At 53.1% G+C, this 54,745-nt stretch carries 59 protein-coding genes and 4 pseudogenes (1 of these 63 cut by a window edge); 25 read left to right on the plus strand and 38 right to left on the minus strand.

What is annotated here, in order from left to right:
- Positions 1-278: 278 nt before the first annotated feature.
- A complete protein-coding gene (locus HMPREF3140_RS00920; protein ID WP_002901096.1) occupies positions 279-521 on the plus strand; it encodes a DinI family protein in 243 nt (80 codons plus the stop codon).
- A 170-nt stretch (positions 522-691) separates the two neighbouring features.
- Here HMPREF3140_RS00920 and HMPREF3140_RS00925 read toward each other — a convergent pair whose 3' ends face one another.
- Entirely contained in the window at positions 692-1,828 is a 1,137-nt protein-coding gene (locus HMPREF3140_RS00925; protein ID WP_072198768.1) for a glycosyltransferase family 9 protein, read from the minus strand.
- On the opposite strand from HMPREF3140_RS00925, the pseudogene HMPREF3140_RS29160 reads away from it, so the two are divergent.
- The 3 genes and pseudogenes from HMPREF3140_RS29160 (at position 1,823) to HMPREF3140_RS00935 (ending at position 3,139) form a co-directional block, all read left to right on the plus strand.
- Positions 1,823-1,979, plus strand: a pseudogene (locus tag HMPREF3140_RS29160) (hypothetical protein). The gene HMPREF3140_RS00925 and the pseudogene HMPREF3140_RS29160 sit on opposite strands and share 6 nt — an antisense overlap.
- A gap of 95 nt (positions 1,980-2,074) precedes the next feature.
- Entirely contained in the window at positions 2,075-2,575 is a 501-nt protein-coding gene (locus tag HMPREF3140_RS00930; RefSeq protein WP_002901088.1) for a YbaK/prolyl-tRNA synthetase associated domain-containing protein, read from the plus strand.
- A 117-nt stretch (positions 2,576-2,692) separates the two neighbouring features.
- Complete coding sequence (locus HMPREF3140_RS00935; RefSeq protein WP_002901080.1) at positions 2,693-3,139, plus strand: DUF441 domain-containing protein; 447 nt, start codon at positions 2,693-2,695, stop codon at positions 3,137-3,139.
- On the opposite strand, the gene HMPREF3140_RS00940 is transcribed toward HMPREF3140_RS00935, so the two are convergent.
- Positions 3,123-3,917, minus strand: a complete 795-nt coding sequence (locus HMPREF3140_RS00940) for an AraC family transcriptional regulator (protein WP_004140469.1) — start codon at positions 3,915-3,917, stop codon at positions 3,123-3,125. The genes HMPREF3140_RS00935 and HMPREF3140_RS00940 overlap by 17 nt on opposite strands.
- 107 nt (positions 3,918-4,024) lie before the next feature.
- Here HMPREF3140_RS00940 and HMPREF3140_RS00945 point away from each other — a divergent pair, with 107 nt between their 5' ends.
- Entirely contained in the window at positions 4,025-5,200 is a 1,176-nt protein-coding gene (locus HMPREF3140_RS00945; RefSeq protein ID WP_020324105.1) for a CynX/NimT family MFS transporter, read from the plus strand.
- Positions 5,201-5,231: 31 nt separating this feature from the next.
- On the opposite strand, the gene HMPREF3140_RS00950 is transcribed toward HMPREF3140_RS00945, so the two are convergent.
- Positions 5,232-5,924 carry a CTP synthase C-terminal region-related (seleno)protein gene (locus HMPREF3140_RS00950; RefSeq protein WP_004224192.1) on the minus strand — a complete coding sequence of 231 codons (693 nt, stop codon included), beginning with the start codon at positions 5,922-5,924 and terminating at the stop codon, positions 5,232-5,234.
- Positions 5,925-6,069: 145 nt separating this feature from the next.
- On the opposite strand from HMPREF3140_RS00950, the gene HMPREF3140_RS00955 reads away from it, so the two are divergent.
- Together HMPREF3140_RS00955 and HMPREF3140_RS00960 are read left to right on the plus strand one after the other, a co-directional pair.
- Positions 6,070-6,579: a 2-thiouracil desulfurase family protein gene (locus HMPREF3140_RS00955; RefSeq protein WP_004176547.1), complete on the plus strand. Its 510-nt coding sequence runs from the start codon at positions 6,070-6,072 to the stop codon at positions 6,577-6,579.
- 4 nt (positions 6,580-6,583) lie between these two features.
- Positions 6,584-6,922: a DUF488 domain-containing protein gene (locus HMPREF3140_RS00960; RefSeq protein ID WP_074185967.1), complete on the plus strand. Its 339-nt coding sequence runs from the start codon at positions 6,584-6,586 to the stop codon at positions 6,920-6,922.
- Here the strand turns inward: HMPREF3140_RS00960 and HMPREF3140_RS00965 are convergent.
- The 3 genes from HMPREF3140_RS00965 to HMPREF3140_RS00970 form a co-directional block, all read right to left on the minus strand.
- Positions 6,912-7,151, minus strand: a complete 240-nt coding sequence (locus tag HMPREF3140_RS00965) for a putative hemolysin (RefSeq protein WP_004176548.1) — start codon at positions 7,149-7,151, stop codon at positions 6,912-6,914. The genes HMPREF3140_RS00960 and HMPREF3140_RS00965 overlap by 11 nt on opposite strands.
- 264 nt (positions 7,152-7,415) lie before the next feature.
- A complete protein-coding gene (locus HMPREF3140_RS26760; RefSeq protein ID WP_004213128.1) occupies positions 7,416-7,667 on the minus strand; it encodes an ogr/Delta-like zinc finger family protein in 252 nt (83 codons plus the stop codon).
- A gap of 44 nt (positions 7,668-7,711) precedes the next feature.
- Positions 7,712-8,851 carry a phage late control D family protein gene (locus HMPREF3140_RS00970; protein WP_070552798.1) on the minus strand — a complete coding sequence of 380 codons (1,140 nt, stop codon included), beginning with the start codon at positions 8,849-8,851 and terminating at the stop codon, positions 7,712-7,714.
- Positions 8,852-9,005: 154 nt separating this feature from the next.
- Here HMPREF3140_RS00970 and HMPREF3140_RS00975 point away from each other — a divergent pair, with 154 nt between their 5' ends.
- From HMPREF3140_RS00975 to HMPREF3140_RS01000, 7 genes are all read left to right on the plus strand, one after another.
- Positions 9,006-10,178 carry a phage tail sheath subtilisin-like domain-containing protein gene (locus HMPREF3140_RS00975; RefSeq protein ID WP_004216463.1) on the plus strand — a complete coding sequence of 391 codons (1,173 nt, stop codon included), beginning with the start codon at positions 9,006-9,008 and terminating at the stop codon, positions 10,176-10,178.
- Positions 10,178-10,693 (plus strand): phage major tail tube protein, encoded by a 516-nt coding sequence (locus tag HMPREF3140_RS00980; RefSeq protein ID WP_070552799.1) that lies wholly within the window; start codon positions 10,178-10,180, stop codon positions 10,691-10,693. Before HMPREF3140_RS00975 ends, HMPREF3140_RS00980 begins: the two co-directional genes overlap by 1 nt.
- Before the next feature lie 45 nt (positions 10,694-10,738).
- The gene (locus HMPREF3140_RS00985; protein ID WP_047724049.1) at positions 10,739-11,056 is read left to right on the plus strand and encodes a hypothetical protein; all 318 of its coding nucleotides are present in this window, start codon (positions 10,739-10,741) and stop codon (positions 11,054-11,056) included.
- 5 nt (positions 11,057-11,061) lie between these two features.
- A complete protein-coding gene (locus HMPREF3140_RS26765; RefSeq protein WP_077270439.1) occupies positions 11,062-11,214 on the plus strand; it encodes a GpE family phage tail protein in 153 nt (50 codons plus the stop codon).
- Complete coding sequence (locus HMPREF3140_RS00990) at positions 11,201-14,176, plus strand: phage tail tape measure protein (RefSeq protein WP_070552800.1); 2,976 nt, start codon at positions 11,201-11,203, stop codon at positions 14,174-14,176. The genes HMPREF3140_RS26765 and HMPREF3140_RS00990 overlap by 14 nt, the downstream gene beginning before the upstream one ends.
- A 15-nt stretch (positions 14,177-14,191) precedes the next feature.
- A complete protein-coding gene (locus tag HMPREF3140_RS00995) occupies positions 14,192-14,644 on the plus strand; it encodes a phage tail protein (protein WP_070552801.1) in 453 nt (150 codons plus the stop codon).
- A 343-nt stretch (positions 14,645-14,987) separates the two neighbouring features.
- Positions 14,988-17,429: an SIR2 family protein gene (locus HMPREF3140_RS01000; RefSeq protein ID WP_175437599.1), complete on the plus strand. Its 2,442-nt coding sequence runs from the start codon at positions 14,988-14,990 to the stop codon at positions 17,427-17,429.
- Positions 17,430-17,614: 185 nt separating this feature from the next.
- Here HMPREF3140_RS01000 and HMPREF3140_RS01005 read toward each other — a convergent pair whose 3' ends face one another.
- The 16 genes and pseudogenes from HMPREF3140_RS01005 to HMPREF3140_RS01080 form a co-directional block, all read right to left on the minus strand.
- Entirely contained in the window at positions 17,615-18,712 is a 1,098-nt protein-coding gene (locus HMPREF3140_RS01005) for a phage tail-collar fiber domain-containing protein (protein ID WP_070552803.1), read from the minus strand.
- Complete coding sequence (locus HMPREF3140_RS01010) at positions 18,697-18,912, minus strand: hypothetical protein (RefSeq protein WP_031593568.1); 216 nt, start codon at positions 18,910-18,912, stop codon at positions 18,697-18,699. Before HMPREF3140_RS01010 ends, HMPREF3140_RS01005 begins: the two co-directional genes overlap by 16 nt.
- Positions 18,909-21,938 carry a phage tail protein I gene (locus HMPREF3140_RS01015; RefSeq protein WP_070552804.1) on the minus strand — a complete coding sequence of 1,010 codons (3,030 nt, stop codon included), beginning with the start codon at positions 21,936-21,938 and terminating at the stop codon, positions 18,909-18,911. The genes HMPREF3140_RS01010 and HMPREF3140_RS01015 overlap by 4 nt, the downstream gene beginning before the upstream one ends.
- Positions 21,928-22,851 carry a baseplate assembly protein gene (locus HMPREF3140_RS01020; protein WP_070552805.1) on the minus strand — a complete coding sequence of 308 codons (924 nt, stop codon included), beginning with the start codon at positions 22,849-22,851 and terminating at the stop codon, positions 21,928-21,930. The genes HMPREF3140_RS01015 and HMPREF3140_RS01020 overlap by 11 nt, the downstream gene beginning before the upstream one ends.
- Position 22,852: 1 nt before the next feature.
- Positions 22,853-23,203, minus strand: a complete 351-nt coding sequence (locus HMPREF3140_RS01025; protein WP_017898624.1) for a GPW/gp25 family protein — start codon at positions 23,201-23,203, stop codon at positions 22,853-22,855.
- Positions 23,200-23,784 (minus strand): phage baseplate assembly protein V, encoded by a 585-nt coding sequence (locus HMPREF3140_RS01030; RefSeq protein WP_031593575.1) that lies wholly within the window; start codon positions 23,782-23,784, stop codon positions 23,200-23,202. Before HMPREF3140_RS01030 ends, HMPREF3140_RS01025 begins: the two co-directional genes overlap by 4 nt.
- Positions 23,781-24,416 (minus strand): annotated as a pseudogene (locus tag HMPREF3140_RS01035) (phage virion morphogenesis protein). Before HMPREF3140_RS01035 ends, HMPREF3140_RS01030 begins: the two are co-directional and overlap by 4 nt.
- Entirely contained in the window at positions 24,413-24,880 is a 468-nt protein-coding gene (locus tag HMPREF3140_RS01040) for a phage tail protein (protein ID WP_023328065.1), read from the minus strand. Before HMPREF3140_RS01040 ends, HMPREF3140_RS01035 begins: the two are co-directional and overlap by 4 nt.
- Positions 24,881-25,216, minus strand: a complete 336-nt coding sequence (locus tag HMPREF3140_RS28035) for an Rz1-like lysis system protein LysC (protein ID WP_157835119.1) — start codon at positions 25,214-25,216, stop codon at positions 24,881-24,883.
- Between the two features lie 186 nt (positions 25,217-25,402).
- Positions 25,403-25,948, minus strand: a complete 546-nt coding sequence (locus HMPREF3140_RS01050; protein ID WP_023339943.1) for a lysozyme — start codon at positions 25,946-25,948, stop codon at positions 25,403-25,405.
- Positions 25,945-26,229 (minus strand): hypothetical protein, encoded by a 285-nt coding sequence (locus HMPREF3140_RS01055; RefSeq protein WP_004213110.1) that lies wholly within the window; start codon positions 26,227-26,229, stop codon positions 25,945-25,947. Before HMPREF3140_RS01055 ends, HMPREF3140_RS01050 begins: the two co-directional genes overlap by 4 nt.
- On the minus strand, positions 26,220-26,420 hold the full coding sequence (locus HMPREF3140_RS01060; protein ID WP_004131559.1) for a tail protein X: 201 nt from the start codon (positions 26,418-26,420) through the stop codon (positions 26,220-26,222). Before HMPREF3140_RS01060 ends, HMPREF3140_RS01055 begins: the two co-directional genes overlap by 10 nt.
- Positions 26,420-26,935: a head completion/stabilization protein gene (locus HMPREF3140_RS01065; protein ID WP_004213109.1), complete on the minus strand. Its 516-nt coding sequence runs from the start codon at positions 26,933-26,935 to the stop codon at positions 26,420-26,422. Before HMPREF3140_RS01065 ends, HMPREF3140_RS01060 begins: the two co-directional genes overlap by 1 nt.
- Before the next feature lie 112 nt (positions 26,936-27,047).
- Positions 27,048-27,905, minus strand: a complete 858-nt coding sequence (gpM, locus tag HMPREF3140_RS01070; protein ID WP_023287465.1) for a phage terminase small subunit — start codon at positions 27,903-27,905, stop codon at positions 27,048-27,050.
- Positions 27,906-27,954: 49 nt separating this feature from the next.
- A pseudogene (locus HMPREF3140_RS01075) lies at positions 27,955-28,967 on the minus strand (phage major capsid protein, P2 family).
- A 10-nt stretch (positions 28,968-28,977) separates the two neighbouring features.
- Complete coding sequence (locus tag HMPREF3140_RS01080; protein ID WP_070552806.1) at positions 28,978-29,817, minus strand: GPO family capsid scaffolding protein; 840 nt, start codon at positions 29,815-29,817, stop codon at positions 28,978-28,980.
- Between the two features lie 156 nt (positions 29,818-29,973).
- Here HMPREF3140_RS01080 and HMPREF3140_RS01085 point away from each other — a divergent pair, with 156 nt between their 5' ends.
- Both HMPREF3140_RS01085 and HMPREF3140_RS01090 read left to right on the plus strand, forming a co-directional pair.
- Positions 29,974-31,701: a terminase large subunit domain-containing protein gene (locus HMPREF3140_RS01085; protein WP_070552807.1), complete on the plus strand. Its 1,728-nt coding sequence runs from the start codon at positions 29,974-29,976 to the stop codon at positions 31,699-31,701.
- Positions 31,695-32,756, plus strand: coding sequence for a phage portal protein (locus HMPREF3140_RS01090; RefSeq protein WP_070552808.1), 1,062 nt, complete (start codon positions 31,695-31,697; stop codon positions 32,754-32,756). The genes HMPREF3140_RS01085 and HMPREF3140_RS01090 overlap by 7 nt, the downstream gene beginning before the upstream one ends.
- Before the next feature lie 677 nt (positions 32,757-33,433).
- On the opposite strand, the gene HMPREF3140_RS01095 is transcribed toward HMPREF3140_RS01090, so the two are convergent.
- From HMPREF3140_RS01095 to HMPREF3140_RS01145, 11 genes are all read right to left on the minus strand, one after another.
- The gene (locus HMPREF3140_RS01095; RefSeq protein ID WP_070552809.1) at positions 33,434-34,606 is read right to left on the minus strand and encodes a DUF2971 domain-containing protein; all 1,173 of its coding nucleotides are present in this window, start codon (positions 34,604-34,606) and stop codon (positions 33,434-33,436) included.
- Between the two features lie 514 nt (positions 34,607-35,120).
- Entirely contained in the window at positions 35,121-36,137 is a 1,017-nt protein-coding gene (locus tag HMPREF3140_RS26770) for a glycosaminoglycan attachment site (RefSeq protein WP_077270438.1), read from the minus strand.
- A 317-nt stretch (positions 36,138-36,454) separates the two neighbouring features.
- Positions 36,455-36,685: a hypothetical protein gene (locus HMPREF3140_RS01100; protein WP_064147670.1), complete on the minus strand. Its 231-nt coding sequence runs from the start codon at positions 36,683-36,685 to the stop codon at positions 36,455-36,457.
- A complete protein-coding gene (locus HMPREF3140_RS01105) occupies positions 36,682-39,309 on the minus strand; it encodes a replication endonuclease (protein ID WP_070552810.1) in 2,628 nt (875 codons plus the stop codon). The genes HMPREF3140_RS01100 and HMPREF3140_RS01105 overlap by 4 nt, the downstream gene beginning before the upstream one ends.
- Before the next feature lie 17 nt (positions 39,310-39,326).
- Complete coding sequence (locus tag HMPREF3140_RS01110; protein WP_070552811.1) at positions 39,327-40,283, minus strand: DNA adenine methylase; 957 nt, start codon at positions 40,281-40,283, stop codon at positions 39,327-39,329.
- Between the two features lie 232 nt (positions 40,284-40,515).
- Entirely contained in the window at positions 40,516-41,070 is a 555-nt protein-coding gene (locus HMPREF3140_RS01120; protein ID WP_238636260.1) for a 3'-5' exonuclease, read from the minus strand.
- Between the two features lie 8 nt (positions 41,071-41,078).
- The gene (locus tag HMPREF3140_RS01125; RefSeq protein WP_004213098.1) at positions 41,079-41,303 is read right to left on the minus strand and encodes a hypothetical protein; all 225 of its coding nucleotides are present in this window, start codon (positions 41,301-41,303) and stop codon (positions 41,079-41,081) included.
- 77 nt (positions 41,304-41,380) lie between these two features.
- A complete protein-coding gene (locus HMPREF3140_RS01130; RefSeq protein WP_070552813.1) occupies positions 41,381-41,644 on the minus strand; it encodes a hypothetical protein in 264 nt (87 codons plus the stop codon).
- Positions 41,645-41,659: 15 nt separating this feature from the next.
- The gene (locus tag HMPREF3140_RS01135; protein ID WP_070552814.1) at positions 41,660-42,037 is read right to left on the minus strand and encodes a hypothetical protein; all 378 of its coding nucleotides are present in this window, start codon (positions 42,035-42,037) and stop codon (positions 41,660-41,662) included.
- Positions 42,038-42,052: 15 nt separating this feature from the next.
- Positions 42,053-42,271, minus strand: a complete 219-nt coding sequence (locus HMPREF3140_RS01140; RefSeq protein WP_004216643.1) for a hypothetical protein — start codon at positions 42,269-42,271, stop codon at positions 42,053-42,055.
- A gap of 20 nt (positions 42,272-42,291) precedes the next feature.
- A complete protein-coding gene (locus HMPREF3140_RS01145; RefSeq protein ID WP_020806130.1) occupies positions 42,292-42,570 on the minus strand; it encodes a regulatory phage cox family protein in 279 nt (92 codons plus the stop codon).
- A gap of 119 nt (positions 42,571-42,689) precedes the next feature.
- On the opposite strand from HMPREF3140_RS01145, the gene HMPREF3140_RS01150 reads away from it, so the two are divergent.
- From HMPREF3140_RS01150 to HMPREF3140_RS28050, 6 genes are all read left to right on the plus strand, one after another.
- Entirely contained in the window at positions 42,690-42,989 is a 300-nt protein-coding gene (locus HMPREF3140_RS01150) for a helix-turn-helix domain-containing protein (RefSeq protein ID WP_004213095.1), read from the plus strand.
- A 115-nt stretch (positions 42,990-43,104) separates the two neighbouring features.
- Complete coding sequence (locus HMPREF3140_RS01155) at positions 43,105-44,088, plus strand: phage integrase (RefSeq protein ID WP_017898644.1); 984 nt, start codon at positions 43,105-43,107, stop codon at positions 44,086-44,088.
- A gap of 264 nt (positions 44,089-44,352) precedes the next feature.
- Positions 44,353-45,366 (plus strand): sensor domain-containing diguanylate cyclase, encoded by a 1,014-nt coding sequence (locus HMPREF3140_RS01160; protein WP_004176549.1) that lies wholly within the window; start codon positions 44,353-44,355, stop codon positions 45,364-45,366.
- A gap of 57 nt (positions 45,367-45,423) precedes the next feature.
- Positions 45,424-45,525 (plus strand): YoaK family small membrane protein, encoded by a 102-nt coding sequence (locus HMPREF3140_RS28040; RefSeq protein ID WP_004150782.1) that lies wholly within the window; start codon positions 45,424-45,426, stop codon positions 45,523-45,525.
- A complete protein-coding gene (gene yoaJ, locus HMPREF3140_RS29585; RefSeq protein WP_004213093.1) occupies positions 45,525-45,599 on the plus strand; it encodes a protein YoaJ in 75 nt (24 codons plus the stop codon). Before HMPREF3140_RS28040 ends, yoaJ begins: the two co-directional genes overlap by 1 nt.
- A gap of 117 nt (positions 45,600-45,716) precedes the next feature.
- Complete coding sequence (locus tag HMPREF3140_RS28050) at positions 45,717-45,842, plus strand: hypothetical protein (protein ID WP_004140488.1); 126 nt, start codon at positions 45,717-45,719, stop codon at positions 45,840-45,842.
- A gap of 59 nt (positions 45,843-45,901) precedes the next feature.
- Here HMPREF3140_RS28050 and HMPREF3140_RS01175 read toward each other — a convergent pair whose 3' ends face one another.
- From HMPREF3140_RS01175 to fraE, 4 genes and pseudogenes are all read right to left on the minus strand, one after another.
- Complete coding sequence (locus tag HMPREF3140_RS01175; protein ID WP_004140489.1) at positions 45,902-46,165, minus strand: DUF2534 family protein; 264 nt, start codon at positions 46,163-46,165, stop codon at positions 45,902-45,904.
- 133 nt (positions 46,166-46,298) lie between these two features.
- A pseudogene (gene leuE, locus HMPREF3140_RS01180) lies at positions 46,299-46,934 on the minus strand (leucine efflux protein LeuE); the annotation flags it as partial.
- A gap of 89 nt (positions 46,935-47,023) precedes the next feature.
- Entirely contained in the window at positions 47,024-47,938 is a 915-nt protein-coding gene (gene lpxP, locus HMPREF3140_RS01185; RefSeq protein ID WP_004148038.1) for a kdo(2)-lipid IV(A) palmitoleoyltransferase, read from the minus strand.
- 661 nt (positions 47,939-48,599) lie between these two features.
- Positions 48,600-49,643, minus strand: a complete 1,044-nt coding sequence (fraE, locus tag HMPREF3140_RS01200) for a fructose-asparagine asparaginase (protein ID WP_070552815.1) — start codon at positions 49,641-49,643, stop codon at positions 48,600-48,602.
- Positions 49,644-49,945: 302 nt separating this feature from the next.
- Between fraE and HMPREF3140_RS01205 the strand changes: the two genes are divergently transcribed.
- Both HMPREF3140_RS01205 and HMPREF3140_RS01210 read left to right on the plus strand, forming a co-directional pair.
- The gene (locus tag HMPREF3140_RS01205) at positions 49,946-51,154 is read left to right on the plus strand and encodes an HD-GYP domain-containing protein (protein WP_004224183.1); all 1,209 of its coding nucleotides are present in this window, start codon (positions 49,946-49,948) and stop codon (positions 51,152-51,154) included.
- A 73-nt stretch (positions 51,155-51,227) separates the two neighbouring features.
- On the plus strand, positions 51,228-53,012 hold the full coding sequence (locus HMPREF3140_RS01210) for a sensor domain-containing diguanylate cyclase (protein WP_023279889.1): 1,785 nt from the start codon (positions 51,228-51,230) through the stop codon (positions 53,010-53,012).
- Positions 53,013-53,018: 6 nt separating this feature from the next.
- On the opposite strand, the gene HMPREF3140_RS01215 is transcribed toward HMPREF3140_RS01210, so the two are convergent.
- Complete coding sequence (locus HMPREF3140_RS01215; protein ID WP_004150788.1) at positions 53,019-53,909, minus strand: LysR substrate-binding domain-containing protein; 891 nt, start codon at positions 53,907-53,909, stop codon at positions 53,019-53,021.
- Positions 53,910-54,029: 120 nt separating this feature from the next.
- Between HMPREF3140_RS01215 and HMPREF3140_RS01220 the strand changes: the two genes are divergently transcribed.
- A protein-coding gene (locus HMPREF3140_RS01220; RefSeq protein ID WP_004140497.1) for a UbiD family decarboxylase crosses the window boundary here: on the plus strand, positions 54,030-54,745 show its 5' end (the start). It continues 793 nt past the right edge of the window; 716 of the gene's 1,509 nt are visible here — the first part of the coding sequence; its start codon is at positions 54,030-54,032; the stop codon falls past the right edge of the window.

Here is a 54,745-nt window from a genome sequence, read left to right on the forward strand (position 1 = left end):
CTTGATCTCTACCGGTCTCCCGGCGCACACTGAATATATATACAGTAGTTTTGCCAATTTTACCGGTCAATATCGGCTCCAGCTATCAATCGCCAGCACTGAAATAACTCCTTGATGTCAATAGGGGTCTTCTTCAGCGCCAGCGAACCGTTTGCTGCTTTTGCGCGCAGCCCGCCCGCCGCGCGAGGTGGTAGATGCGCAGCGCCGCGGCATTCGCTTGACACTGTACATTAATACAGTAAAACTATCGCCCGCGATCAGCATACAGAGGACAGAAGATGTTTGTGGAACTGATTTATGACAAGCGCAATTTTGCCGGGCTGCCGGGCGCCAGAGAGGCCATTCTTAACGAGCTGACCAAACGCATGCAGCGCATTTTCCCGGAGGCGGAAGTGCGGGTGAAGCCGATGATGACGCTGCCGGCGATCAACACCGACGCCAGCAAGCATGAAAAAGAGCTGATCAGCCGCACGGTGCAGGAGATGTTTGAAGAGGCGGATATGTGGCTCACTGAAGAGTGATCCCGCCCGTCAGTCGCGGCGACCACCTCTTTAAGAGCTTTCCCGGATGTGGCAGAGCCGCGGGCAACAGTACAATAGCGGCGGTTGCAGACTGGCAATGCAACCTTCGCTCACCTGCTGGCTCTTGCATACGGCCAGCAGGTGAGCCCTACCTGTCTCCCCTCATCGCCTCACAGCATCTCCGGTAGCGCCGCTATAATTCTATCCACTAGCCCGCGATGCTGATGGACCTTCCCGCATTTAACAATGATCTGCCTGGCGTTGTCATAGCCCGGGGCCCACAGCCGGTTATTAAGCAGAACGTCCTTATAGACCGCGATCAGCGGTTTGTTCCACGCCGCCGCCATGTGCACCACCGAGGTGTCCGGGGAGATAATCAGCTCCGCCTGGGCGATCAGCGCCATCGCATGGTGTAACGTGTTAAATGGGTTAATCACCACCTCCGGCGGCAGCGGGATGCGGATCTCGCGCCGGTGATCGAGCAGAATAGCCGCGCTCCCCGGATGGCGGGCCAGCAGTTTGTCGAGCAGTTCCGCCAGCTGCGTCTGCGAGAGACTGCGGTCGGCATGGCCGGCAAAAATATTAATCACCACCGCTTTTCCGCTTAGCGACGCCAGATACTGCGCCACCTCCTGCATAATCGGCCCGGGCACCGCCAGGTCGTAAGCGTCCAGCCCGCGGGTGTCCAGTTGGAGATAATCGGCGATCAGCTCGAACGTTTTCGTCACGTGCCAGCGCTGGCAGTCAAAATCAAAAGAGTGGGAGTAGTGCTTAATCGATGGCCATTTATTAAACCCGAGCACTGATTTGGCTTTTATTTGTCGGAAAAGCCGCAGGCGATGCACGGGAATATCGAACAGCGAAGGATCAATAATAATATCGTACTTATTATTAGCCAGTTCATTAATAACGTCGCGAGGAACGTTATGATTAAATTTACGCAAAAAATCGGCGGACGTGACCGGGTCAGCTTCATAAATATGGCGGATCCGCGGGTTATAACGCATCACCTGGCTGTTAGAGGTCGTCAGCAAAAAATCAACGATATAGCCTGACTGATGCAGGCATTTCACCAGCGCGGAATCCACCACTACATCGCCGACCGCCCCCTCATTGCGCATCAACAGGACGGTTTTCGCAGACGACAAATCTACCGGCTGACGGCGTCGGCGATCCCAGAGCGCTTTCGCCACCCCCACCCGCAGGGCATTACGTACTTTCTTAGTAAAGTAATTCCGCCGTCTGTTGAGCTCCCTTATTTTATTAAATTTCTTGCGTGGGGAACCCTGCATGGTTGCATCGTGCATCATCCTAACCTCATTACGGCAATTATTAATATTCTGTGTCGTCCGATAGAGACTGAGCGAAATAAAAAAAGTTCGATTGAAAATGAAAATCATTCTTTTTTTTATTTACAAAACTCATCTGCGCCTGCGGGATTGCACCACAGCACTGTGAAGTAATAATGAGCGAATAGTGAATTTCCCGGCCCACCGTTGGCAGGCCGGCGCAACAGCGCTAAGCTGGCTGCTTTATGATGTCAGGAGGACGCTATGCTTGAAGCAGTAGAAGGTAATATCCACCAGCGGCTGTGCGCGCTGCTCGACGAGCACCGGGCCCGCTACCGGGTGATGGCGCACGAGGCGGTCGGTCAGTGCGAAGCCGTCTCGGCAATCCGCGGCACCGCGCTTGGCCAGGGCGCGAAAGCGTTAGTCTGTAAAGTGAAAGGAAACGGCGTCAACCAGCATGTGCTGGCGATCCTCGCCGCCGATCGGCAGGCCGACCTCGCCAGCCTGGCCCGGCATATCGGCGGCAGCAAAGCCTCGCTGGCCAGCCCGGCGGAGGTGGAGGCCCTCACCGCCTGCGTGTTCGGCGCCATTCCCCCCTTCAGTTTCCATCCGGCGCTGCGGCTGGTGGCGGACCCGCTGCTGTTTGAACGCTTTCCACAAATCGCTTTTAACGCCGGGCGCCTGGACCGGTCGATCATTCTCGACACCGAAGACTATTTACATATCGCCCGACCAGAGATCGCGACCTTTCGCCGTCTTAGCTAACCGGGCATCCGCCCAGATTTCCGCCGCATGGCGTAAAAATCCTGTTTATTCACGCCACGATGCGTAGAGTAAGCGGGATATTTTTTGGCATTCTTATTTTGGCAAGGACCTCTGTACATGTTTGATACCACCCTGTTGATCCTGCTGGGTCTGGCGGCGCTCGGCTTTATCAGTCATAACACCACCGTGGCGATCTCCATCCTCGTGCTGATTATCGTGCGCGTCACGCCGCTGAACGCCTTCTTTCCCTGGGTTGAGAAACAGGGACTGACCGTCGGGATCATTATTCTGACCATCGGCGTGATGGCGCCTATCGCCAGCGGCACGCTGCCGCCCTCGACGCTGATCCACTCCTTTATGAACTGGAAATCGCTGCTGGCGATTGCGGTCGGGGTGTTTGTTTCGTGGCTCGGCGGGCGCGGCGTCTCCCTGATGGGCTCCCAGCCGCATCTGGTGGCCGGGCTGCTGGTCGGTACAGTACTCGGCGTCGCCCTGTTTCGCGGCGTCCCGGTCGGGCCGCTGATTGCCGCCGGGATCATCTCATTGTTTATTGGGAAGTCGTAGCCAGGCTACCGTGATAGCGGCCCGGTGTCTGCCCGAGCCCTTTTTTAAACATGGTGATGAAGGCGGTGGTGGAATCGTAGCCCAGCGCCTGAGCCGTCTGCTGCACCGTCTGCCCGCGGATCAGCAGCTGCAGCGCGAGGATCAGCTGCAGCTGATGGCGCCAGCGGCGAAAGCTCAGCCCCGTTTCGCGCACTACCAGGCGGGCCAGATTCCGCTCGCTCATCGCAAACACCGCCGCCCACTGGCTCAGGGTCTGCCAGCGCGCCGGATCCTCGGCCATCATCGTCACCATTTGACGAATTTTCGGGTGGTTTGATACCGGCAGCTGCAGGTGCTCCTGCGGCTGGCGGGGCAGCTCATCAAACAGAACCTGCACCAGCCGGGCCGTGGCGGGGGCGGCCAGCGACTCTCCGCCGCGCTCCGCCAGAGTAAGGATCAGCTCTCGCACCAGCGGGGAAATCTTTAACGTACAGCAGCGATCCGGCATCGGCGCGGCGCCCGGCTCGATGAACAGGAAGCATACCTGGGCGCCGGGGGTAGCGCGGTTACTGTGGGACAGCTGCCCCGGAACCCACACCGCATACTGCGGCGGCACCATCCACATTGCGTTCTCCACCTCGCAGGTCAAGGCGCCGTGCAGGGCAAGGATCAGCTGCCCCTTACGGTGGGAATGCGCCGGAATATACTGCTCCGCCTCCACCACCCGGATACGAAAGGCAATGGCCGATTCGTGGCCACTGTCCGGTTCATAGCCATCCAGCCCCAGTCCAATCATCATATTGTCCGATATTAGCGATAATCTGTCATTTTAGCTTGATTTAAACGAGGGACAAAGCCGCTATCGTAACCCCCCTCGTTAGTTACCTTGAGAATGATATGTCTTCTGTGATCTCCTCTACCGGCCGCCGCCCCGCGCTGCTGATTGCCGGTATCCTGCTCATCGCCACCACCCTGCGCGTGGTCTTTACCGGCGCGGCGCCGCTGCTGGACGCGATTCGTAGCGACTATGGCCTGACCACCGCGCAGACCGGGCTGCTCACTACCCTGCCGCTGCTGGCCTTTGGCCTTGTCTCGCCGCTGGCGGCAGGGGTTGCCCGCCGGTTCGGCATGGAACGCAGCCTGCTGCTGGCGATGCTGCTGATCTGCGCCGGCATTGCCCTGCGCTCCCTGCCCTCCGCTGCGCTGCTGTTTATCGGCACGGCGGTAATCGGCTGCGGCATTGCGCTGGGTAACGTGCTGCTGCCCGGGCTGATTAAACGGGATTTCTCGCAACATGTCGCGCGGATGACCGGCGCCTATTCCCTGACGATGGGCGGCGCGGCGGCGCTTGGTTCGGCGCTGGTGGTCCCCGTGGCGATGGCCGGATTCGGCTGGCGCGGGGCGCTGCTGCTGCTGATGGTCTTCCCGCTACTGGCGCTCCTCAGCTGGCTGCCGCAGTCCCGGCGCCGGGCGGAGACGCCATTGACCGGCTCAGGCGCTATGCATAACCGGGGGATCTGGCGGTCGGCGCTGGCCTGGCAGGTGACGCTGTTCCTCGGCATCAACTCGCTGGTCTATTACGTGATTATCGGCTGGCTGCCGTCGATTCTGCAGAGTATGGGCTATAGCGAAGCGCAGGCCGGCTCGCTGCATGGCCTGCTGCAGCTGGCGACCGCCGCGCCCGGCCTGGCGATACCGCTGATCCTGCATCGGCTGCGCGACCAGCGCGGGATCGCGGTGCTGGTCGCCCTGATGTGCGCCATCAGCGCCGCCGGGCTGTGGCTGTTGCCTGAGCTGGCGATCGGCTGGACGCTGCTGTTCGGCTTTGGCTCCGGAGCCACTATGATCCTCGGCCTGACGTTTATCGGCCTGCGCGCCAGCTCGGCGCATCAGGCCGCGGCGCTGTCAGGGATGGCGCAGAGCGTCGGCTATCTGCTGGCCGCCTGCGGGCCGCCGCTGATGGGCAGGATCCATGATGCCAATGGCGACTGGCATATTCCGCTGCTGGCGGTGGCGCTGATTTCGCTGGTGATGGCGGTCTGCGGCGCGCTCGCCGGACGTGACCGGGAAATTCACCCCTGAAGATGACCGGCAGCGCCCGCTGCCGGTGGAATTATTGTGCCGCGGCGCGGAGAAACGCCTGCACCAGCGGCGCGGGACGCCCGTCCAGCGCGTGACGCTCATGCTGGAACAAGGTGGCGACAAAAAACGGGTGCGTCACCAGCTCGACGGCGCGGATCTCACCCTCTTCATCCCAGCCGGTGACGCGCAGATCGCCCTGCTCCAGCTCCGCCGCAAACGCGCTGCTCACGCCGTACCGGCAGTGGTAGCCCTCTTCAATGCTCTCCCGGCCATAGGCGCGGGCAATCAGCGTATTCGCCCGCAGCTCGACGACGGCAGAGGTCTCCACCAGCGAGCAGCTGAGGGGAGCAATCACCATCCGCCCTTCGCTGTCGGTTTCCGCATGTCCGGCGTCCTGCCAGCCGAGCACGTTGCGGGCGTATTCAATCACCGCGTGCTGAAAGCCGCCGCAGGTGCCGAGGAAAGGAATGCTGTTTTCCCGGGCATAGCGGATCGCGGTAAACGCGCCTTCCGGGTGACGATACGGGCTGCCGGGAACGACCCAGATGGCATCGTACTCCGCCAGCGCCTCGCCGGAGGCGATCGACGGGGTGGCGAGCCAGTCATATTTCACCGGCTGCTCCAGCACGGCGGCGGCATCGTCTATCGCCAGGGGAATGGCCTGATGGGCAACAATATCGGGGTGATAATCGCCGACAAGGGCGAGGCGTAAAGGGATTTTCATAGCAGGTTCCTTATGTCTGGACGAGACGGACAGCACAAGGCACGTCAGAATAGCGATCCCGCCTGTGGAACACAATCCTTATTTTCACCCCACCGCCGTGGCCGACGGGTGAGGTATACTGGAAAAAGCGCGTAAGGGAGAGAGAATGAAAAATAAGCTTTTGGTCAGCGCCTGCCTGATGGGATTCCAGGTGCGGTATAACGGTAGCGAGAAGGCACAGCTGGCGGCGACGCTGTCCCGCTGGCAGCAGGCGGGGCGGCTGGTGATCCACTGCCCGGAGCTGGCGGCCGGTCTGCCTACGCCCCGACTGCCGGCGGAGATCCTCGGCGGCACGGGCGGCGATGTGCTTGCCGGACGGGCGCGGATCGTGGAAAGCGACGGCCGCGACGTCACCGGACATTATCAGCTGGCCGCCTGGCTGGCGCTCAGCGCCGCCCGGGAAGCGGGCTGTCAGGCAGCGTTACTCACCGACGGCAGCCCTACCTGCGGCAGCCAGTTTGTCTATGACGGTTCCTTTCGCGGACGGCGCAAAGCGGGCGCCGGCGTGGCCGCCGACCTACTCCGCGCCCACGGCATCACGGTATTTTCCGACGGGCAAATCCCGCAGTTGCTCGCCTGGATGGCACAGAAGGAGCAGGATGATGATTCAGTGTAAACGGGTGTATGATCCGCAGGAAAGCAGCGACGGCTATCGGGTGCTGGTCGACCGTCTCTGGCCGCGGGGGATTAAAAAAGAGGCGCTGGCCTGTGATGAGTGGTGTAAGGAGTTAACGCCTTCCGCTGAGCTGCGCAAAGACTTTCACGGCGAGGCGATCGATTTCGCCCACTTCAGCCAGCGCTATCGTCAGGAGCTCGACGCCCATCGCGAAACGGGCCTGCGGCTGGCGGCGCTGGCGCAACGCCAGCCGCTGACGCTGCTGTACGCTGCGAAGAACACCGAGCAGAATCATGCCCGGGTGTTGGCCGCCTGGCTGGCGGCCCTGCCGGTTACGATTTAGCCGGATGATCCCGGCGCCACAGCGCCCACTCGTCGAGGGTTTCGCCGCTGGGTAGTTTGCACTGGGTGCTGACGCCCTGCGGCGTTTGCACCGGCACCCGGGTGCCGCCGGATTGCTGACAGTATACCGCCGCGGGGTTGGGCATGCCGATGGTTTTCGTCGGCGCAGTGGGCTGCGGCTGGGCACAGCCGGCTAATACCAGTGGCAGAATAGCCAGTAGCTTTTTCATTGTTCCTCCCTTTCCTGAATGCCCGGGGATTTTAGCCTGAATCTCCACGTTTTCTCCATCTTGCCTGCACTTTTCCCCCGTAGAGTAGCCCTGTTCTCGAACTGACCAGAGAACAGATCATTCCATAATCAATGAGTTTTTCCCCGTCGCCCCCGACGGGGCTTTTTTTTGGGATTTAATAAATTGAAATAAAAGGATTTATTTCAAAAGTGTCCACATATCGACCACATTGACAAGAATAGCCCCCTTTACAGGGGGCTATTTTTATACCGCAAGACTAAGTTGACTGTTCCCGTAATGAGAAGCCGGGAAAGCGTCGCCGGGGATAAATCCAGGAGGCAAAGGATCTGCGCTGGTTGAGCGCTTCGTTACTCTGCGCTCTACGGTGTTAAGTGTCGTGAATGACTCGCTGCATTCAAGATTCTGGCATTGATGATATTGCCGGATGGTGAACTCGCTTAACCGGCGGCTGGTGCGGGTGCGGGCGTTTGCGCCGCAGTAGGGACAAACAAACATGATGATCTCCCATAGGGAGTTGAACTCACGGCCTATTATGGCCGCTACTGTTCAGTTTCTGCAATCCAGTCGCTTATTTTCGCCTCAAGCTCCATTTTCGTGGTAAATCCGTTATCACCGATCACATGTTCCGCTCTGGCAATGATCCAATCCTGAGTATCGATTTCAGGCTTAAAGCCCGACACGGTCAGATGCATACCCGGATATAAATCGGCGCGGCCGCGCGCCAGGGTTATCGAAAACTGTGCCGCGCCTTTCTGGAGCTGTATCCATTTTGCCGCAGCTGCGCGCCTGGCCGCCGTTTCGTTCTGATAGGTTTTACGCAAAACATACACGTTACCTTCAGCGCCCTCCATGTAATCGCCCTCCGGCCGGCTGCTTTTCTCCTCAGCCTTTTTTCTGGCAGTATTTGTTTTGCGCTTAGTGACCTTGACCGGTTTTTTCTTGCCGAAATTAAGATCCAGCCAGTACGCCCGCACGCCGGTGTAAGCATCGCGATCGGCAATGCGGAACCTGTGACGATCTCCGCTGGCACGGGTTATCTCAGCCGATGGCAGCGCCCTACCAGATGCACTGACGCCGCCCCCAGGCAGGATAAACAGCAGACAGCCATTTTTCACGGTGGCAATGGCCCCCAACATCTCCGCCATGCGCGTTAAAAACGACATGTCGCTCTCTTCGGTCTGATCCGCATGGTCGATCTCAATGTCGATCAGGGCCTCGCTAATCATCGGCTTCAGGTCATAGCGCCGGGCAATGGCCGATCCCACCCGCTCTACTGTCAAATCATGCCAGGACACCTCCCGCCTGACGTTCATCTCTTCGCGAAAATCAGCGCTGTGCGCGGTGATGTCGATAACATCCGGCGGCCCGCTATGCCCCACCTCGTCAACGGTGTAGAGACCTTTGTAAATCAACGCCTCACCCGTCCAGCCGATGGACACCGCCAGCTCCGCACCACGTGGGGGTAAATCTGTTACCCCGTCAGAGTCATCTACTGACAGGGTTAGCTGGTCAGCATCAAAACCGTTGTTATCTGTAACAGATAGCGAGGTGATGCGGTCGGCCAGTTCGGTCAGGGCAACCCCACCCAGCGTGATACTAAAATCCGGTGTCTTTACGACCTCACTTAATTTTTCTACATACGCTTCGGCTGCTGTTGTCAGCGTGTCTGCTATCGACATAACTCCCCCGTTTTATGCTGATGATTACATGCCCGCGCGCGGGGCTGAATCCCTTTTTGTTGTCAGCGAACGGGCAGACCGGCAACCAGGCGACGCCAGCAGACTTAACGTTGAATATGGCCCTGAACTCAAAGAGCAACATGATGGTGAACTTATGTCTGAAACTCGTTTTCACGGCGTCCGCTCTCGCGAAAATACCGACCTACAGCAGGCAATCAATGACATTGATTCCAGCGTGATCGGTATTGTTGCGGTTGCTGATGACGCCGATCCGGAAACTTTCCCGCTCAATACGCCGGTTCTGCTGACACGGGTGCGTAACGTCCTCGGCAAAGCAGGTAAAACCGGGTCGCTTTACAAAGCCCTCAAAGCCATTTCCGATCAGTGCAGTCCGCGTGTTGTGATTGTCCGGGTGAAAGAGGCTTCCGGTAACGGCGACAGCCAGTCCCAAGCCATTACTGGCGGAACAGATGGCGACAGCTATACGGGAATGTATGCCCTGCTGACGGCGGAGGCCAAAACCGGCTATCGCCCGCGCATCCTGGCGGTGCCGGACTATGACACTGCGGAAGTGACGTCACAGCTTTGCGTGATTGCCCAGAACCTGCGGGCTTTTGTTTATGCCGGTTGCAACGGCTGCGCGACCATGGCGGAGGCTATCGCTTATCGCAAAACCTTCGCATACCGCGAGCTGATGCTGATCTGGCCGGACTTTATCGCTTACAACCCCCTGACGGATGATAACGAAACGTTTCCTGCCCCGGCTTACGCCTGCGGCCTGCGCGCCGCTATTGATAACAGCCAGGGCTGGCACAAATCGCTGTCGAATGTTGTGGTGAATAACGTTCTGGGTATTTCGAAAGATGTGTTCTGGGCATTGCAGGCAGAAGACAGCGACGCTAACGAGCTGAACAACAACGAAATCACGACGCTTATCAAGCGTGACGGTTTCCGCTTCTGGGGTAACCGCACCACGGACACCGAAACCTACACTTTTGAGGTGTTTACCCGTACCGCGCAGATCCTGGCGGACAGTATTGCGGAGGCGCAATTTACCTCTGTTGACAGCCCGCTCACTCCGGCCAACGTGAAAGATGTGGTAAGCGGCATCCGCTCTGCTCTCAGCAAAAAAGTCACTGCCGGCCAGCTTATCGGCGCTGACTGCTGGTATGACACGCTGGACAACGGCACCACGGATTTGCGCCAGGGAAAACTGATTGTGCGCTATAGCTACAGCCCGGTCCCACCGCTTGAAGATCTGACGCTATACCAGACCTTTACTGATGATTTTTACGAACCGGCGTTCGCGTCGCTCGGGGGTGAATAATGGCTATTCCTCACAAACTGCGGCTTTTTAGCTGCTTTGTTAACGGCGACAACTATCTGGGAAAAGTGACCTCTTTCACTCGCCCCAAACTCTCACGAAAGGTAGAGGACTATCAGGGCGGTGGCATGCTGGGTGCGGTCGGTGCTGATCTCGGCCTTGAGGCTGGCGCGCTGGATTCCACCATTGTTTTTGGCGGCGTCATTAAGGCTCTGTTTCTCGAATACGGAGCAGAAATTGACGGCACGCGGCTGCGCTTTGCGGGTGAATATTTCACTGATGGCGAAAGCCAGCTTGTCGAGGTGGAGCTGCGCGGGCGATTTACTGAACTCGACGGTGGAGATTCAAAACAGGGAGAAGACACCGAGGAAAGCTACACCTTTAAATCCACCTACTACAAATTCTCCATAGATGATCAGCCCATTATCGAAATCGATCTGCTGAATTTCATCTACAAAAAGAACGGTCAAAACATGTTCCCGGACCGCATCACCTCCGCCCTTGGCATGGGCAATTGATAACCTTTAAGAGGGTGGCAAAGATGCCGCCCGGAGATTTTAAACATGGCTAAAAAAACTAAAAACCTGTTCACGCTGATGCAGCCGGTAGTTCGTAAAGACAGTGAGATCGGTCAGGTGGAAATCACTGGCGCCATCAGTCAGGCCGGATCATTGCGCGGCCTGAATCTTATCCGCGTTGCCAATATGGATGCAGACTCAATTGCCACGCTGTTGACGCGAGTCACCGCGCCTGTGCTGACACAAAAAGAAATCAACGAAATGCACACCCTGGACTTTATCGGGCTGGCAGAGCTTCTGGTCCCTTTCTTGAATCCGCCGGAGCCTGGAGCGTCGAACGTGGCGGAGACGGAGAGCGAGTAATCACCATCGCGTTTGACCAGATCGACGATCTGGTTGCTGATATTGCCGTTATTTTTAACTGGCCGCCCTCTGAAGTTTTCGGCATGGATCTTGGCGAGGTGATAGCCTGGCGCAAGCGGGCGGCGCTTCGAAGTGGTGCCAGTGATGAAGAGTCTTGATATACGCGTTGCTTTCAGCGCGATCGACAGATTTACCCGCCCCGTTAATGCTGCCCGCCAGAGTGCGGGCGGCCTTTCCGACTCCCTCAGAAAAACACAATCCACCCTGAAAGGGCTCGATAAGAGCAGTGCCACTTTTCAGCGAATGACCGCAGCCGTCGGCAAAACCGATCGTTCCATCTCACGTGCCCGCGCCCGCTTTGATGGCTTGTCAGAAGCGCAACGTAAAAACGGGACGCTGACGGAAAAACAGCAAATACTGATGTCACGACTGGGTGAGCGGCTTGATCTGTTGACCGCAAAACGTGTGACGGAAGTGGCCCGCCTCCGTGAGAGTGCATCAGCCCTGCGCCAGCATGGCGTCATGCTTTCCGGTAGTAGCGCCACCATAGGCAACGCAATACGCCGCACAGAACAATACAACCAATCCCTTGAACGGGAAAAACGGCAACTTGCTGCGGTCACTCAAGCTCGTAAACGTTACGAGGGTGCGCAGCAGCTGGCCGGGAAGTTGCGTTCTGGCGGTGCCATAGCATTAGGTACAGCAACCGCTACCGGGTATGGCGCAGGACGCTTCCTGTCGCCTGCTGTTGGTTTTGATGAGGAAATGTCAAACGTCCAGGCGCTGACACGGCTCGATAAAAGCGATTCGCAGCTGGCCGCCTTGCGCACTCAGGCAAAAAAACTCGGTGCTGAAACCGCCTTCACCACACGTGACGCCGCCAGCGGCCAGGCCTTTCTGGCAATGGCGGGCTTCACGCCAGATGCTATCCGTGCCGCACTGCCAGGCGTGCTCAATATGGCGCTGGCAGGCAGCATGGAACTGGGCGAAACGGCAGACATCGGCTCAAACATTCTTTCTCAGTTCGCCCTCGATGCCGGAGAAATGGACCGCGTCAGCGATGTGCTGACAGGTACATTTACCCGTACCAATACCACGCTTAGCAGCCTCGGCGAGACAATGAAAGTTGTCGGGCCGGTAGCAGCGGGACTTGGGATTAGCCTGGAAGAAGCCGCAGCCATGACCGGCACGCTGGCGCGCGTGGGTATTCGCGGTAGCGAGGCCGGTACGGCAATGCGTCGCTCACTCTCCCGCCTGGCCTCCCCCACTACGGCAGCCAAAAAGGCACTCAAAGAGCTGGGAGTGGAAACTGCCGACGCGAGCGGAAAGATGCGACGTCCGTTCGATATTCTTCTCGATCTACAAAAACGCGTTTCCCGCTTTGGCGAGGTGGATCAGATTTCATTTTTCAAAGATATCGCCGGAGAAGAGGGTTTTACGAGCCTCCAGTCTTTGGTCAACGGCGCAGGTGATGGCTACCTCCAGTCACTCTATGAACAAATTGCAGAAGCACATAAAAATCAGGAGGCGTTCGCCGTCGCTAACAAGAAGAAAGACAACCTTGGCGGCGATTTGAAGGAGCTGGACAGCGCGTGGGAGGCGTTCCGCATTTCTGTGGCGGAGACAGTAGACGGCCCATTGCGCAGACTGACACAGGGGCTTAGCCGGGTTATTGGCACTGTTCAAAGCTGGGTAGAAGAAAACCCCAGACTTTCACGAACGTTGTTACTCGCCGGTGGTACTGCACTGGCATTAACCGCAGTAATTGGCGGTATGTCATTAGCTGCTGGTCTACTTTTAGGGCCGCTTGCAAAGCTCAGGCTGGGGTTTGCACTGCTGTCCGGCGGGAGCGGCATCGGAGGTACGGTATCAGCGTTCCGCATATTGAGTGCTGTGGGCGGCAGTTCACTGGCAAAAATCAGCGGATGGCGTGCCTTACTCGGCGGTCTGGCTGGACGCGCCAGCGTATTAACCAGGTTGATGGTAACCCTGCGCGGCGCGTTACTTGGCGCCTTTTCCTCTCCGGGGACGGCGATAAGCGCTCTGTCAAAAGGCGTTGGCGGGCTGGCGCTGCGGCTAACCGGGATCCCTGCTCTGCTCGGTATTGTGAAAGGTGGAATTACGACACTGGGCGGCGGATTATCATTGCTCTTGAGCTCAATCGGTTTAGTGGGTGCTGCGTTTGTAGCGGCTGGGGTACTGATCTGGAAATACTGGGGACCAATTAAAGCCTTCTTTAGCGGTTTTTTTACAGGCGTCATCCAGGGGTTAGCGCCAGTTCATAACGCATTTTCCCGGCTGGCGCCCGTTTTCGGACTCATTGGGGATGGCGTCAAAAACGTCTGGAATTGGTTTAAAAAAGTATTAACACCCGTTGAGGAGAGTCGCGAGGCGCTAAACAAGTGCGCCAGCGCCGGGCAAACCTTTGGCGAGGTCCTGGGGACCGCACTTAGCGTTCTGCTTTGGCCCCTTCAGAAGTTAATGGAAGGCGTCGGCTGGTTACTGGAGAAGCTCGATCTCATCCCCGATGGCATTGAAAGAGCCAGGCTGGAAGCGGCCAGACTCAGGGCTATTCCGGTTATGTGGGAATGGGATGAAAAATCAGGGCGCATGGTTAAAAGAGAGTGGCAATGGTCATCTGAAAAGCCTGCAAGCAAAGGCAGTGCCCCGCCGCCCAATGTGCTCGGGGGCAACTCAGGAACAGAGCGGCGGCTAGGCCAAATCGCGGATAACACCAAAGGCCTTTTAGATGAGGAAAAGCGCAAACGTATCGGGCCGGGTGACATTGTATTTAAAAATCTCCCTCCAGCCCTTGCAGTACGTGGTAAATGGCAGGAGTCGAAGCTTGTCCGCCAGTCTGTCAGCGCTCGCCCGGTTATTGCCGCTGGCGAACCATTGATAAAACAGACGCAGACATGGCAACCGGTACGCCGAAATCAAAGCACCCACACGGCGGCTGCGGCTTCAGGTTATAGTTTTTCCGGTGATATTCATGTTCATCTGCATGACATTCAGAGCAGCAATCCGCGCGAACTGGCGCGACTTGTTGGCGAGGCTGTCCGCGCAGAAATTGATAAAAGGCAACGTGCTGCCCGGGGTTCGTTCCGGGATAACGATTAATAAGGAGTAATAACTATGATGATGGTATTCGGACTTTTTGTATTTGAACTCAGGACACTGCCCTATCAGCAATTACAGTTATCTCGTAACTGGCGGCACGTAAAGAATGACCGTGTGGGCCGGAGCGCAAAATGGCAGTACGTTGGCGCCGGCGAGAACCAGTTGACGCTGGGTGGGCTGCTGTACCCTGAAATTACCGGCGGTAACCTGTCTTTGGGTGCAGTTTCAACGATGGCCTACACAGGGTTGGCCTGGCCGCTGATCGATGGCGTCGGGTCCATTTACGGGATGTATGTCATCACGGATTTACAGGAGACGCATCAAGAGTTCGATCGCTACGGCAAAGCAAAAAAAATAGAATTCACACTCTCGTTGCAGCGGGTTGATGAAGATATCAGGGAGCGGCTGAAACGCGCTCGCATAAGTGATTTTATGTCAAAGCTAACTAATTTTCCCATTGAACAATGAATTTAGCTTATCTAATCAGTATTAGAAGCTGATATAAGGTCATTTATTAAGTCATAGTTCTGTAATCGGCATCAAATCAGGATTAAATTAGTGTGTGTCCTTACAACAGCGATAACAAACCGGATGAGCTGCCTAGAATCATAACCTATTGATCATTCGAAAGTTCAGAAATCAAGTAAGTCAAAGGATAAGCTTGGTAGGGCATTGGTTTTTTTTAAATTATTTGATATTTTACATAATTTCTGATAGCTAGTAACTTTAAGATTATTGTTCGTTATACATGAGTGAACATAGTCGTTTAGTAAGCTGTTATAAATAGTTTAGCATTCTAATGGGGGAAAGCATGGTTAGCCAAGATACTATAAACGAATTATTAAGAAAAGTTAGCTCTAGAAGAGCTGTGCTTTTCTTGGGCTCAGGATTTTCTTGTGATGCAGTAGATTTTAATAAAGACTCGCTTCCAACAGCATCAATCTTAGCAACAAATATAGCTAAAATAAACAATATGAATTCTTTTGATGATCTGAAATACACCTCCGACAGAGTGATTTCAGATGGATATGGTGAAGAATTAGTAAAACTTTTAAGACGTACATTTACTGTTAAGGATGTTCAAGAACATCATCAAATAATATCAGCGCTCCCTTGGCAAAGAGTTTACACAACCAATTATGACCTATGTTTTGAGCAAGCGGCTAAAAACGTAAGTATAGATTATGCAACAATTGACATATCAAATGATAGTTTAGTTGAATTAAAAAGAGATAACCTTTGTATCCACATAAACGGCTCTTTAAAAAATTTAAGTATTGATACACTGAACACTAGCTTTAAACTCTCTGAATCTTCATATTTGTCTTCCGATTCAATCGAGAGTTCTCAATGGTTTTACCCTATGCAGAGGGATTTCGAGGAAGCAAGTGCAATAATATTTATTGGTTATTCCTTATACGACATTGAAGTAAAAAAAATATTACTGGATGAAACCACAGTAAAAGATAAAGTCTACTTCATTACTTATGACTTACCTGATGAAAGAACATTATACACATTCGAAAAATTTGGAACGGTTCTTCCAATTAAAACATCAGGATTTGCTGATCTTTTTAAAGGTTATATACCTGATGATGTAGAGTTTGAACTTCGAGTTCTGAATCAATATGATTACCGGCCATCCAAGTCGAATATAACAGATACTGATGTAGATAGATTTTTACTAACTGGAGATATTGATAATTCAATTGTGGATTACTTTCAGTCCAAAAGCAACGAACGGTCTGCCCCGATTCTGATATTCAGAAAAGAATTAAATCAAGCTTTTGAGTTAGTAAAAAACAACGCAAATATATTAATCACATCAGAACTTGGAAATGGAAAAACTATTTTCCTAAAAATACTCTGTTCTGTTTTGTCGCAAAACTCACATGACGTTTATTACATAAATAGCCTGAATAATAATACTTATCATGACATTGAATTTTTATCCAAATCAACGAGGCAATCTATATTAATATTTGACTCTTACGAACAATATATAGATTTACTAAATTTTATTGACGGATTGAAATCATCCAAAATAACATTAATTCTAGCCTCAAGAACCTCTTCACATGAATACTTTTTCTCGAAGTTTAAATTTCACAATTTGAACTTCACTAATATTGAAATCGATGAACTAGACCATGACGAAGTGGTTTCGCTGATACAAATCATTGATAATATTGGATTGTGGGGAGATAATGCTTCCTTGATGGAAGATCATAAAATCAGATTAATTGACAGGAAATATAAAAACCAAATATCATTAATCCTACTAGGAATAATTAACTCACCTGTAATTATTTCTAAAATAAAAAGTAACACATTTTCTCTCTTGGAAAACAAAGATTATAAAAAAACCATTTTTACCATATGTCTGCTATCTTTTCTTGACCTTCCACTAACCAAAAGCCTCATATCGGAGATAGCGCAAAACAGAGCCATATATGATTTGAAATTGATCAAAGACAAAAGTTTTACTGAGTTTTTTGGAATTAAAAAAAATCAAGCCTCAACAAAGTCCAGCTTATTTTCCCTTAGCTTCATAACACATATCTTCGAGTCTAATTACATAGTTGATGAGTTATTAAATATCGTCGAGTTATTGGGGAATACGAAACATGATGTACACGAAAGAAGAGAGTTGCAAAAAGCCATTCTGCGGTTTTCGATTGTAGAAAGATTACTCCCACCTCTTGGGATTAAAACAAATCTTATCAGATATTATGAAAATTTAAAAAGAGCCCTTCCAATAATAAAAGAAGACCCTCATTACTGGCTTCAATATGGCATGGCAATGCTAACTTATAACGATTATGTTAGAACAGAGCGTTTTTTTGGATTATCATATAACTTAGCAAATAATAGACTCTCTTACCACACCCAGCATATAGATGTACAGTCTAGCAGGCTTAATTTAATGAAAGCTAGTGATAGAACTCTAGATTTACAAACTATAGATAGATTTAAATTATTTGAAGAGGCACATGCTAAATTGTGCAAAGTCGATAACGATATTCATAAGTTTAGACAACTACATTTATATAGGGACGTATTTGATGTTATCTATTCAGATTTATCACCAAAGAATAAGACCACATTTGAATATGCATTTAAAAGAGTTTTAGACGACATTGATAAATTGGAAAGAGAAGAACCACGTTCTGCTAAGAACAAAACAATTAGAAACATTAAGGCATTAGCATCAGAACATATTACTAAAATAGTAAACCTTAGACAGAAATAATTATAAAATATAATTAAAACATTCACGTCGCCTTATAAAACCAGGCAACGTGAATACCTGCAACCTTATTGTTGATGATTTTATTTACCTAACTAGCTCTCCAGCTTATTCTAAAACCAACCATCTAATTTAAAACATACTGCTAAAACAACTTTCCCCTTGCTTATAATGTTGTAAAATATTTATTACTGTACGCGCTTCCACATAGCCAACGACACATATTCATTAGTCACATCAAACGCTGAGTTTGATGATTCTTTCAAGCCAGTCACATCAATGTAGGTTCCTTCAGTGAGAGCTAATGGACCACTTTTCTGATTATCGGTCCCATGAGTAGAATCTGGATCCCATGTGGCTCCTGGGGACCTGTCACCAGAACGATGCCAGTGCGGTGGCAGATTATCAGCTTCGAGTTTTACCTTGTTATTGCCGCCGGTCACACCATACTGCGAACCAATACGCACCATCCTGTCAGCGAAGGTTTCGCTTAAATCCGTCCACGTCTGCCATGGGAAACACTCTGCTGGGCTTTTTTCGCCTGAAATGATGATCCCAACATAAAACATAGCGTCAACAATTGCCTTAAAGGCCGCTCCATCGCTGTCCAGCCCCAGCGACTTTAGCGCCTCTGATGGATTGCTCAGATCGGACAGGTTTTTCTCTTTTTGCAGTGCGCCGGTAATGCGTGAGTCATCCCCCGCAGCTACCGTTCCCGCCTCGGTGCCCACGTCCCGCGTGGCTGAGTTACCCAGTTCAAGATTATCCCGGGCCTCTTCGGTATCGTTTAAATCAGAAAGATTTTGTGCTCGCCGCAGATAGCGTTTATCACCCGTTTCCTGCGTGAGTGTGGCAAGCGCCGGATCGATAACAAGCTGCACACTTGAAGTATGGGTCAACGTCAGCACCAGCGTCAGAATGATCTCTTTGATGATGGAATCAGATTGCGCCGGGAGGTATGTCGCCGGGTATGCGCCGTAAGCAATGAGCGTACCTTTAGCGCTAACCAGCCCAGCCTCTTTGAGCGTCTTACCCGGATAATCCCGGCAGTTAATAACAATCTGACCGCTGATAAACCCCTCATAGCTTGAATCAGAATCAAAGGTTTCACGGCCAAACTGACCAAAAAGCGCGGTCACCGCCGCCAGGTCATCGGGTTCGGTTGGCAATGTCACGCCGCCACCATCGCCGATCAGTACGGCGGTAATATCCACGACCTCCCCCGCCTGATACGCGGCCTCGATTTCAGCGGCGCCCGCCGTCGTTAGTGTCAGTCCTGTTGCCATAGTGTTTCCTCTGCTTCAATGCCATACACACTGGCAAGGCGATTGTAAAAATCTTCACTGACGGTTTTGCTGTCGCTATCAATATCGCTTTCAACGGGATGAATAACTCCTGCAGCCTGGAGCATTTGCAGGTATTCAAGGAAAAATTCATCGGTCTGGCAAAATCCGATCAGGCTTTTAATTTGATTGAATGTTTTCATAATTTATTCGTTATCCAGTTACCGGGTAAATCTGCGAAATCGTCCAGGCTGGTACAGTTGTAGAACGCGTAATAATGCGCCGTGACGTTTGGCACCTTGCCCATAAATTCCAGGCCCTTACCCGTGATGGCAGAGCATCCCCTGAATGTGGCCGTCGTGGTGACAATCGTCGAATAACTATCGAGATTGAATATCGTGCTGACGTTAGTTCTCAGTTGCACGCAGCCGTCAAACAGGTAGCCGATTGTCGTGGCCGGTAAGTTATTCAGCAGACCGGGCCCGACCTCTTCCAGTGCGATGCACTCGGCAAACACATTAGTGAATGTCGTGGCGTTGATACTGGCGACAAAAAGACCGGCAGGCACTGAGCGCAGGTTTTTACATCCCCTGAAGGTCTGGCCGTAGGCCGTCACTAGCGGATTGCCGCTGAACAGATTTTCCGGTATTTCCACCACGCCGGTATTCTGGAACGTTGCGCCGAATGCGGTGATAAGCGGGCACGATGCAAACAACGACGACGGAATGCTCACCAGCGCCGCGCAGCCGTAGAACGTAGAACTGGCACTGATCAGCAGGGTGTTATGTTTCAGTAAATCAGCAGGCAATACCGCCAGCGCAGTACAGCCGGAGAACGTCAGCGTCAGGGAGGTCAGGTTGACACAACCCGCAAACAGATCGGACGGCAGCGCGGCCAGCGCGGTGCAGTCCTGGAAGGTGCTCCCCATTGCCGTCAGAGAGGTCAGATCGCTGAACAGCTTTTCAGGCAGTACGGCAAGGCCCGAGCACTGATTAAACAGGCCAGTGATATTCGTCACTTTGCTGCATCCTGCAAACATATCCCCGGCCAGCGATACCAGCGCCGTGCAGCCCATAAATGTATAGGTCAGATCAGTCAGGGAACTACAGTCACGGAATACCCCGGCCCCGATGCTTTTCAGGGATGTACATTGGGTGAATGCATAATAGAACGTCGTAACCAGTGATTTACCTGCAAAGGCCTCTGCTCTGACGGCTGTCAGTGAAGAACAGGCATAGAAAGCCCGGTCAAAGCTCGTTGCCTTGTTACAGTCCACAAACGACGGTAGCGCCGTTAATGCAGTGCAACTATTGAAGACGCTGGCAAAGGTAGTTGCACTGACACACCCCTCAAAAATATCATCGCCCACTTCTTCCAGAACACGGCAATAGTAAAAAGCGGAGGAAAATGTTTGCGCAAGCGCACAGCCAGAAAACACAGCTTTTCCCGCTTTTACCAGTGAAGAACAGCCGGAAAAAACGGTTCCAAAATGGTTAACCAGGGGTAAATCCTTAAAGAATTCATCAGGTACAGAAAGCAGTTGCGTGCATCCACTGAATGCCCCGCCGAAATGCGTAGCTTCCAGGCAGTGGCGGAACAGGCGCGGCGGTAGCTGCGTCAGCGCCGTGCAGCCTCTGAAAATCGCCGTAAAGACGCCACCAGGCACATCGCTGAATAAATCTGCTGACAATGTTGTCAGCGCACGGCATCCATCGAAGGTATAACCGAAGTTATTGCCACTGACACACCCGTCAAAAATGCCCGTCCCGGTATCAATAAGGGATGTGCATCCCGAAAACGCACTGGTGAAATGCGTCGCAGCAGCACAGTCCCGGAATGTGTTTTTGCCAGCACTTAGCAGGCGTGTGCAGTTCTCAAACACTGAGGTGAATAGCGTCACCTGAGATAATTCGCTGAACAGCCCATCAGGAACAGCAGCCAGTTCCGTGCAGCCATAAAACGCCGCCGAGAAATCTGTGGCACCAGTAAACCGCGCAAATAAACCCTCTGGTAGTTCAGTCAGCGATGAGCAGCCCCGGAAAATGGAGGTACATTTCTGGATATTTGGCAGATCGTCAAAAGCCCCGGCGTGGACCTTGTAAAGGCCAGTTGCGCCACTCGCGAAAGAAACAAGATTGTCCCTTTCTCCCGTCAAAAGAATGATTTCCTGCACGGGGTTCAACGTTACTGAAACGTTACCCGACGTGCGCTGGAAACTGGCGGTTTCTGTGTTCTTAACCGTTATTGTGTACTCTTCTCCCTCTACAACGTCACGCGTCGGAATAACCCAGCCGTACACAGCACTGGCAGCATCAAAACGGTATTCCCGGCTGTCTGTTCCGTCGCCATAATCAATAGTGAAATCCTCATCCATGCGCACGTAGAACAACGGACGGCTTGCATTGTCGATGCGGGTGATGAACTTCATCACCGCGACCACTTTCACGTTGATCACCGCGCTGACGCCGTTAGTCGTCGTGACGGTGACCGAACAGGTGCCCCGCTTCACGCCCGTAACCAGAATAGCGCCGTTGACAATTCGGGCAGTCGCGATTGTTTTATCCGACGTGGTTACCGTAAAGGTTTTATCTTCCGCGTATTCAGGGAGGATGGTCACCGTGACCGTTTCCGCGTCACCAGGGGCCAGATTCAGCTCGTAGCGGGATAAAATCACCTGCAACGGGACAAAGCGCGGCGTGATTTTCTCCGTGGCGTACATGTAACCGGCCGCATATGAGGTTCCCTGAAGTCGGCCAAATACATGAACGGAAAACCAGCTGCGCAGGTTCCTGGCGCGCAGCACCGCCAGTTTCAGATCCTGCTGGTCGTATTCCGTCACCGGCAAATCGTTCTGATAAACGTTCAGGCGAAAGGTATACGGATCCCCTTTCGGATTCTGATTGAACCATTCAACAATATCCGTCCCAAAAGGACTGTCCACCAGGGCATGACGGACGGCGGCGACCGTCCCGCGATGGCGGTGGATATAGTGGGCGCGCTTAATCGCATCGCGTTTCTTTTGTTCTGACCAGTTAATATTCCAGGTATCAACCTGGTATTCCCACGCCAACCACGGCAGAAGCGCCAGCGGGCAGCTGTCAGGATCCTTCACCCAACGGATCAGATATACCGGCAACCTCTCCAGTGCGGCGGCGCTGGCCCTGTCGATGGCCCGCTCCACGGCGGTTGCGTTGGGTGGCAGAATGCTGGCGGGATAATTAGCGGTCATAGTCCATCACCACAAGATTGATTTTCACAGAGGTGCAATGAGGCGCTTCGCCCATCGTCGCAACGACGTCGGCGGCCGGTGAATGCAAATCGACGGTGACAACGCCGTCCTGATGCAAAGCCCCGTCTATGCCCGACCGTGCAGCGGTGGCGTTGATAAGATGCACTGAGGCGGTGTATTCGTTCAGTGCTGCGGTGGCTTTTTCCAGCACCGTGGCGGTGTCCACGCCGTAAGGGACGTAAATGTCAGCAACCACCTGATAATTCACTATCACAGCGGAACGGACGTAATCAGCCACATAATCCGTAATCGGGCGCACGTCTTCCGGGTTTACCGCCGCTAGGACTTTATCGAGCAGCGCCTGCGGGGCGGATCCATCCCCGGTGCGTGACAGCACGTAGAGGAAAACGCGGCCCTCCAGGTCGTGTGTCTCCGGACCATAGGCGCGAACATCGAGTACATCCGCATCAGCCCCGCGCGCAAAGTAGTGATAGGCATTTCTGGCGCCCGCTGTGCTCAGGCGAGCCCATGAAAGCAGCGTGCGGCCGCGCAGCTCTTCGTCGCTTTCGTATACGGCGTCCGCCTCGTCGGTGGCTTCAGTAATCAGCAGACGTTCAGTGTCAAAATTACCCGAGACCTGATCGAGATCCGCCCCCAGGGCGCTGGAAAGCAGCACTGCGCGCACGGCTTCATTGATGCGTTGCAGCAGATGGATCTCGCGATAGGTGAAGGCCTGAGCCAGTGCCGCCATCGGTTCAGATTCCAGCAACAGCGCAGCAGACACAGAAGCCTGAAGTTCCGCAGGCATGGCCGCCACGATAAGCGCCCGGATATCAGCCAGCACCGTTTCAAAATCGGGCACCTCGACGATATCAGGCTGCGGGATCTGAGATAAATCGACGGACGTTTGCACACTAGCTCCTTAACCTGATGGTGTTGCTGGTTTCTGTCATGGTTTCCGTGATGGTCCCGCTCAGCTCGGCGGTCACTGCGCCTGTTTCTGAAAACACCACGTTGACGGTGGTCAGGCTGATCCGCGGCTCCCACTGCGCCAGCGCGATAGCGGCGGCGCCCATCAGCTGCATGCGGGTGACGGCGTTCTGCGGCGCATCGAGCAAATCAGGGATCGCGCTGCCAAACTCCCGGCGCATCACACGCGAGCCTGTTGGCGTGGTGAGGATTTTTGTCACGGACTGCCAGAGCTGATCGTGATCGGTCAGCGCGCCGGTGCCTTCCGGGTTCATCCCGGTGTAACTGGCTGTCATCGCGTGCCCTCCGTCCAGCTTCCGCCGGTCTGAACCCTGCCATGACCGTGGCTGTCAACCTGGACACCGTTGGACGTTAACGCACCGTTGCTGTGAGTCACATCACCGGCCATCGTGCCGCCGTGGGTCAGTTCGAAAGTGCGTGTTTTGAGGTGGTTTGTGCATTCCACCTCCGGTGTGTCCAGCGTGACGCGGGTCTCTGCCTGGATATGCGCGGTTTTAATACCGGTCACGGACAGTGCTCCAGCATCGGCGGCGTCGTAATGCAGGCGCGCGCCATCCGGTGCGGTGATGCTGATTTCCAGCAGGTTGCTGCCCGTTGGCGGATTATCTGCGCTGTATGCAGAGCCAATCACAAACGCGTTTTCAGGGTTGCCGCCCGGACAACCGATCCAGACTTGCTCCCCTATCGAGGGCGGCAGCCAGATGCTGAATGCCCCTGCGCGGGTGACGTTCCAGCGGATCCAAGTGGTCAGCAGCCTGCCGGAGCGAACGCGCACCGCTTTCTTGTCGGCGCTGATTTGTTCCACGACGCCCAGGCGCAGAATGTTTTCCAGCAGGCGCATCAGCTCAGCATTCATGACGCACCGCCCAGACTGCTGATAACGGCGTTTTCCGTAGCGCTCAGGTCTGCCGGAGTTATGCCCAGTAGTTCACGCGCCGGGTACTGCGCGTAAGCGCCCGGACCAACCTCGTCTTTGAGGCCGTACTGGTGAATACGGGCAATGCGCGCAGCGATGCCGTCAAATCCTACGGTGACGCCGCCCGCGTCCGGCCTGAGCTTCATAAAACGCAGGGTGCGCAGGCGGGTAAACATCGGTGCTTTTTTTGTCTCTGAATGCGTAGCTGATTGCGTTTTGATTTCCAGATACCGCTCGATATCGGCCCGGTAGAAGGTGCGGATATCCCGGCGCTTCTCGTCAAAACCCGTGATTGTCCGGCCATATTTACCGCGCCCGCCGCGCCAGTTTTTCAGCGCCCGCACCTCGTTATTCCAGAAGAACTTGATCCCCTACTGGGTGCGGTAAACCTTACGGCGGCGCACGGCATAGCCGCTGCCGTCCGGGTTTTTCTGTGACGCGATGCGACGCTGCTGACTACGGCGCACTGCCAGGCCAATTTTGCGCGCGGTACGGGTGCGTCCCGCCGGGCTGACGCCGTCGAGAATGTCCTGAAAGACCTGATCCAGCTCTCTGAACATGCGATCGCTCACGTTCCGGCCTCCTGAAGCATGCCTTCAAATACCAGCCCCCAGCCTGCGGCGTGGGGTGCCAGCACGCGCGGGCGCGGCTCTGGCAAATGCTCGGCATACGGCACACCGTTTTCATCCAGTTGTACCAGTACCCGCTGACGCACCGGCAACTCAAACATCAGATCGGCGGTGTCATCGTTGTTAATCAGTGTGGTGAATTTAATCTGCTGGTTTTTATCGGGGTTCAGCAGCAGATCGGGCTGATTAAACCAGAGCCAGGCCATCAGCGGCAGAGTGAAGTCGTCAATGCTCCCGGCGTAGTTCATGACGAACAGCACCAGAGAATAGCGATACATGAACGACGGCGTTTCACCGGTAGTTTCAATGCCACCCTCTTCAACAAACACCGTCCAGGCTTCCGGGTTCGCCCGGCACCAGGTATTTGCTTTCTCTATGGCGGCGCGGAGTGTGTTTATCTTCAGCATTTATGGCTCCTTTCGGGTGTTCTGGCGCAGACTGTCCCACTGGCGGATCGCCGCTTTGTCAGCATTGCAGGCATCAAGCGCATCCATCAGCCTGTCGCTGAATATCGCCACCGCGCCCCAAGTCACTGGCTTATCCAGCGCCGGGCGTGGCGTCTCTTCGGTCAGGCTCTCCGGGACGGGTTCACGGACCAGTTGAATGATCGGCGCGGGCGGTGCGTTTTTGCAGGCTGCGGCTGACAGCGTCAGGCACAGGAGTAACAGCGCACGTGTCACCATTGAACGCGGTCTGCATTGCTTCACGTCGTCGCTCCCCTTCTGCATTACGCTGTTGCTCACGGACTTTTACCTCTGCCAGTAACTTATGGGTTTGTATGGCGGTCGCCTTCACTTCCTGAATAACCTGGTCGTAACCGGTCGCCGTTTCGGTCAGCAACTTGTTGCGGGTCCTGGCCTCGCTCAGCTGGTCGGTCTGCCACCAGACAGCAGCCAGAAGGACAAGCATCACAATCACACTGCCCGCCCTCATGACGGCGTACTCAGGCCCAGCAGGCACCAGGCTTTAAAATCATTGCGCCGGTTAACCAGGCCGGCGGAGCGCTTACCGCCCACATTGACGAAATCAGTCAGCCTGTTGCACATCTGCGGCCATTGTCTGGCCTGGGCATGCTTCCAGATCGTGGTCCTCTGCTTGCGTCCGTTTTTATCGGTGAACCACATCAGCCCGGTGCAGCCCAGATTCAGGGCGGCATCAGTCATGGCCTCAAAGGTGAGCTGAGGCATGTCGGCGCCGTGAAAATTGTTATTAATACAGTTTTCTGCCCGTTGCAGATCATTGATCCAGCGTCGCGCTATTTCCTGGTTGCTGTATTCGCGGTTTTCCACGCCGCCCGTGGAGCCGATACCAATGGTCAGAGCACCCGCCGTGCAGTAATAAGGCGTGCTGCGGCAGTCTTCCCAACCTGCAATTTTCTGCTGCCCTTCTTTCGACGTTCTGACGCTCCCGGGCGCCAGCGAAATGCCCAGAGCCACAATCACCGCAATCGAACATTTTTTGATGATGTTCTTCATGCAGGTTTGTCTCCGTGCAGTTGCTCCAGCAACTGCCGCTCGCGGTCCGACAGATTGCGAGTTTCCGCCTGGCGGAGAATCTGCTCGATCAAATCGTTACGGCGCTGGCTGGCCTGCTCAATGCGGCGGCGGTGAATCGCCAGCCGGACGGCGGAAACAATCCCCAGAAGAAGTCCAGCCAGCGCCAGCTTTTCGCTGACGGTCATCACGCCCACGCCGGTCACCAGGGCGGATGTTGCAAACGCAAAATATTCGTTAATACGATCCAGAGTCATTCCCATAACTGGACGGTTACCCGTTCCACCTCGCTGGTTATCACGGGCATTTCGATCTCCTGCCCGGCATTCAAAAATATCTGGTTGCTCAGTCCCGGATTGGCTTCGAGCACCTTCTCCGTGACACCTGCGGTTTTGCCGTAATGACGCCAGCAGAGCTGATCAACCGTGTCGTTTTGCAACGCCCTGACTTTCATCAGAACAGCTCCGCATAGATACGGGCTTCTTCCCGAATGTCAGCGATACTCCAGCGTCCGTCCCGCCAGAGATCATCTATTTGCCTGTCCAGGGCTTCGGCGTCTTTGTCACCTTTTGGCGTGGTGCCAACATCCCTGTAACCCTCCAGAACACTGGCGCGCGTGAAGGAGTAGACCGCACGCCGGAAGCGGTAAACTTTTGCGCTTTCGCCGTTAATCTGCTCGACAGGTTCACCGACAGAAGTCAGCAGCACAGAGGCCAGAGATTCCGCACCTTCCGCTTCCCTTTGCTTGCGCCAGTCCTTCAATTGATCCGCGACATGCAGCGCGGCCTCCGTTGCCATATGCATTAATCGGGATGTTGTAATGTCACCGGCGATGCGGGCAGCCAGGCGCAGATCGTGGAGTTTTACCGTCGGCCAGAAAGTGCCGATGGCAATCTGTGCGCCGCCGTCGTCCACGTCTGTCACATCACTTTCAGCAGGTCTGACGGGGCGCTGTGCGATAAAACTCATCGTCGTTTCTCCGGTAGGTCAGGCGGTGGGCGTCCGGTAAAAAGACCGCATTACGGGCAGATCGCCGGGCGCGCCGCCTGTGGCGCGGGGCCAGTTCATTACGCTCAGGCGTTTACTTTGTGGCGGTTTTCGTTGTCTTTTTTGCCGCCGTTTTGCGGGTGGCTTTTTGAGTGCCGGCCGCCGTTTTCGTCTGCTTGCGCGTTCGTGTTGCTTTTTCTGTTGCGGGTGTTTCGGTTGCTGCTGTATCGCTGGATGAAGTCTCATCTTCCGCATCACCACTTGCCGCGCTGGTCTGCGGCGCCTTTTTCAAAGCGCTGACCAGAGAAGCGATCTCCCGTTTCACACCGGCACCCGGGTTCAGGCTCATGGCTTCCCGGAAGAGTTTCAGCGCTTCGCCTTTGGTTTCCGCGTCTTCCGTGTCGCGACGGCAAAACGCCCTCACCTTGCACAGCTTCGCGCGGACCTCATCCGGCATATCACTGTCAGCCACAATTTCGGCCAGCTCGTCCAGCATGGGGATATAGCCTGACAAATCGGCTCCGGCGTCCGTGGTGGCGAGGTTCAGAATGGGATTGCAGATTTCCTCGGCCAGTACCGTGGGTGCCGGGCGGCGATAGTTGTCATCCGGCATGCTCAGGCCATGCTTAACGACATAGCGCCCGATACGCAGCGCCAGCGCATAGTCGGAGCAGTCCACCGCCCACACCATCAGCGTGGTGATGACCGGATCCGCGCGCCCGCTGTCGCCCTCGATCGTGCCGTCAATCCATCCCTGAAACTCAGGAAGGATGCTGGCCTTTACAGCGGCCTTCGCCTGGCGGGACTGGATTTGGCTTAGCGAAGATTTATGCATATGCAGGCGAAAGAGGATCTGCTCATGCGCGGTGCGCGTCTCCGCGTCACGCTCATCACTGATGCCCCGCCTCTCTGCCATGACCTTCTGAAAGTGTCTTTGTGCCGGTGTCAGCATGGGTTCATTCTCCTGGGCGGGCTTGCTGCCCGCCATGTGATGGGGATTATCAGGCGAATGTCACGCCGTCGATCATGGCAATCATGCCGTACTCTTCAATGACATAGTCATCATTGCTGGACTGGTAAGTCGCCACGCGGTTGTAGTGCGGCTCTTCCCGGATAGAGCGACGCAGGGAGCCTTTCTGGTAGTACACAGAGAGGTTTTTCAGGTTGGTGATGAGCACGACATCTTCAGGAATACCCGGGACAAACACAGTCGGCAGACCGCCGATCTTTTCCTGGCTGACAATGAGCTGCGCGGCCAGCAGTTCGGTATTCGGATTGGTCTGGCTGAGCGCGTTCACTTTCGGCAGGTTCACTTTCAGCAGCAGATCGGACGAGAGCACAGTAACCAGGGATCCATAAGGCTGTGACGCGCATCAAGCACGGCGGCATCAATATTGCCGTAGGTGCCTGACGCAATTACCGCGTTATTCTCATCACGGGAGGTCAGCGTGATACCCGGCATAATGCGCTGCGGCGCTTCATTGCGGATTTTTTGCAGCCAGCCAACGCCGCAATCCTGCAATAACGGGTAGGTCGTGCGGTCGGAGTTTTCAGAGTAATGCGTGCCATTAAAGCCAATCATCTGGCGATCCAATCCCAGCTGACGAGCCATCGCATTACTGATTAATGACTGAAATTCAGGGTGACCGGCCCACGCATCCAGCTCCGCATACGAAAGCGCATAGTCATAGTTGGTTTTGCGGCAGTGGTAGTTCTGCGGCTCTTTGTTATGGTTCGGTGCAGGGTTACGGCGGTTGGTGCCGTCCGAGCTGTTATTCGTGCTCGCCATCGGCCCCTTACTGCCAATTTTTACTTTCTGCCCTTCCTGCTCTTTAACCCCGAAGTGGTTAACCTGCCTCATGAAGTCATCCGACTCCATGGCGGCCTGTTCCAGTTTTTGCTGGATAGTTGGATCGACGCTGAAACGATTGGCAACGGCTGAGGGTGAGACACCGTTCAGATGTGCCTGGCGCACAATGTACTTATCAAATAATTCGCGGGTCAGGTTTTCCATTTTTTACCTCTTAGAATTCTGCAAGCTGTGCGCTGCTGTTGCCGGTTGCCGCCGGTCGTGCGCTGTAATTTTCTGCGGGCTGGAGCTGAAGCTGACCGCGCAGCTCGTTAAGTTCGCTGGTCAGTTGCTGGATGGTGGTTTTGTCCTGCTGGCGTTCCTGTTCCAGGGCTCTGAACCGGTCAATCTGGTCTGCCTGAGATTGAGCAACGGCTTCAACAACCTGATGCAACTGACTGAAACGCTGATCGTCGGTTTTCTGGCCTTTGCCAAGGATGCCCATCACGCGGTTGAACCAGTTGACGCCCTCCTCGCTGCGATGAGCTGCCAGTTCGATCACTTCAGCTTCAAGCGCATCAGAGAACAGCGGCGCCTCGATCTGCTGGTTATTGAAGGCCATCACCTGCGCGCGCTGCTGCGCGGCAAATTTAAGGCGCTCAGTCCCCAGACTTGCCGGGGTGTCCGTCATCGCCAGGCCGACCACATACGCCTTACCGTTAAGGGCAAACTGCGGATGCAGCTCAATACTGGAATAGATTTTTTTTCCTTCATCGGTGAGCTGCTTCATTCGTGCCGAAGCGTCGATCTCGGCATAGAGCGCCGTACGACCGGCCAGCGGCCCTTCGGTGATATCCTGCGCGCTTAAAGCAACAACATCCCCCATGGCGCCAAAATTGCTGTCAGGAAGCATGGAGAGATAGTGCTCCACGTTCACGCGGGCGCCGTAAACGGCCGGGTTGTAGCTCGCCGCCGCATCGCGGAGGTGCTGCGGCTGGATCTCGCGCCCGTCAACGGTGGCGCCGGAAACCGCAACGCGAAACTTTTTGCGGGCGGGTTTAGTCGTGCTGGCCATGTCGTTTTATCCTGTTGATTTATGTCAGTCGCTGCATCATCGCAGAGCCTGAAAGCCCGGCGCCACGCGGTTTTGTTGTCGGAGAACGGCCAGACCTGAAAGCCCGAGCCGCGGGGATCGCGCGCAGGTAATCTCCCTGCTCAAAAGGGGGAAGTGATGATTCAGGATGCGTTTATTCGATTAAGGGCAAAACAGCTCTACTGGCAGGGTTACCCGCCCGCCGAAATTTCGCGACTCATGGGCATCAACTCAAACACGGTTTATTCGTGGAAAAAGCGCGACGCATGGGATGACACAACGCCCATCAAACGGGTGACGCAATCCATTGACACCCGTCTTTGCCAGCTGAGCGCGAAAGACAATAAAACCAGTGGCGATTTCAAAGAGATTGACCTGTTAACCCGGCAGTTGAAAAGGCTGGATACCGGGCAGGCTTCCACTATCACCGGCGTAAAAAAAACCAGTCGTCGCAAGAAGAAAAATCACTTCTCCGAGGAGCAGATCGAGGCGTTGCGCTTAAAAATTCTCGACTCTCTCGCATGGCACCAGCGCGGCTGGTACGAACAACGAGATCAGCGTAACCGGATGATCCTCAAATCGCGGCAGATCGGGGCAACCTGGTACTTTGCCCGCGAGGCATTACTGGGCGCACTGAGAACGGACGTTAAGCACGACTATCAGCGCAACCAAATTTTTCTGTCGGCGTCCCGCAAGCAGGCGCTCCAGTTCCGCAACTTCATCCGTAAAGCGGCTGAAGAGGTGGACGTCGAACTTAAAGGCGGTGAGCAAATCACGTTGTCAAACGGCGCGGAGCTGCATTTTCTCGGGACGTCGGCGGCGACGGCGCAGTCGTACACCGGCCACCTGCGATTTGATGAGTTTTTCTGGACAGGAAACTTTATCAACCTGCGCAAAGTTGCCGGCGCCATGGCAACGCTCAAAGGCTTAACACGCACGTACTTCTCCACGCCATCCAGCGAAAGCCATGAAGCCTATCAGTTCTGGACCGGCGATCGATGGAATGCGAAACGACCTAAAGCGCAGCGGGTTGATTTCGACGTGTCCTGGAAGAAAACGCATAGCGGCGTGCTTTACCCGGATAAAACGTGGCGGCAGATCGTCACTATTCAGGACGCTATCAACAACGGCTGGGACTACACCGACATTGATGAAATCCGGGACGAAAACAGCCCTGATGAATTTGAAAACCTGTACATGTGCGAGTTCGTCAAAGACGGCGAAAGCGCGTTCAATCTTAGCCAGTTACTGGGGTGCGGCGCTGACGGGTATGACGACTGGCCCGACTGGAAACCGTTCGCCAGCCGCCCTATGGGCCAACGTGAGGTGTGGCTGGGCTACGACGCCAACGGCGGCAGCGGCAATGGCGATGCCGGTGCTCTGTCCGTAACTGTCCCTCCCCTTGTGGCTGGGGGCCGGTTTCGCACGGTTGAATTGAAGCAACTGCGAGGGCTGGAGTTTGAACAGCAGGCGGCGGTCATCAAAGAGGCTGCCGAGCGCTACAACGTCACTCACATCGCCATCGACGGACAAGGCGTCGGGGAGGCGGTCTGGCAGATTGTTAAAAATTGGTTCCCGGCGGCTATTTGCTACCAGATGAGCCTCTCTTCCAAGGGCGCCCTTGTCCTCAAAATGTTGCAGGTCATCCGCGCCGGCCGCTGGGAATATGACCGCAGCGAGCAGGGCCTGGTCAGAGCCTTTAACGCTGTTCGCAAAGTTGTTACGCCCGGCGGTTTCATCACTTACGAAACGGACCGATCGCGCGGCGTAAGCCATGGTGATATGGCGTGGGCAACCATGCTTTCGATTATTAATGAACCGTTGGGCCAGGAAAGTGGCGGCGGTGGTTTCGCAATGGGATGGTAACTTTGAAAAAGAAATACGGTAAAAAGCCGATATCCAGCACCGCCGGCCCTGACATTGCAGAGTCACTGAAGGCCGCTCCCGCGTTGACAGCGTTCAGCTTTGACGGCCCTTATCCCGTGCGGGATATGGCCGATTTGCTGGACAATCTCTATTGCATGGACAACGGGCGATACTATGAGACGCCGGTGGATTTTTACGGACTGGCTAAAGCTCCGCGCCAGAGCGCCTGGCATGAGTCGGCGTTGTATTTCAAACGTAATGTGCTCACCGGCTGTTTTATCCCGCACAAGCTGCTCAATCGCCAGACCTTTTCCGCGTTTGCGCTGGACTGGTTCACGTTTGGCAATGCCTATCTCGAATTGCCGCGTAATCGCCTGGGCGGCCCGCTTCCCTTCAAACACTCTCTTGCAAAGTACACCCGGCGCGGGAGCACAGATCTCGATCAATACTGGTTTATCCGGCGCTGGAAAGAAGAGCACACGTTCAAATCAGGAACGGTTTGTCACGTTCTGAACCCTGATATCAATCAGGAGGTCTACGGCATGCCGGAATATATGGCAGCACTGCTGGCCGCCAGCCTGGCCCACTCCGCTGACATGTTCCGTAAGCTGTACTACGACAACGGATCGCATGCTGGATGCATTGTCTATATTGGCGCCGGACAGGTTGACGATAAAAGCATGAAGGCAGTCAAAGAGACGTTGACCGGTGCGCGCGGTAAAGGCGCATTTAAAAACCTGCTGCTGCATGCGCCAGGCGGCGGCAAAGACGGCGTGCAAATCCTCCCCTTCCAGCAGATCACGGCGAAAGATGAGTTTATCAACATTAAGAACGCCACACGTGACGACATACTCGCAGCGCACCGTATCCCGCCGCAGCTCATGGGCGCCATGCCAGAGGGAAACGGATCATTTGGGGATATCGAGAAAGCCGCCCGGGTCTACGCTATCAACGAACTGACACCCGTAATGGAGGCGCTGAAAGTGGTCAATGAGTGGATCGGAGAAGAAGTGATCCGCTTTAACCCTTACGCGTTGCTTACCCCTCAGAAATAACCGCCAGAAAATTCAGTTTCTTTGAACAACATCAGGCATTTATAACAGGCCAGCGTTTTCTCTGGCCTCATCTTTTCTGCATTAAATATCCCGCATCAGCGCCCCTCTGCGCATCGCTGCTTATTCCCTGCGCGAGGCATGCCTCTACCCAATAAAACCGCTCACCTGACGCATAAACCATGAAATTGCGTATCCTGCCGCCTTCCCTACCTTGACCCGTTTGCGGGGGCTTGCCCCCCGTCACCTGCGCACAACGATCCTTCCATTTTTCGTGCATGCACAAAACCGACTCTGGATCGCGCCGCGTATGGATTCAATGATAGTTAAGTAAATCCAAAAATTTGTTCAAATCTGTGAGCTGCTGTGCATCGTGCTGAATGTGACGATTCATGTTGAGGAAACACTCTGCTAGCAGATTTATTTCATCAACCGACCGCTATGTTCAAAGTCAGGCCCACAAACAAGGCTCACAATATATCATGTCATAAGTTTTTCTAAGCTAGCATCGGACACAAGACCTAGCTATTTATTATAAAGACAATTTTTGCAAGTACGATTTCATTATTAAGTAATAGCGACATGTTTTGTTGGGAAAGTTGCATATCACCCATATCTAAAGAAGCTATAGGTGACATTGCTATCATTTAACGTTAAGATATGACTCTCTATTTTTATAGTTAACTTTGATTAATAATTTCTGAAATTATTACTGCTTCTTCTTTGCTTTTGCTATTAGCCTCTGAAAATAAAACAACCATTGGTATTTCAGATGAAAAGAAATCTCTTAGTGTTCCAAGTGGCATAACCTGCATCTTATATTGATTAGCAATCCCTTTGGCTTCAAATATGAATATTTCACCCTTACTCATTTGATATTTTTTTAAATGAACAAGCGACGCCAACACATTATCCCTATTAACCTTGGATGCTTTAGGTCCAAATATAACACCTTTTATATGCTTTGCACTAACCCGAATACTCCTAAGTGACGAAGGAATAAATCTGCAAACAGGAAGATGTAACCGTATTTCCTTTTCATATTTCCAGTCAGTGTATTTAACCAGACCAATTTCCCTCTCATGCATATCCGTTGTCTTACTATATACCTCCTCTCTATAATCATAATGAGACTCATATTCACTATAAAAAAATCGCTTAGACAACCTTCCAAACCCGTTGATTCTCGTAGGGGTTTTGGCGTATTTTATTTTATTTAAGTTAACTAATGTTTTATTAACCTGCCCGATCGTTTGAATGGAATCTTCATCCCCATGCACCCCCCAAAAAAGTTCGCAATCACTTTCTATCTCAACAGAACCGTCTAATGATTCATAAACCAGGCAAAAGCCTTTCTCAGCATCACCATAATGCCCCCACATAGTGAGACTGGTTGCACTTAATGAAAAGGATGCAATGTATATTATCTCTTCCAAATACGTATCAAAAACATTATTTACATAATGGCAATATACTTCATGGATTATTTTCTTATCCCTAGCGTCCCAATCTATTGGTACTGAAGTTTGTATGCTCGAAGATAATATATTTATTAACTGTTGATATTCAAATGAGGATTTTTTAGTTGATTTTATTTTACTGAAAACACTTTCCCTTAAAGAGATGATTTTTTTTGAAAGATCTGACTCAGGATCAAGGTTGAGAAGTATGCACATATCTACCAAAACCATATAAATGAATCTTCTCCAAACATCATCATCCCCTCGAAAAACAAATTTCGGTTTAGCTTCATGTGTATCATTCAACTCTTGAGGAGAGGCAAAAAACACTTCTCCATGTCGAAGCATAGCTAAGGATAAAGGACTAATAGCTTGATATTTATAAAAAAACATATTAAAAACATCCTCAAATCAATCTTTTCCAGTTGAAATTTTTTCAAATCTTGTAGCTACATGTAAAATAACCTTTATATCTTAACTATGCAATAATTATATTTTACATCATAAGCATAAATTTTAAACAAACATGCTAGAATGTTTCTAACGCTCGTTCACAATTCAAAGCGCTTGTTATCTGACATCAGTAAAAATGAAATAGTACCAATTCCAGAAGCTGAAACAACAGCTTGGATATTAAGAAAGATCTAATTAATCACACACACAAAAAAATACAAATTAATAAAATTTACGATCAAACCATATACTGTTAGCATGAACTTTACCCAAGAATTTAGACAAAGAGACATTCTCTTTCCTGTAAAATATACACATTACGAAGCAGTCCATCCAAATATAACTGGCTCCAGAAACACTCTTACACACTCATTAAGCAGAACCAGGTTCAAATGAAAGCCGCCTGACAACGATTTTTAATAAGTCCAAATTTTTTACAAAAACTGTAACTAAACTATTTAGTATATTTAAGCGACATTAAATATCTAAGTAGCAAGAAATCATCTGGAGCTTCAAAATCTAAATATCCATTCTCTCTCATATAACATTGAGCAATTCTAGCATGTCCAAGCACTTCGGGTGCTAATGGATGCGTTGCGAAAGGATTATGAAGTACATACAAACCATCCAAGAGGTGTTCTTTATAATCACATTTTTTAGCGGTGTGAATATTTGGGTAAATAGATCCTGGATTAGGTGTAAATGTCTGATAAACAGTTGCTGCAGTTGGATTATCAGCTAACGCTCTTAATTTACCCCAAGTTGCTAAACCACTATAAATAACAGCACTGACATCTGAAAAATCGGGGGTGCAAAATAGCCCCATATCAATTTCAGTACTTCCATTCTTCAGAGCAGAATCAACATTGTAAGAAATAACTTCTTCTGCATTTAATGCCATCGTTGCTTCTTCATCATGATAAAGGCCATACATAGCGGCAAGAATTGGTCTACTTGCAGCAAAATGAGAAAACGGTCTGTCGAATGACGCAATTGCTATGATGAAAGGTTTGTTCTTACATTGTTCAAGGTTTGAATAACGTTCTCTTAGTTTTTTTACTTTACTCATGAAACTGTTAGTTATACGAACTGCTGCTTGAGAGTTGAATTCGTTAAAGTCTCCCAGCTTTGTATCTTTACCAAAACTGTGTGCAGGTTGTTGCCCTGCTGCTGGTAGTGCAATAGTGGCCTCGATGCAAAATTCATGCTCTCTAACTACTACAAAATCAGGCGCATCAAATGAAAAGTCAGAAACATGCCCGAGCTCTTTCATGTACGCATGTAAATATAATTCCCATAGACACGGTTCGAATGATGTCTGAAATTCTTTAATAAATTTATTATCTCTATCCTGAAACCCTCTTGCCCATTCATTTAACACATCACGCTCAGCAAAATACTCATCGCCTTTAATCATTGAATATATTGGGTGTTGTTTATCTAATGTAACCACATCAGTAAATAAATTCATTTTAATACCTCAAGGGTTAACCCATGCATGCTCTATAGGCGTGTATGAGCGGAAGACATTAAGTTCAATCATTATATTGATAACTTGCAGGATAAAAATCAATGCCAAAAATCAGAAGACTCCTTGTATACCCTAATCTGATTGAATGGGTCTTACCTTGCTTAGTAACGCTGATTTTCGGATTATCCGATCCCGGGTCTGCAACTTCTTTTTCTGGTTTTGTTCCGATTGGAGACTAAGAATGATCTCTAACAATGGTACATGCTGGCACCTTTCCAGGAGGGAATCCTGTTCGCGGGATTCATAGCACCCATGATTTAATGCAATACCAACACCAAGCGCACAGTAGGACGCAGGCGCGAAACGCGGCGCGACTCCACGATCGTGCATCTTTCCGTTTCGACAATATGTGTACCTCGCATACTCTTCAGCCATAGCTTATCGCCTGGGGCAGGCACTGATGGCAGATCCAGGACTATCTCAGGGCGAGAACTCTTTTTAAGCCAGGTAAAGATATCTTCATGAATTTCTGCATTGAACGTGGTCATAATTTCTTCCTGAGAGCCCTTTGACAGCGATCAAGCAGCTCACTTTGTTTGGTTAATGATGCCGGGGCATGGTTGGCATGTTTAAACAACCGGCGCTCAACTATTAACTCTCCTTCTCTGATGGCAAATTCCATTTCGCCACGCGACAGAATGCAGCCACCTACTAACAATTTAACCTCCCCGTCACTGATAACGATATTACGTCTATTCAGTTCGGCGATCGCGTGGTCAGGCAGTGTTTGCGAGATCCCGCTAATGCCTTGCTGCGGTGAATTTCGCCCCTCGCCGTTCACTGCCGTGCCGTTCTGTTGAAGTAATTCTACCTCTGACTTTTTCTTTTGGTATTCCGAAACCGCAGCGGAATAGTTATCTGCCCGCCGTTTCGCTTCGAGCTGTAACTGCTCACGCCAGCGCTGCTCTGCCTCTTCCGGCGTCAGGCACATATCTTTCGCGGCTGTGACTTTTGGCCCCCATGCCAGCGCGGTTTCGTCATCAATCGACGTGCGCATGCCACGCGCGGTACGCATGAAGGTTTGATCTGAGTTTTCTCGGGCAGATTTTCTTAGCCGGCCGGTGATCTCCTGCCTTTGCTGGCGTGAATATCGCTTTAAATATTCAATATCTAGCGGAAGTTCTGTCACTGAACTGTCGTGGGGCGAGCTTTTATAAGCTGACATCGCCGTTTCTCGCGGTGGTTTTTTGTCCGATTCGGCGCGACCCGTACAGTTATTGACAGAACTCCAAGGGGCCGCGTCGCGGCCTTCTAAGGTCAAATTCTCGACCGACGATGGCTTATGCTTCGGTACGATTTTGTAATCGTTTGTGCGGGTATAAATGACCGATTCACTGACCGTAAAAGGACAATAGACGCCGCTGATTTTGGCGACTGTGTCACCATAATCATTGCCGTTTTCGGTGTATTCGTAATTGAGACGAACACGCAAACAATCGCGAGTTACAAACGGGCCGCCCTGGGCGTTGACGTATCCCGGCCAGTCGGGCGCATCAGCAGCAGCACGGGCAGCTTCAAGTTCCGGGTGCAAGACAAGCTCACGACTTCCTAGGCGCCTTAGCTCGCGCCATGTGGATACAGGCGCGCCGCCAATCTGTTGAAACTGGCGAATACTCCAGAGTGAAGCCCACGCCCGCACGCGCTTTGCCATCTCTTTAACGGGTTTGCCTGACTCGTGATCAAACTCGCCATCCATTCCATAACCGTCGATATTTTTTGAGATGTACTTTGCGATGTATCCCGTTGCCGATCCAAACTCTTCATCAATTGGTTTGGCAGTAAAACGATACTGAGCCGCGCCGGGTTCGCTTCCATCCACCTGGAGGGCGTACTCATGAAAAATATCAGTGGCAAGCTCCACCTCTTCCGGGCGGAGAAATAACAGCAGGTGCCAGTGCGGCGTTCCGTCGTGGTGTGGTTCGGCTACACGGAAACCAAATGTGCGGATGCCTTCCCTTCCCCATTTGGCGCGAACACGTGACCAGATGTTGCAAAGGTACTTTTGAGTTTTGCGTGGGCTGGCATTGCAGTATTTATCGTTGCGCTTGCCGGAATGCACATGTGTGGCGTGATAACGTGACGGTGCGGTCAACGTGTAGAACATGCCAACCAGTCCCATCTCGTTAGCCATATCCTCAAAACCGCGCATGCGCACCATCAATTCATGACGGGCGATCTTCGGGTTGGAAACGCTGCCCATGACCTTATCGAGCAAGGAGGTACGCTCCCCAGTGTCCTGGTCTTCCAGCTCCATCGCCTGAAGGTATTCAAAGTTGGCTTTTTTTTGTGCTACCCACTCCCTGAGGCAAGGCTCAGAGCAATAGGGTGATGCCACTTTGCTGACGTAGCTAGTGGCGATCAGGAGGTGCTCGCGCCAGCGGTCATGGATTTTGCGGAGCTTACCTAGCCACCACTTTTCCGTTTGAAGTCTGGCAATAACACGCAATGCATCTTCTGCTGTCAGTGCTTCATCGCAATACTGTTTCCAGCCAGGGATCGCAATATTGAGTGAGGACGCTTTACTGGCAATAGCGCCGTAAGCGTAGATCGTGGAAAACTCCACATCTGCCGTTTTCTCGTACCGAAAATCAAACTCGCGCATAAACTCGCTTTTCATCAGATTGGCGAGCCTATAGGCCAGTCGTTTCAGGCGCTTTTTATCTGCCCATGGCAGCAGATGAAAATCATCACGTAGCGGAAAGAGAATTGCAGGCAGATTACTTTGCGGCAGATATTGTGCGTTTACCGCATCAACACGACGCAATACATGGCGCTCAAACGTGTTGAATAGCCAGCGTACAGCCTCTTTCCGGTCCCTACGGTCCAGAGTTTCAAGGTGTATTGAAAAGCGCTTGCGGATAAACGCAGGGAGAGCCTGGACGCGGCGCCGCAGATGACGCGCCAGTCTTGCGCGATCAAATGCCCTGCGCGCCTCCCCATCACGAGGGCGCAACGGTACCCGATAAACAACATCAACAAGATCGCTATAGGCAAGTGCCTTACCCTCGCCTTTTGGGGTGAGATACTCAATTGCAGGCTCTTCGGCGTCGCTTGGATTAATAGCCCGCCGTGGGGCATTCCAGCTCCATGCCAGGACTGTGGAATCAGGCATAGCTCACCGTCGTTATCTTATTTTGCCAGGTCAACGCCACAACAAGCCGGCGCGCCAAACATTTCGGCATATGCCGCATCGCCCATCACCGCCCCACAGTCCGGGCAACCTCCACCACCAGAACGACCGCAACCACCACACACGCGAAGAACGCCAATCACTTCACCAGCCATATCGCGGGTTTTGGCGCTAACGGAACGTCGAACTCTGAAGGCGTGGAGATTGAAAGCGGAGTAGATCTGGCGTGTTTCTGGTGTGTCACTATTCGAGATGACCGAGCGCGTGCCATGCTGGCAATTAACGTCCAGTAGCGCCGTAACCAAAGCGCGGTGATCGTCCAGGGTAAATGGCTTGCCGTAAGCGGTAAAATTGGCTGTTTTGCTAGTCGGGATGTACGGCGGATCGCAGTAAATCACGGAGTCCATGCGATTCCTGGCGACGTACGGAATGGAAGTACGAAAATCATTACAAAGAAAGAGCGCGTGAGTATCCCGCGCCTTTTCGGCAAATAGGCGCATTTCTGCTTCTGGAAAATAAGGTGCCTTATAGCTGCCAAATGGAACATTGAAACCCCCATCCCTGTTGGTGCGATAAAGCCCGTTAAAGCAGTGGCGGTTCAGGTATAAAAATGAGGCCGCCCACCGTACAACGTACTCATCTGCACACTCGTCATCCCACGACAGGTGGTTGAACAACTTGCGCTCTTCGTAATAGCTATCTTCGTTATTGCCATTTCTGAATACGTTCCTGGCGATCAGTATCAATCTTTCTGGGTCTTCCCTGAGCGCGAGGAAGAAATTGATCAATGCGCGATTGCTGTCACAAAGCACATAGCGGCGGTATTCCGTATTCATAAAGACTGTGCCACTGCCTACAAAGGGCTCAATCAAGCAATCGGCTTTAGGTAAGTGCTTCAGCAGCTCCGGCAACACGCGGGTTTTACCGCCAGCCCACTTAAGAGGTGACTTAATCATTTGCGGCATTCCTGGTTATAGGTTTCATGGGTCATTAGTCGCCACTGCTTTCCACCGTTTTTGCTGAGCAAACGCCAACGGAGGCCAATGCGGATCACGAGATAGGCGTGTGGCTTGACGCGGGTGTAATTACGCTGTCCACGAGCAAAGCAATTCAGGGCGGCAAGCGCCCTCTTACAAACCGGCAACGGCGCGTTACAAACAACAGACAGATGCGAATGCATGGCGGCCCTCATAGCGATCCAATGTGTGGAGAGGTCAAGCGCTGCCAGATTTCGCAGACTTGCTCCGCTTGATATCGCGCGTCAGTGAGCGTGTAACGTGCCAGGGTGCTTCTCGCATGAGGCGCATAGTCTGTGGCAGCAGCAAGGTCGAGAAGTGAACGTATGCAGCGGTATTTTGTGCCTTCAGGGAAAATGCCTGACACCTCTAAGCGATCCACGGCATAACGAAGTGAAACCAGTTTTTCCGGGGCATCTTTGAACCATACGAATAACGCCGCGTTCCGGGGACAGGTGTTGTCGGCGATGAAAGCAGCAAGGCTGCAAAGTGCATCTTCTTCAGCTTCGGTTGCGCTCATCACTTCGGCGCGCCAGTGAGAGTCTTTTTTCATCCAGTCGAATGCCGTACTAATGCTGATACGGCCCTTCAAGCTTTCAGATTTACGAATGTCTATCGAAGAATAAAAAACCTTTCCGATCTGCCCTGTTGAGGGTTCAAAAAACACAGCTTCAATGGCACACAGAGGTGATGACGGTTTCTTACTAACGTTAATCAAATCGATCATTACGTGATTCATGGTCTACTGCCCTCACTGGTGATTGTTTCGTGGTTGGCTATCCACTGCTCAAGTGCTGAATAAATCTCTTCGGGGGTAAGGCCTTGCTCTTTCAGCAGGCCCATACGAATGCGCAGCAATCCGAGTAAGTGTGCGCGCTCGCCTTTGCGCGCATTGGTGCTGATTCCCATAAACTCTGGATCGCTTATTCCGCCTTCCGGCTTTATTGACGTAACCGACATGCAACCTCCTGAAAAAGGCAAAACGAATCCCCGGCAAAGTGAATGCCGTTATTTTTACAGCGTGTTATTTAATTGTTTTAGCGCGATTTTCTTTTAATCTGCTTAAATATCCTTTCATGCCAGTAATACATGAAATCAATAAAGGTCATTCGCGCGCGATCGTGATTACCGCGAATTGCTTTTTCGAGCCCGTAAATTATTAAATCTTTAGACGGACTTTTTGAAGTAATGGTGATACGAGCACCATTTTTTAGATGTACAGTGAATCCCTGCTCGGCACTTTCCACTGCTTCTCGAATCAGCATTTCCTGTTCACAAGATGTTTTTTCTTCGGTGAACATGGCGTACTCCGATGATCAGTTAAAGCTAGGAGGCTCCAGCCGCCAGGAGGCTCTCGCTCCCAGTTTCAGGTGTTCTAAGATCTCCGGTGTAACCTCTACGCTTACCTCCTGCGGCTGAACAAACTTCATAGCCTTCTTCAGTTGCTCAGCGTCCAGAGATAGCAGGTCGTATGGTTTAGGGATATCCCCATCGGTGACGGAAATAATGATGTTGCGGAGTTCTTCAAGAGTGCATTCATCATTCTCGCCTTGAAGCATTGCGAAATGATAAAGGTGGGATACGCCATGGCGTAAAAGCTGGAGAGAGTAATCATGATTCCATTCCAGAAACTCTTTATTGAAATGGAAGCATTGTAAAAGCGAGTTAATTTTGTCTGCATATTCGAGTTTCATTTTCGCTCCCAGAGATTAAAAAGCAATAAACCGCTTTTTACTCATGATTCTGTCAATCGTTCGGCATGCTTCTGATAAAGCAAAGTCGATGCCGTAATAATGGCCTGTGTGCGTAATTTGATAGCGCTGGCGGTTGTACGGTTTTTTGCGTGGGAGTTTCAGAATAGTAAAGCCACAGTAGAGGCTGGTTTTGCTATTGAGCTGTGATACTGATCCGCGGTTACCGTTCTTCATGTTTCCTCTCCTGAAACCGGCTATCGACCTGGCTCACCGAGACCAAGCCACATCAACCACCCTTCCCTGATCTCCTTCGGACGACTTTCGTAGGCCAGTTTCATGCCGTTGTTCCAGGCTGGAAGGTAAACCCAGTACTCGCCCGCACGGCCAGAAGTTGACTGGGGATCGGTCATCTCGATTACAGGAAGCTTCCCTTTTTCGATCATGCCCTTCACCGCTGCAGGGGTTTTCCCGATGAGTCTGGCGAACTCCTGATAAGGCACAGCATCCGTGCTACTTACAAGCTGTTTGCTCATCTGTTACATTCTCCTTTAGGGTAATTAATTGCTCTTAATGGGTTTTAATTGCCCGTTAAGAGATTACTCAAATGAAAATTTATTATCCATACGCGTAATATTTTCCCAAAGAGGTTTTTATGTCAATCCCTATTTCAGAGAAGTTGAAGCTTATCAGGGAGTCAGAACGGCTTAATCGTAGGCAATTCAGCGAGTTAACAGGAGTAATTTACAGCACACTTTCTGGCTATGAGGCTGGTACAAAAAGTGCGAGCCTTGAACCAATCATGAAAATCTTCCAACACCCTAGATTCGTGAAATACACACTGTGGTTTATGACCGATCAGGTTTCGCCTGAAGCCGGTCAAATCGCACCGGCCCTCGCACACTTTGGGCAAGACTTAACAACCTCGCAGCACTCAGACCAAAAGACTGGTTAACAATTAACCAGTCCTACATACATTTCAAATGTCTATTATTGGTCGAAAAGTATTCATCACATAATTGCAACGCGTTGAGGCCGAAAGGCAAACGCACCCATCGGAGGGTTTTCTTATGACTATTAAGAAACTCGATGATGGTCGATATGAAGTGGACATCAGGCCTGCTGGTCGCAATGGAAAGCGTATCCGCAGGAAGTTTGATAAGAAAAGTGAAGCTGTAGCGTTCGAGAAGCACACGCAGTTCAACCACCACACCAAAGAATGGTTATCAAAACCGACGGATAAGCGGCATCTGTCTGAACTGATACAGCTTTGGTGGAATTTGAAAGGTAAGCATGAGGAACATGGTCGGATAAACCGCAACAAGTTAGACGTGTTTTGCAGGATTACCGACGATCCTTGTGCTTTTCAGATTACGAAAGCGCTGATTAGTCAGTATTACGCGGCAAGAAGAAGTCAGGGCATTAAAGCTTCCACCATTAACCGCGATCTCAACAGCATCAGTGGTATGTTCACAGCGCTTATCGAGGCCGAGTTGTTTTCGGGTGAACATCCGATCAGAGGGCGGAAGAAGTTGAAAGAAGAAGTCCCAGAAACTGGCTATCTGACAGAGGACGAAATCAAGCACTTGCTCTTTAAACTGGATGGCGACAACAAGAAGATAGCTGTTCTCTGTTTAAGCACTGGTGCTCGCTGGGGCGAAGCGGCTCGACTCAAGGCGGAACACATCATACAGAACCGTGTGACGTTCGTTAAAACCAAGAGTAACAAGCAGCGGACTGTTCCAGTTTCAGCGGAAGTGGCAAAACTCATAGCGGATGGTAAGCGAGGGTTGTTATTTGGTAAGGCGTCTTATTCTGACTTCAGGCAGATACTCAGGGAGGTAAAACCTGATCTTCCGACCGGCCAGGCGACGCATGCACTACGCCACAGTTTCGCGACGCATTTTATGATTAATGGGGGGAGCATAATTACATTACAGAGGATCTTAGGACATGCGCGAATTGAGCAAACTATGGCCTACGCTCACTTTGCACCGGAATATCTTCAGGACGCGATCTCGCTTAACCCGCTGAGAGGTAGCGCTGATGTGTGAAACGTCCACATAATGTCCACAGATGGGTAATTAGTTATGGCTTTCAATGGTCTTGCGTGCCGCGCAACCCCGCATTGTACCGTTGAAAGCCGTAGTGTCTGGGGTGGCTAACGCACCCGACGGGGCTTTTTTTCCCACCGCGTGGACAAGTATTCCCCAGACAGATGTGATAAATTTAAAAATATCACTGTTTATTTGACGCTGATGTCCGTTTGCAGCCCAATATGCTGGGGTGACGTTTGGCGTGCTGGAGCTGTATTATTCATGTCAGATTTTATTCTTGCCCGGGTGTCGCAAACCCTCGCTGCGGAACAGTCCCTGGAAACCCTGGTGCGCCAGCTGCTGGAGATGCTGGAGGCGGTGACCCGAATGGAGTCCACCTACCTCACCCGCATTGATACCAACGCCCAGCGGCAGCAGATCATGTTCGCCCACAACAGCAGCGAAATGCAGATCCCGGAAGGATTTTCCGTCCCCTGGGATGAATCCCTGTGCAAACGCGCCCTTGAGGATCAGTGTACGTTTAGCAATGACGTTGCCAACCGCTGGCACTCCTGCATCGCCGCCCAGGAGCTGGGAATCGCTACTTTTTTAAGCATTCCCGTCCGCCTGGCCGACGGCTCTCTGTTCGGCACCCTCTGCGCCACCAGCCGGCAACAACAGCCTTATAACCTCGAAGGCGAACAGGTCATGGGCCTGTTTGCGAAGCTCATTTCCCACTACGTGGAAAAAGACACCCTGGTGCAACAGCTGCAGGCGGCAAACGTCGCGCTGGAGCTGCACTCGTCTACCGATGAGCTCACCCAGCTTCCCAATCGCCGCGCGCTGTTTAAGCAGCTGGCGTTACGCTTTGCCTCCGCCCGTGCCCAGCAGCAGCAGGTCTCGCTTATTTTTATCGATCTCGATGGTTTCAAAGCCATTAACGATCGGTTCGGCCATCCGTGCGGCGACAGCTTTCTGGTGCAGGTCGGCAAACGACTCACCGCTGTCGCGCGCCGGGAAGATATCGTTGGCCGCCTTGGCGGCGATGAGTTTTTGATCGTCGGTAGCGCCCAGCAGCCTGCCGCACAGCAGGCGTATGTCACGTCCCTGCGTCAGGCTCTGTGCGGCGTCTACTTCCTCGGCGAACAGCGTATCGACTATGAGGGCGCCAGCTTCGGGGTGGTCACCTGCGATCCGCAGAGTATCGATGTTGAAGCGGCCTTACGCGCTGCCGATGAGGCGATGTACCAGGATAAGAAGTCCCGCCGCCAGGAGAATTTCATTCATATTGACTAAAGTACCGCGATATCCAGTATCATGCAGGGCATCATTCGTGGGCACAGGGACACAATCATGAAATTGGGTATTCTTTTCCCGGTGGCGATCTTTATCATCGCCGTCGTCTTTCTCGGCTGGTTTTTTGTCGGCGGCTATGCGGCGCCGGGTGGGGCATAATGAAAAAAAGCACCATTATCATGCTGGTTGTCGCCATCGTGGCGGTGGCCGGCACCCAGTTTGGCTGGTGGTGATCGCCGCGGCGATATTGCGGATTTATCCTATCCCATCAATAAGTTAACCCTTTACACTCACGTTATCCGCCGCGGCATTCTCGGCCCCGGGGAATAAGAATAGCGGGAGAAGTAAGGATGAAAAAACCGATCGTGTTACCGTTGATTATTGCGCTGTGCACGCTGTTATCGGGATGCATTATTGACGATGGATATCATCCCCATCGCCACCACCACCATCATCACTATCATGACGACGACTAATGCTTCACGCTGTTGATAAGCCGATAAGACAGGGCGAACCGCGGTTCGCCCGTTGACGCTTAATCCTGACGATCGGCGCCGAGGAAAATAAAGCCGAGGGGGATAGCGAAGAGCGCGGTAAAGACAATGCTGTAAACCGTCACCATCGCCCCCTGCAGGAAGAACATGGACGTCGTCCACTCTGAGTACGGCATATTGTACTCGCTCACCACGCCCCCGAAGGTCGCCCGCCCCACTACCGCCAGCGCGATAGCAAACACCACCGCGAGCGACAGACAGTATTTTTTGCAGTTTTTATTGCTGAGGAGTTTTTGCAGAATCATCGGGGCTTCCTTTTTGCTGAGCGATAAACGGCTGTATATGTAACACCAATGCAATAAAAAATGAAGGGTTTTTGTTACAGGGCAGAATAAGAGACGGCGGGCCGGTCAGCGGGTAACCGGCCCGTGGGGAACAGGACTGCAGGGTAGCCAGGCGCGCGGCGAACCCGACGAAAACCAGACCAATCAGGCTGTTGCCAAGTTTAGCCAGCTTCTTGCGGGTTTTGACGTAGCGGGTGACAAACGAGCCGGAGAGGATCAAAAAGCTCATATAGCAGAAGCTAATCACCTCGAGGGTCAGCGCCAGGATAAAGAACGCCACGCCGGGGGTTTTGGCGTTGACATCGATAAACTGCACGAAAAACGACACATAGAACAGAATCGCTTTCGGATTGGTCAGGCTCAGGGTCAGGGAGCGCTTGAGGATCGCGCTCGCCGGCTCCGCGCTGGCGTCGGACTGGCCGTCGCGCTGGGTCAGCACCGCATAGAGCATTTTGCCCCCGAGCCACAGCAGGTAAATTGCCCCGAGGTAGCGCACGACGTTAAACAACACCGGCGTAGTTTTAATCAGCGTCGCCACCCCGGCGAAGGCCAGAAACATCAGCACTGCGTCGCCAATAAAGACGCCCGCCGCCGCCAGATAGCCTTTCTTCACCCCGTGGGCAATGCCCGTTTTCAGCACGAAAAACGTATTAGGGCCAGGAACGAGGATGATAAACACCGCCCCGACCAGATAAGTTAAATAATTCAGAACACCAAACTCAGCGAACACTCTGCACTCCTTCGCGCACGACTAAAACATGATCCGGCTCACGTTACCCCAACTGTCGGGATTTTGAAAGCGCAGCCTGTGCGGGAAGGTTAATAGACGGAAGGTTCGCCCAGCGGGCGGGTTTTAAAACGACGGTGTACCCACAGATACTGCTCGGGAGCGCGCAGGATCTCGCGCTCAATAACCTTGTTGATATAGCCGGCGGCGATCTGCTTATCCTCACCCGGATAGTCATTCATCACCTCGCTGATATGCAGGCTATAGCCCCGGCGATCCAGCTTACGTACCATGCTGATGCTCAACATTTTCGCGCCCGATAAGCGGGACAGGACATAGGTGCCGTTGGTGGTCGCCGCCTGCGGGACGGAGAAAAAAGGTGCAAAGACGCTGCCCTTGGGACCGTAATCCTGATCGGGCGCGAACCACACCGCTTCACCGGATTTTAAGGCATGCACCAGACCGGTCAGGTTGTTGCGATCGATCATCGCTTTGTTCGAACGCAGGCGACCGCGGGTTTGCACCCACTCCATCAGCGGGCTGTTGTGCGGCCGGTAGGTGGCCATCATTGGCCGACACAGCCCCATCGCGCGGCCGCCCAGCTCCAGCGACATAAAGTGCACGCCGACGACCATTACCCCTTTCCCACCGCTAAGCGCGTGATTAAGGTTGGCGAACCCCTCGACATCAAACCATTTTTTGACCCGCTCGTCGCTCCAGAACCAGGCCATGCCGGTTTCGATAAGCCCCATTCCCAGCGACATAAAGTTTTGATCGATCAGCGTCTCGCGCGCCGCTGGCGACATGTCCGGGAAGCAGAGTTCGATATTACGCCGGGCGATATGTTCGCGGCGTTTAAGAAAGCGACGGGAAAGGCGACCAGCGCTGGTGCCGATAAAATGCAGCAGCGGATAAGGCAGTTGCACGATTAACCAGAGGATGCCGAGCCCGAACCAGGTCAGCCAGTTACGCGGGTGTAAAAGTTGTTTATTAAATACGCAGGCCATGATTTTTCCTGTAAACATTAATTATGTGGTAACGCTTAAGGAAAACAGAATCCATTTATCATCATTAGGCGGTACGTACAGCAAGTTCGACAATACTAATCCGCTGAAATTCCCTCCGGCAAGTAAAAAACAGCAAGCTGACAAAAAAACATAATTGCGGCACATATGTTACTAAATGTAAACTTAAATCTTGAACCACGCTTAATATATTCATCATGCATATCATTTTCACGCTAATCATCAGCGTTACTAACGAAAACAACCGAAAGCTGCCGCAGTGCGGCCCTGGCCGCCGGTGGCAGACGTCCGCTGAGCCGCGCGATCGGCGGCCTGACCGCGTTGGGATGCATCGTAGTCTGTCAAAGCGAGTATTAAACGCGTCCCACTGCGAAATGCATCTTTTTTAATCCGTCAGCATAAAAAAGATTAAAACGACTTTAAGACAACAATTAAGAATAGACTTATTTAAACCTGCTTTTAAAATAAGCGCGGTGCATTGAAATACTGTGCCCGCCGGACAATAAAAAATATTTTTTTACGCCTCGTGGGAAATACAGGTGGAGTGAATGATGGGCAATCATCCGCCATCGATTTGCATGGAAGCCAGGTCATTGAGAAGAAAGCACGGCGAGGGTGTGAAAAACGCCCTCGCCGCAGAGGATCAGTAGGTATGGAAATATTGCTGAATCAGCTGCGGATCTTTAGTCTGCGTCAGCGCGGTCATCAGCAGTATACGCGCTTTTGCCGGGTTGAGGGAGTCGGCCACCAGCCCGGGCTGGCTGTCATCCGGCGGTACGACGCCGCTGCCGGTACGGGAGGCTCGCACCACCACGATGCCCGCCTGCTGCGCTTTTTTGATACCGGCGGCGCTACGTACCGACACCGACCCCGCCCCGGTTCCGGCGTAGATAATACCGTCGGCATGATGGGCGATCGCCGCATCGTACATATACTCCGGATCGTCCTGGTAACCATAAATAATCACCACCTTCGGCAGAACCTTCAGCTGACGCACATCGAACACCGAGCGCAGCGTGTGAATTTTATCCACCCGCGTCTCGAACTGGGGTTTTCCGCCCACCACGACACCAAGATAGCCCTCCTCGGGCGCCCGGAAGGTATCCAGCGAAGTGGCATTAGTTTTGGTGACAAAGCGCGCCGCGCCGATGCGGTCGTTAAGCACCACCATTACCCCGCGTCCCCGGGCATCAGGATCGGCGGCGACCGTGACCGCTTCCAGCAGGTTCATCGGCCCGTCGGCGCTGATCGCCGTCGCCGGGCGCATCGCCGCGGTAAAGACCACCGGCTTGTTGCTTTTCACCGTCAGATTGAGGAAATACGGGGTTTCATCCAGCGTGTCCGTGCCATGGGTGATCACCACGCCATCGACATCGTCCCGGGCCAATAGCGCATTCACCCGCTTCGAGAGCTGGAGAATAATATCGCTGGTCATATTCTCACTGCCAATATTGGCCACCTGCTCGCCCTCGACGTGAGCGATTTTACTCATTTCCGGCACGGCGTTAATCAGCGTCTGCACTCCAAGCGCCCCGGCTTTATAGCCGGTTGTTTGGGTATTGCTGACCGCCGAACCAGCAATCGTTCCGCCGGTGGCTAAAATAACAATATGCGGAAGACGCGTCTCGCTAAACGCCAGGCTGCTCATCGTCAATAACGCAATGGCAAGTAATGCTCTAAAATTCATACAGGTCACTCCCTTCATAGACATTAATCAAACTTACGCTTGCTTAATGCAAAGGGCTTGCCAGAATTCATTTCTTTTCTGGGGGGGAAATGGTTAACTATCAGACAATAATAAGGTTCTTAGGACGATATCGCCCAACTCTGGTGCACCACTGGATCTGAAACGGGCAGAGCTATGAACCAAAACATTCTGAGGATTTACCTGTTCAGCAACACACAACACGCATTGCGATCAGATTATCGACACTTCCGTCACCGGCGAGAGCATTTTTGCCCGCCAGGTCACGCGAACGGAGAACAGAGATGCGTATTGCCCTGAAGTCGGCCCTGATGCTGACCACCAGAGTCATCCAGATCATTAACCCTGAACTGCACCGGCATATGCAACGAACGGCCTTAATCGCCCTGACGCTGGCGCAAAGGCTGGAACTGCCTGACGAACGGCAGCAGACCATTTTTTGCGCCGCGCTGCTGCACGATATCGGCGTGCTGGGGGATAAACGCACCATTCATTCGCTGGATGCTATCGATAATATCCACGACCCGCATCAGCGCCAGGGTGTGGCGATGCTGGAGGGATTAGCGACCTTCCAGCCCATCGTTCCCTTTATTCGCGATCACCATTTTAGCCCGAACCACCGGGGCTCCCGCGAACAGCACATTGTCTATTTCGCTGATGCCTTTGAACGGCTGCTGCCGGCCGATAGCCACGTTGCCGCCTGGCCCACGCGGGCGGTGGTGGAACAGTTCGTCGCTTTGCATCGGGAGATCGATCCGCCGCTCTGCGATATCCTGTGCGAGGTCGCTGAAAATGCGAACTTCTGGCAGCACCTTCACCCCGGCCATATTCAGCGGCTGCTGGAGATTATTGGCCCCATCAACACGCGCTATCTGGATATTCACGGTCTGAAGGATGTCTGCCTGCTGATTGCCAAAATCGTCGACACCTACAGCAGCTTTACCGCCACCCATAGCATCATGGTGGGGGAAATCGCCCGCCAGCTTGCCCGCTGGATGCTGCTGCCGGAGCCCACCTGCCAGCAAATACAGATAGCCGGCTATCTACACGATATTGGCAAGGTCTATATCCCACTCTCCATTCTCGAAAAAGAGGGCGAGCTGGATGATGAGGAGCTGAGTCAGGTGCGGGAACACAGCTATATGACCGGCGAACTTCTCAGCGACTATAGCGAGCTCGGCGACATCATTAACTGGGCCTCGAATCATCATGAAAAAATGGACGGCAGCGGCTACCCTCTGCATCTCGAAAAGGAGCACCTGACCCTCGCCGACCGGATTATCTCCATCGCCGATATTTTCACCGCGCTGACCGAAGATCGCCCTTATCGTAAAGGGATGGCCTGGCAGGAAGCCTTACAGATTATGGAAGCGGATGTTATAAATGGCGCTCTGGATAGCGATGTCTTCCTCGTTTTGCGCCACCATGCGGAAACGCTACACGCCATCATTCTTCAGACCCTTGCCCCTCTGCATAGCGAGCGCCGCCTCTGAAGCGGGCCGCCGTCGTGGCGGGGGCGGAGTTCTATAATCAAAACAGCTTCATCTGCATGCAAGGAAATTCACGGTGAGAATCGCCACCATCACTAACTGGGCTTACGGGATCACCGTTGGCCTGACGCTGGCTTCCGGGAGCGCTATGCTCATGGCCTCCAGCGCCGACCGCGTCGAACGCCAGGCGGTACAGCAGCGCCAGGTCTTTGATACCCTCTCCGACGAGGTGGAAAACGACGCCTGGGCGCTGTCTGACCTCGCCCGGCTGTACGTGATAAAGCCTTCGCCGGAGACGCTTACGCAATATCAGCAGCTGCAGCAGACCGACAAGAGCATAGAGCAGCGGCTGGGCGGCCTGAAAGATAACGGCGCCAGCCGCGAGGAGCTGGCGCTGCTCCAGGATGGCCTGCGGATCGCCGATGAGCTACAGGATGAACAGCAGGCGGCCCTGGCGCATGTCGCTCGCGGCGATGCGCCAGCGGCCATCGCGGTGCTGTACGGCACCGCGTACGAGACTGAACTGGAGCGCATGCAGACGCAGATCGATCGCTTCCGCCAGATGCTTGAGCATCGCGCCGCCGTCGCTATCGACCAGGCCACCGAGCGCTCGCGGATCTGGCGTACGCTGTCGGAAATCATGGTCGGCCTGACCGCCCTGATGTTTTTGTTCGTCCTCGGCTTCATTCTCAAACGCCGGGTGCTCTACCCGGTGGTTCGCCTGAGCGACGTGGTCCAGCGTCTCGCCTCCCAGGATTATGCGGTGGAGACGCCGCACTTTACCCAGGTGGATGAGATTGGTGACATGGCTCAGGCGATCCGCATTTTTCGCGAGAACGGCCTGGCCCGTCAGCGGCTGGAGCAGCAGCGCGACGCCGACTGGGCGATCCGCGAGCTGCTGGCGCGTATGACTCAGCGGCTGCAGGGCTGTGAAACCATTGAGGATGTGATTAAGGTGGCGGAGCGGTTTGCGCCGAATATCGCCCCGACGATCCCCGGTAAACTGTATGTTCTGGATACCGACCCCTGGCAGCTGCGCTGCGTAGCGCAGTGGCTGTCGCCCGCCGGTGAGACGACGCCCTTTTCTCCCGACGACTGCTGGGCGATACGGCGGGGACTCAGCCATCCGCCGGTGCAGGGCGAGCCCGATATCACCTGCTATCATCTGCCGGAGACGCACGCCGGCCAGTCGCTCTGCGTACCGCTCATCGCCCAGGGCGAAGCCATTGGCCTGCTGACCTTCCAGAACGTCACCGCCGGTGACGCTCCTTCCCGGGCCTATCTCGAGCTGATGGCGGAAGCGTTGGGCCTGGCGCTGGCCAATCAGCGTTTGCGCAGCGCCCTGCTGGAAAAAGCGCTGTTCGATTCCCTGACCGGCCTGCGTAACCGCCATCATCTTGACGAAGCGCTGCATTCGCAGATGGCGCTGGCGGTCCATACCCATACTCCGCTGAGCTGTCTGATGATCGACATCGATCATTTTAAAACCATCAATGATCGCTATGGCCATGAGGCTGGGGATCTGGTGATTAAGAGCGTTGCGACCATTGTGCAGCGCGCGGTGCGCGATATCGGCATGGCTTTCCGCTACGGGGGCGAGGAGTTTTTAGTGCTGCTCCCCGGGATTGACGAAGCTGGGGCGCACCAGTGCGCCAGCGAGATCTACACCCAGGTGCGCAATATGACGCTGCGCGATGGTCTGACCGAGATAGGCCAGGTGGATGTGTCGATTGGCATCGCCAGCTACCCGCAGCACACCCAAAGCGATAGTCTGCTGCGCGCGGCGGATGCCGCGCTGTACCGGGCGAAAGAGCTGGGCCGCTCAAGGATTGTCAGCTTTGGCCGCCTGAAGACCAGCTAACCGGGACTATCGCTCAGCGGTATTAAGCAGCGAGATAACTTTCCTTACCACCGCCGAACGAATATGGCGGTGGTAAACCATGCTCAGCTCACTCTCCGCCAGCCGATCCTGGAGATCGATATACACCACGTTATCAAGGCGTAAGGCCCGCGCCGAGAGCGGAACCAACGCCACTCCCACCCCGGCGGAGACCAGGCTAATCATCGAGGTAACGTCGTTAATCCGCTGCGCCACCTGCGGCGTAAAGCCCGCGACGCGACAGGCATCCATAAAAACCTGCTCCAGTCCGGTGCCCTGCGGATCGTCAAGCGAGATCCAGTTGTCAGTGCGCAATGAGGCCAGATTAAGCGCGCCCACGCCGGCCAGCGGATGCTGTTGATAGAGCGCCAGGCAGAGCTTTTCACGTACAAACGGCCTGACCACCAGCGCGTCCGGCGGCGAGGCCAGCGGCGCGCGGATGATGGCGATATCCAGACGCAGATCCAACAGCGCTTCGTAGAGCATTTGCACATCCCCCTGCACCAGCGACAGCTCAATCCCCGGCCAGTCGGCGCGCAGCCGGCGCAGGAGCCCCGGCAGTTTACTGTCGTACATCGCGCTGGAGACATACCCCAAATGCAGCCTCCCCTGCTCGCCCCGCGCGGTGCGCTGGGCGTCCAGCACCGCCTGATCGGCCATTTCCAGCGCCAGCCGCGTCTTGTGTAAAAAGGCCTCGCCCGCGGCGGTCAGAGTCAGACGGCGGTTAGCGCGGGAAAAGAGCACCACGCCCAGGCGCTGCTCAAGCTGCTTAATCTGCTGACTGAGGGCGGGCTGGGCGATATGTAACCGCTCCGCCGCCCGGTGCATATGCAACTCTTCGGCAACGACCACAAAATGGCGTAACGCTCGCAAGGACATGGTCGGACTCCTCCCTACAAATTGATAAGAAAAAGCTTATCAATAAAGCATAAATGATGCAATTGATAACCATTAGCCTGCGAAGCATACTGTGCGCATCGATACGCTAAGGAGAACATCATGACCGCACCGATTCAGGATCTGCGCGACGCCATCGCGCTGCTGCAACAGCATGACAATCAGTATCTCGAAACCGATCATCCGGTTGACCCTAACGCCGAGCTGGCCGGTGTTTATCGCCATATCGGCGCGGGCGGCACCGTGAAGCGCCCCACCCGCATCGGGCCGGCGATGATGTTTAACAATATTAAGGGTTATCCACACTCGCGCATTCTGGTGGGTATGCACGCCAGCCGCCAGCGGGCCGCGCTGCTGCTGGGCTGCGAAGCCTCGCAGCTGGCCCTTGAAGTGGGTAAGGCGGTGAAAAAACCGGTCGCGCCGGTGGTCGTCCCGGCCAGCAGCGCCCCCTGCCAGGAACAGATCTTTCTGGCCGACGATCCGGATTTTGATTTGCGCACCCTGCTTCCGGCGCCCACCAACACCCCTATCGACGCCGGCCCCTTCTTCTGCCTGGGCCTGGCGCTGGCCAGCGATCCCGACGACGCCTCGCTGACCGACGTCACCATCCACCGCTTGTGCGTCCAGGGCCGGGATGAGCTGTCGATGTTTCTTGCCGCCGGCCGCCATATCGAAGTGTTTCGCCAAAAGGCCGAGGCCGCCGGCAAACCGCTGCCGATAACCATCAATATGGGTCTCGATCCGGCCATCTATATTGGCGCCTGCTTCGAAGCCCCTACCACGCCGTTCGGCTATAATGAGCTGGGCGTCGCCGGCGC

This window comes from Klebsiella sp. HMSC16A12 (genome assembly GCF_001808265.1).
Lineage (GTDB): Bacteria > Pseudomonadota > Gammaproteobacteria > Enterobacterales > Enterobacteriaceae > Klebsiella > Klebsiella pneumoniae.

What these genes read in the sequence shown, in the direction of transcription:
- HMPREF3140_RS00920 (WP_002901096.1), top strand. Translation starts at nt 279, where the DNA reads ATGTTTGTGGAACTGATTTATGACAAGCGCAATTTTGCCGGGCTGCCG.
- HMPREF3140_RS00925 (WP_072198768.1), bottom strand. Translation starts at nt 1,828, where the DNA reads ATGCACGATGCAACCATGCAGGGTTCCCCACGCAAGAAATTTAATAAA.
- HMPREF3140_RS00930 (WP_002901088.1), top strand. Translation starts at nt 2,075, where the DNA reads ATGCTTGAAGCAGTAGAAGGTAATATCCACCAGCGGCTGTGCGCGCTG.
- HMPREF3140_RS00935 (WP_002901080.1), top strand. Translation starts at nt 2,693, where the DNA reads ATGTTTGATACCACCCTGTTGATCCTGCTGGGTCTGGCGGCGCTCGGC.
- HMPREF3140_RS00940 (WP_004140469.1), bottom strand. Translation starts at nt 3,917, where the DNA reads ATGATGATTGGACTGGGGCTGGATGGCTATGAACCGGACAGTGGCCAC.
- HMPREF3140_RS00950 (WP_004224192.1), bottom strand. Translation starts at nt 5,924, where the DNA reads ATGAAAATCCCTTTACGCCTCGCCCTTGTCGGCGATTATCACCCCGAT.
- HMPREF3140_RS00955 (WP_004176547.1), top strand. Translation starts at nt 6,070, where the DNA reads ATGAAAAATAAGCTTTTGGTCAGCGCCTGCCTGATGGGATTCCAGGTG.
- HMPREF3140_RS00965 (WP_004176548.1), bottom strand. Translation starts at nt 7,151, where the DNA reads ATGAAAAAGCTACTGGCTATTCTGCCACTGGTATTAGCCGGCTGTGCC.
- HMPREF3140_RS26760 (WP_004213128.1), bottom strand. Translation starts at nt 7,667, where the DNA reads ATGTTTGTTTGTCCCTACTGCGGCGCAAACGCCCGCACCCGCACCAGC.
- HMPREF3140_RS00970 (WP_070552798.1), bottom strand. Translation starts at nt 8,851, where the DNA reads ATGTCGATAGCAGACACGCTGACAACAGCAGCCGAAGCGTATGTAGAA.
- HMPREF3140_RS00975 (WP_004216463.1), top strand. Translation starts at nt 9,006, where the DNA reads ATGTCTGAAACTCGTTTTCACGGCGTCCGCTCTCGCGAAAATACCGAC.
- HMPREF3140_RS00980 (WP_070552799.1), top strand. Translation starts at nt 10,178, where the DNA reads ATGGCTATTCCTCACAAACTGCGGCTTTTTAGCTGCTTTGTTAACGGC.
- HMPREF3140_RS00985 (WP_047724049.1), top strand. Translation starts at nt 10,739, where the DNA reads ATGGCTAAAAAAACTAAAAACCTGTTCACGCTGATGCAGCCGGTAGTT.
- HMPREF3140_RS00990 (WP_070552800.1), top strand. Translation starts at nt 11,201, where the DNA reads ATGAAGAGTCTTGATATACGCGTTGCTTTCAGCGCGATCGACAGATTT.
- HMPREF3140_RS00995 (WP_070552801.1), top strand. Translation starts at nt 14,192, where the DNA reads ATGATGATGGTATTCGGACTTTTTGTATTTGAACTCAGGACACTGCCC.
- HMPREF3140_RS01000 (WP_175437599.1), top strand. Translation starts at nt 14,988, where the DNA reads ATGGTTAGCCAAGATACTATAAACGAATTATTAAGAAAAGTTAGCTCT.
- HMPREF3140_RS01005 (WP_070552803.1), bottom strand. Translation starts at nt 18,712, where the DNA reads ATGGCAACAGGACTGACACTAACGACGGCGGGCGCCGCTGAAATCGAG.
- HMPREF3140_RS01010 (WP_031593568.1), bottom strand. Translation starts at nt 18,912, where the DNA reads ATGAAAACATTCAATCAAATTAAAAGCCTGATCGGATTTTGCCAGACC.
- HMPREF3140_RS01015 (WP_070552804.1), bottom strand. Translation starts at nt 21,938, where the DNA reads ATGACCGCTAATTATCCCGCCAGCATTCTGCCACCCAACGCAACCGCC.
- HMPREF3140_RS01025 (WP_017898624.1), bottom strand. Translation starts at nt 23,203, where the DNA reads ATGACAGCCAGTTACACCGGGATGAACCCGGAAGGCACCGGCGCGCTG.
- HMPREF3140_RS01030 (WP_031593575.1), bottom strand. Translation starts at nt 23,784, where the DNA reads ATGAATGCTGAGCTGATGCGCCTGCTGGAAAACATTCTGCGCCTGGGC.
- HMPREF3140_RS01040 (WP_023328065.1), bottom strand. Translation starts at nt 24,880, where the DNA reads ATGCTGAAGATAAACACACTCCGCGCCGCCATAGAGAAAGCAAATACC.
- HMPREF3140_RS01050 (WP_023339943.1), bottom strand. Translation starts at nt 25,948, where the DNA reads ATGAAGAACATCATCAAAAAATGTTCGATTGCGGTGATTGTGGCTCTG.
- HMPREF3140_RS01055 (WP_004213110.1), bottom strand. Translation starts at nt 26,229, where the DNA reads ATGGGAATGACTCTGGATCGTATTAACGAATATTTTGCGTTTGCAACA.
- HMPREF3140_RS01060 (WP_004131559.1), bottom strand. Translation starts at nt 26,420, where the DNA reads ATGAAAGTCAGGGCGTTGCAAAACGACACGGTTGATCAGCTCTGCTGG.
- HMPREF3140_RS01065 (WP_004213109.1), bottom strand. Translation starts at nt 26,935, where the DNA reads ATGAGTTTTATCGCACAGCGCCCCGTCAGACCTGCTGAAAGTGATGTG.
- gpM (WP_023287465.1), bottom strand. Translation starts at nt 27,905, where the DNA reads ATGCTGACACCGGCACAAAGACACTTTCAGAAGGTCATGGCAGAGAGG.
- HMPREF3140_RS01080 (WP_070552806.1), bottom strand. Translation starts at nt 29,817, where the DNA reads ATGGCCAGCACGACTAAACCCGCCCGCAAAAAGTTTCGCGTTGCGGTT.
- HMPREF3140_RS01085 (WP_070552807.1), top strand. Translation starts at nt 29,974, where the DNA reads ATGATTCAGGATGCGTTTATTCGATTAAGGGCAAAACAGCTCTACTGG.
- HMPREF3140_RS01090 (WP_070552808.1), top strand. Translation starts at nt 31,695, where the DNA reads ATGGTAACTTTGAAAAAGAAATACGGTAAAAAGCCGATATCCAGCACC.
- HMPREF3140_RS01095 (WP_070552809.1), bottom strand. Translation starts at nt 34,606, where the DNA reads ATGTTTTTTTATAAATATCAAGCTATTAGTCCTTTATCCTTAGCTATG.
- HMPREF3140_RS26770 (WP_077270438.1), bottom strand. Translation starts at nt 36,137, where the DNA reads ATGAATTTATTTACTGATGTGGTTACATTAGATAAACAACACCCAATA.
- HMPREF3140_RS01100 (WP_064147670.1), bottom strand. Translation starts at nt 36,685, where the DNA reads ATGACCACGTTCAATGCAGAAATTCATGAAGATATCTTTACCTGGCTT.
- HMPREF3140_RS01105 (WP_070552810.1), bottom strand. Translation starts at nt 39,309, where the DNA reads ATGCCTGATTCCACAGTCCTGGCATGGAGCTGGAATGCCCCACGGCGG.
- HMPREF3140_RS01110 (WP_070552811.1), bottom strand. Translation starts at nt 40,283, where the DNA reads ATGATTAAGTCACCTCTTAAGTGGGCTGGCGGTAAAACCCGCGTGTTG.
- HMPREF3140_RS01120 (WP_238636260.1), bottom strand. Translation starts at nt 41,070, where the DNA reads ATGATCGATTTGATTAACGTTAGTAAGAAACCGTCATCACCTCTGTGT.
- HMPREF3140_RS01125 (WP_004213098.1), bottom strand. Translation starts at nt 41,303, where the DNA reads ATGTCGGTTACGTCAATAAAGCCGGAAGGCGGAATAAGCGATCCAGAG.
- HMPREF3140_RS01130 (WP_070552813.1), bottom strand. Translation starts at nt 41,644, where the DNA reads ATGTTCACCGAAGAAAAAACATCTTGTGAACAGGAAATGCTGATTCGA.
- HMPREF3140_RS01135 (WP_070552814.1), bottom strand. Translation starts at nt 42,037, where the DNA reads ATGAAACTCGAATATGCAGACAAAATTAACTCGCTTTTACAATGCTTC.
- HMPREF3140_RS01140 (WP_004216643.1), bottom strand. Translation starts at nt 42,271, where the DNA reads ATGAAGAACGGTAACCGCGGATCAGTATCACAGCTCAATAGCAAAACC.
- HMPREF3140_RS01145 (WP_020806130.1), bottom strand. Translation starts at nt 42,570, where the DNA reads ATGAGCAAACAGCTTGTAAGTAGCACGGATGCTGTGCCTTATCAGGAG.
- HMPREF3140_RS01150 (WP_004213095.1), top strand. Translation starts at nt 42,690, where the DNA reads ATGTCAATCCCTATTTCAGAGAAGTTGAAGCTTATCAGGGAGTCAGAA.
- HMPREF3140_RS01155 (WP_017898644.1), top strand. Translation starts at nt 43,105, where the DNA reads ATGACTATTAAGAAACTCGATGATGGTCGATATGAAGTGGACATCAGG.
- HMPREF3140_RS01160 (WP_004176549.1), top strand. Translation starts at nt 44,353, where the DNA reads ATGTCAGATTTTATTCTTGCCCGGGTGTCGCAAACCCTCGCTGCGGAA.
- HMPREF3140_RS28040 (WP_004150782.1), top strand. Translation starts at nt 45,424, where the DNA reads ATGAAATTGGGTATTCTTTTCCCGGTGGCGATCTTTATCATCGCCGTC.
- HMPREF3140_RS28050 (WP_004140488.1), top strand. Translation starts at nt 45,717, where the DNA reads ATGAAAAAACCGATCGTGTTACCGTTGATTATTGCGCTGTGCACGCTG.
- HMPREF3140_RS01175 (WP_004140489.1), bottom strand. Translation starts at nt 46,165, where the DNA reads ATGATTCTGCAAAAACTCCTCAGCAATAAAAACTGCAAAAAATACTGT.
- lpxP (WP_004148038.1), bottom strand. Translation starts at nt 47,938, where the DNA reads ATGGCCTGCGTATTTAATAAACAACTTTTACACCCGCGTAACTGGCTG.
- fraE (WP_070552815.1), bottom strand. Translation starts at nt 49,643, where the DNA reads ATGAATTTTAGAGCATTACTTGCCATTGCGTTATTGACGATGAGCAGC.
- HMPREF3140_RS01205 (WP_004224183.1), top strand. Translation starts at nt 49,946, where the DNA reads ATGCGTATTGCCCTGAAGTCGGCCCTGATGCTGACCACCAGAGTCATC.
- HMPREF3140_RS01215 (WP_004150788.1), bottom strand. Translation starts at nt 53,909, where the DNA reads ATGTCCTTGCGAGCGTTACGCCATTTTGTGGTCGTTGCCGAAGAGTTG.